This is a genomic window from Streptomyces sp. NPDC005485, assembly GCF_040606085.1.
Classification (GTDB): Bacteria; Actinomycetota; Actinomycetes; order Streptomycetales; family Streptomycetaceae; genus Streptomyces.
Window position 1 is genome coordinate 1 of sequence record NZ_JBEXDZ010000064.1, and the last position, 47,816, is coordinate 47,816.

At 70.2% G+C, this 47,816-nt stretch carries 34 protein-coding genes and 1 pseudogene; 24 read left to right on the plus strand and 11 right to left on the minus strand.

The genetic code is table 11. The annotated features are described in order from the left end of the window. Nucleotides 1-31: 31 nt before the first annotated feature. Nucleotides 32-514 (minus strand): hypothetical protein, encoded by a 483-nt coding sequence (locus ABZS97_RS22050; protein WP_356139998.1) that lies wholly within the window; start codon nt 512-514, stop codon nt 32-34. A 125-nt stretch (nt 515-639) separates the two neighbouring features. Here ABZS97_RS22050 and ABZS97_RS22055 point away from each other — a divergent pair, with 125 nt between their 5' ends. From ABZS97_RS22055 to ABZS97_RS22075, 5 genes are all read left to right on the plus strand, one after another. Continuing rightward, on the plus strand, nt 640-1,161 hold the full coding sequence (locus tag ABZS97_RS22055; protein ID WP_356140029.1) for a tetratricopeptide repeat protein: 522 nt from the start codon (nt 640-642) through the stop codon (nt 1,159-1,161). Between the two features lie 61 nt (nt 1,162-1,222). Next, nucleotides 1,223-3,151 (plus strand): hypothetical protein, encoded by a 1,929-nt coding sequence (locus ABZS97_RS22060; protein WP_356139999.1) that lies wholly within the window; start codon nt 1,223-1,225, stop codon nt 3,149-3,151. A gap of 136 nt (nt 3,152-3,287) precedes the next feature. Further along, entirely contained in the window at nt 3,288-4,193 is a 906-nt protein-coding gene (locus tag ABZS97_RS22065) for a metal-dependent hydrolase (RefSeq protein WP_356140000.1), read from the plus strand. Nucleotides 4,194-4,252: 59 nt separating this feature from the next. Further along, nucleotides 4,253-5,251, plus strand: coding sequence for a PDR/VanB family oxidoreductase (locus tag ABZS97_RS22070; RefSeq protein WP_356140030.1), 999 nt, complete (start codon nt 4,253-4,255; stop codon nt 5,249-5,251). 56 nt (nt 5,252-5,307) lie between these two features. Then, on the plus strand, nt 5,308-6,036 hold the full coding sequence (locus tag ABZS97_RS22075; protein ID WP_356140001.1) for a TetR/AcrR family transcriptional regulator: 729 nt from the start codon (nt 5,308-5,310) through the stop codon (nt 6,034-6,036). Between the two features lie 3 nt (nt 6,037-6,039). On the opposite strand, the gene ABZS97_RS22080 is transcribed toward ABZS97_RS22075, so the two are convergent. From ABZS97_RS22080 to pulA, 3 genes are all read right to left on the minus strand, one after another. Then, entirely contained in the window at nt 6,040-6,393 is a 354-nt protein-coding gene (locus ABZS97_RS22080) for an isomerase (RefSeq protein WP_356140002.1), read from the minus strand. A gap of 42 nt (nt 6,394-6,435) precedes the next feature. Next, a complete protein-coding gene (locus tag ABZS97_RS22085) occupies nt 6,436-8,091 on the minus strand; it encodes a fused response regulator/phosphatase (RefSeq protein ID WP_356140003.1) in 1,656 nt (551 codons plus the stop codon). A 71-nt stretch (nt 8,092-8,162) separates the two neighbouring features. Next, complete coding sequence (gene pulA / locus ABZS97_RS22090) at nt 8,163-13,574, minus strand: pullulanase-type alpha-1,6-glucosidase (protein ID WP_356140004.1); 5,412 nt, start codon at nt 13,572-13,574, stop codon at nt 8,163-8,165. 233 nt (nt 13,575-13,807) lie between these two features. On the opposite strand from pulA, the gene ABZS97_RS22095 reads away from it, so the two are divergent. Continuing rightward, a complete protein-coding gene (locus tag ABZS97_RS22095) occupies nt 13,808-15,886 on the plus strand; it encodes a carbohydrate-binding module family 20 domain-containing protein (protein WP_356140005.1) in 2,079 nt (692 codons plus the stop codon). Between the two features lie 56 nt (nt 15,887-15,942). Here ABZS97_RS22095 and ABZS97_RS22100 read toward each other — a convergent pair whose 3' ends face one another. Both ABZS97_RS22100 and ABZS97_RS22105 read right to left on the minus strand, forming a co-directional pair. Next, a complete protein-coding gene (locus ABZS97_RS22100; RefSeq protein WP_356140006.1) occupies nt 15,943-17,172 on the minus strand; it encodes an RNA-guided endonuclease TnpB family protein in 1,230 nt (409 codons plus the stop codon). A gap of 248 nt (nt 17,173-17,420) precedes the next feature. After that, entirely contained in the window at nt 17,421-18,803 is a 1,383-nt protein-coding gene (locus ABZS97_RS22105; RefSeq protein WP_356140007.1) for an alpha-amylase family protein, read from the minus strand. A 445-nt stretch (nt 18,804-19,248) separates the two neighbouring features. Between ABZS97_RS22105 and ABZS97_RS22110 the strand changes: the two genes are divergently transcribed. The 6 genes from ABZS97_RS22110 (at nt 19,249) to ABZS97_RS22135 (ending at nt 26,457) form a co-directional block, all read left to right on the plus strand. Continuing rightward, nucleotides 19,249-20,538, plus strand: coding sequence for an extracellular solute-binding protein (locus ABZS97_RS22110; protein ID WP_356140008.1), 1,290 nt, complete (start codon nt 19,249-19,251; stop codon nt 20,536-20,538). A 175-nt stretch (nt 20,539-20,713) separates the two neighbouring features. Then, nucleotides 20,714-21,712 carry a sugar ABC transporter permease gene (locus ABZS97_RS22115; protein ID WP_356140009.1) on the plus strand — a complete coding sequence of 333 codons (999 nt, stop codon included), beginning with the start codon at nt 20,714-20,716 and terminating at the stop codon, nt 21,710-21,712. A gap of 12 nt (nt 21,713-21,724) precedes the next feature. Continuing rightward, a complete protein-coding gene (locus ABZS97_RS22120; protein WP_356140010.1) occupies nt 21,725-22,636 on the plus strand; it encodes a carbohydrate ABC transporter permease in 912 nt (303 codons plus the stop codon). Between the two features lie 145 nt (nt 22,637-22,781). Next, the gene (locus ABZS97_RS22125) at nt 22,782-24,431 is read left to right on the plus strand and encodes a glycoside hydrolase family 13 protein (protein WP_356140011.1); all 1,650 of its coding nucleotides are present in this window, start codon (nt 22,782-22,784) and stop codon (nt 24,429-24,431) included. Nucleotides 24,432-24,456: 25 nt separating this feature from the next. Beyond that, nucleotides 24,457-25,491, plus strand: coding sequence for a LacI family DNA-binding transcriptional regulator (locus ABZS97_RS22130; RefSeq protein ID WP_356140012.1), 1,035 nt, complete (start codon nt 24,457-24,459; stop codon nt 25,489-25,491). Nucleotides 25,492-25,599: 108 nt separating this feature from the next. After that, nucleotides 25,600-26,457, plus strand: coding sequence for a phosphatase PAP2 family protein (locus tag ABZS97_RS22135; protein ID WP_356140013.1), 858 nt, complete (start codon nt 25,600-25,602; stop codon nt 26,455-26,457). Nucleotides 26,458-26,469: 12 nt separating this feature from the next. Here ABZS97_RS22135 and ABZS97_RS22140 read toward each other — a convergent pair whose 3' ends face one another. Continuing rightward, entirely contained in the window at nt 26,470-27,363 is an 894-nt protein-coding gene (locus ABZS97_RS22140) for a LysR family transcriptional regulator (protein ID WP_356140014.1), read from the minus strand. 71 nt (nt 27,364-27,434) lie between these two features. Here ABZS97_RS22140 and ABZS97_RS22145 point away from each other — a divergent pair, with 71 nt between their 5' ends. Further along, nucleotides 27,435-28,379: a DMT family transporter gene (locus tag ABZS97_RS22145; protein WP_356140015.1), complete on the plus strand. Its 945-nt coding sequence runs from the start codon at nt 27,435-27,437 to the stop codon at nt 28,377-28,379. Here ABZS97_RS22145 and ABZS97_RS22150 read toward each other — a convergent pair. Further along, nucleotides 28,330-31,326, minus strand: coding sequence for a bifunctional [glutamine synthetase] adenylyltransferase/[glutamine synthetase]-adenylyl-L-tyrosine phosphorylase (locus tag ABZS97_RS22150; RefSeq protein ID WP_356140016.1), 2,997 nt, complete (start codon nt 31,324-31,326; stop codon nt 28,330-28,332). The two genes, ABZS97_RS22145 and ABZS97_RS22150, sit on opposite strands and share 50 nt — an antisense overlap. A 138-nt stretch (nt 31,327-31,464) precedes the next feature. On the opposite strand from ABZS97_RS22150, the gene ABZS97_RS22155 reads away from it, so the two are divergent. From ABZS97_RS22155 to ABZS97_RS22175, 5 genes are all read left to right on the plus strand, one after another. Then, complete coding sequence (locus ABZS97_RS22155; protein ID WP_356140017.1) at nt 31,465-31,914, plus strand: VOC family protein; 450 nt, start codon at nt 31,465-31,467, stop codon at nt 31,912-31,914. Nucleotides 31,915-32,026: 112 nt separating this feature from the next. Further along, entirely contained in the window at nt 32,027-32,917 is an 891-nt protein-coding gene (locus tag ABZS97_RS22160) for an alkaline phosphatase family protein (RefSeq protein ID WP_356140018.1), read from the plus strand. Between the two features lies 1 nt (nt 32,918). Continuing rightward, nucleotides 32,919-34,220: an MFS transporter gene (locus tag ABZS97_RS22165; RefSeq protein WP_356140019.1), complete on the plus strand. Its 1,302-nt coding sequence runs from the start codon at nt 32,919-32,921 to the stop codon at nt 34,218-34,220. Nucleotides 34,221-34,234: 14 nt separating this feature from the next. After that, nucleotides 34,235-35,254, plus strand: a complete 1,020-nt coding sequence (locus tag ABZS97_RS22170) for a TolB-like translocation protein (RefSeq protein ID WP_356140031.1) — start codon at nt 34,235-34,237, stop codon at nt 35,252-35,254. A gap of 106 nt (nt 35,255-35,360) precedes the next feature. Further along, nucleotides 35,361-36,878: an FG-GAP-like repeat-containing protein gene (locus ABZS97_RS22175; RefSeq protein ID WP_356140020.1), complete on the plus strand. Its 1,518-nt coding sequence runs from the start codon at nt 35,361-35,363 to the stop codon at nt 36,876-36,878. Nucleotides 36,879-36,971: 93 nt separating this feature from the next. On the opposite strand, the gene ABZS97_RS22180 is transcribed toward ABZS97_RS22175, so the two are convergent. Together ABZS97_RS22180 and glnA are read right to left on the minus strand one after the other, a co-directional pair. After that, on the minus strand, nt 36,972-37,214 hold the full coding sequence (locus ABZS97_RS22180) for a hypothetical protein (RefSeq protein WP_356140021.1): 243 nt from the start codon (nt 37,212-37,214) through the stop codon (nt 36,972-36,974). A gap of 231 nt (nt 37,215-37,445) precedes the next feature. Beyond that, nucleotides 37,446-38,807, minus strand: coding sequence for a type I glutamate--ammonia ligase (gene glnA / locus ABZS97_RS22185; RefSeq protein WP_356140022.1), 1,362 nt, complete (start codon nt 38,805-38,807; stop codon nt 37,446-37,448). Nucleotides 38,808-39,223: 416 nt separating this feature from the next. Here glnA and ABZS97_RS22190 point away from each other — a divergent pair, with 416 nt between their 5' ends. Then, nucleotides 39,224-39,886 carry a DUF3105 domain-containing protein gene (locus ABZS97_RS22190; RefSeq protein WP_356140023.1) on the plus strand — a complete coding sequence of 221 codons (663 nt, stop codon included), beginning with the start codon at nt 39,224-39,226 and terminating at the stop codon, nt 39,884-39,886. A gap of 5 nt (nt 39,887-39,891) precedes the next feature. Beyond that, nucleotides 39,892-40,524: a DUF305 domain-containing protein gene (locus ABZS97_RS22195; RefSeq protein ID WP_356140024.1), complete on the plus strand. Its 633-nt coding sequence runs from the start codon at nt 39,892-39,894 to the stop codon at nt 40,522-40,524. Between the two features lie 261 nt (nt 40,525-40,785). Here the strand turns inward: ABZS97_RS22195 and ABZS97_RS22200 are convergent. Continuing rightward, nucleotides 40,786-40,998 (minus strand): annotated as a pseudogene (locus ABZS97_RS22200) (sigma factor); the annotation flags it as partial. A 337-nt stretch (nt 40,999-41,335) separates the two neighbouring features. On the opposite strand from ABZS97_RS22200, the gene ABZS97_RS22205 reads away from it, so the two are divergent. The 4 genes from ABZS97_RS22205 (at nt 41,336) to ABZS97_RS22220 (ending at nt 47,362) form a co-directional block, all read left to right on the plus strand. Then, nucleotides 41,336-43,237, plus strand: coding sequence for a S53 family peptidase (locus ABZS97_RS22205; protein WP_356140025.1), 1,902 nt, complete (start codon nt 41,336-41,338; stop codon nt 43,235-43,237). A gap of 103 nt (nt 43,238-43,340) precedes the next feature. Beyond that, nucleotides 43,341-43,775 (plus strand): DUF6153 family protein, encoded by a 435-nt coding sequence (locus ABZS97_RS22210; RefSeq protein ID WP_356140026.1) that lies wholly within the window; start codon nt 43,341-43,343, stop codon nt 43,773-43,775. 148 nt (nt 43,776-43,923) lie between these two features. Beyond that, nucleotides 43,924-45,528, plus strand: coding sequence for a multicopper oxidase family protein (locus ABZS97_RS22215; RefSeq protein WP_356140027.1), 1,605 nt, complete (start codon nt 43,924-43,926; stop codon nt 45,526-45,528). Between the two features lie 73 nt (nt 45,529-45,601). Further along, entirely contained in the window at nt 45,602-47,362 is a 1,761-nt protein-coding gene (locus ABZS97_RS22220) for an NAD+ synthase (protein ID WP_356140028.1), read from the plus strand. Nucleotides 47,363-47,816: the final 454 nt, after the last annotated feature.

Consider the following 47,816-nt stretch of genomic DNA (forward strand, 5'->3'; position numbering starts at 1 on the left):
GCCGGGCGAGTACTCCCCCGATCCTGCGCGGTCAGCCCGTGTGGTGACCGGAGTGCGTGGTCTCGTCCCCCCCACCACCACTGCTTCCCGAGTGGTGCGAGGCCCCCTCCTCCACGGTCCCGCCGAGCCGGCCGCGCAGCGTGCCGACCATCTGCTGGTCGCCGACGGCGACCCACTTGGCGCCGACGAGGTACGAACCGCCGTAGTCCTTGGCCGCGTTGAGCCACTCCCGCTGTCCGCGGTCGGTGGCGAAGGTGGCGAGGATGAACTTGCCGCCGCTCACCTTGCAGACACCCTGGCGGATCTCGTCGGCGTCCGTCTGGATGTCCGGCTTGCACTTCGCCTCGGCGGCCAGCTCCTCCAGGCTGCCGGTCGCCGTCGCCGGGACCTCGGCCGCGGCCTTCTTGCTGCCGCTGCCCCCGTCGGCGCCGTTGTCGCCCGACCCGCCGCAGCCGGTCAGCGCCAGCAGGGCCACGGCGGCCCCGGCTGCGAGCTTCACGCGCGTCAACCTCATACGTTCCTCCGGTACCTGTCGGCGGCCATGCCACCGAGAGCCCCCGACAGGGGCCCCTCCTTCGATACGGCTCCCGCGCGTCCCGTGCTCAATCGTCCGCAAACCCGATACCGCCACGGGCACACCTGTGCGAGAGTGACCCCGTGATCACGAACGACTGGGAAGAGCGCACCGCGGCCGCCTGGGCCGGCTTCGACGACTACGCCGAGGAGGACGCGGCGGACTTCCGCGCGGTCATCGACGCGCTCGTCGCCGAACTGCCCGACGACAGCCCGCTCGGCCCCTTCGAGCAGGCCTGCGCCTGGGACTCGACGGGCCACTCGGACAAGGCCGTGCCGCTGTACCGGGAGGCGCTGGCGCGCGGACTCAGCGGGTACAAGGGCCGCCGCGCCAAGATCCAGCTCTCCAGTTCGCTGCGGAACATCGGGCAGGCGGAGGAGGGCGTCAAGCTCCTCACGCCCGAACTCGACGCGCCCTCCGACGAGTTGGACGACGCCGTACGCGGCTGTCTGGCACTGTGCCTGTCCAGCCTGGGCCGCGACCGCGAGGGCCTCTCCCTCGTCCTCGGCGCCCTGGCGCCCCATCTGCCGCGCTACCAGCGGTCGATGGCGAACTACGCGCGGCAGCTGGTGGAGCCGGAGGCGTAGCAGCCCGCGGGCACCCGTGCGGGGCAGGTGACCATCCAACGATTCGCTCGTTTTGCTGAACGTGCAGTCACAGGATGTAGCCCCGCGCCCCGCACCCTCCTCCGGACCGGTCGTCGATGTCGAGCAGGCCGAGGCCGCGCTCGTCGAGCACTACCCGCGGCTCGTCCGGCTCGCCTATCTGGTGCTGCCGCCGAGCCTCGGCCGCAACCGGCGGGTCCTGACCGCGCACGCGCTCACGCAGCGCGCGCTGCCCCGGGGGCGTACGTCCGGTGACGCGACGGTCATCCCCGCCCAGCAGACCGGCGGCCGCGACGGCGACCCCGGCTACGCCTTCGTCCGTCTCCAGGTGGTGCGCACCGCGCTGGAGGCGGGACTGCCGCTGCGCCGCAAGGCCTGGCCCAAGCGGTCCCAACTGCCGCCGCTGCTCCCCCAGGTGTGGGGCCTGAGGCTCTTCCCGCGCTCCGGCGGCGCCGACGAACTCGCCCTGGACCAGCGGCTGTCCGCGCTGACCGGGCCCGCCCGCGCCGCCTACGTCCTGCGCGGTCTGGAGAAGCTGCCCGACGCGGACGTACGGAAGGTGCTGACGGCGGCGGGTGTCGAGGACCCCGGGGCGGCGCTCACGGAGGCCGACGGTCTGGAGAGCCAGGACGGTCTGCTGAGCTCCCCCGAGTTCGACCCCTGCTCTCTGCACGCCCGGCCCACCGACCTGATGCGCCGCAGGCAGCACATGAAGGCCGCGCTGGCCGCGGCCGCCGCGGTGGCCGTGTGCGGCGCACTGCTCGGGATGCCCGGGGACGGCTGGGGGCGCGACGGCGCCGCCGCCCCCTCGTACGCGCAGAACCCGGCGGCCGAAGCCGCCCTGGATCCCGCGCGGCTGACCATCGTGCCCGCGACGGCGTGGCGGGCGTCGGCGCGCACCGACTTCTCCGTGTGGCCCGCGCGCGGCGACCTCGTAGGTGACAAGGCGCTGCTGCGGCGCGCGCTCGCGGTATGGGCGCGGCCCGGCGAGTCCGTGCAGGTCTCGGCGACCCCGGGCACCCCGTCCGGCGCTCCGCCCGGCCCGCCACAGCTGCTGTACGCGGGAGCCGTCGACCAGGGGCGGGTGGTGCTGCTCTACGACGGTCTGCGTATCGCGCGGTACGCGGAGCCGAAGGACGGCACCGCCGGGGCGGCCCTGGACTTCGCGCGTGTCGACGGCGCGAGCGGGTCCGAGGCGAACGCCGTGGTCCTCGACCGGGCCGACGGCAACGTCCGCTATCTGACGGCCCCTTGGGTGCGCAAGGCGGCCGAGCGGGACCTGCTGAAGCCGTCGTCCGGCACCATGGACCTGGCCCTCTCCGCCCAGGGAGTGACCGCCCCGCTGGCCAGCCCGGCCCAGGCGACCGGCGCCTGCACGACCTGGAACGTGCTGCAGCTGACGGACGACTCGGGCACCCGTCTGATGGCCGACCTCGGCGAGCTGACCCCGGCGCACCTCACCACCGGCCGGCCCTCCGCGCCGCGTGAGGCGTCGGGCGCGGAGGCGCTGCGTGCCTGGTCGCCGTTCGCCTGCTCGCTGGGTGACGTCCGTTCGCAGGGCGTGCGGTCCGTGAACGCCTGGGAGTTCGCGCACCAGCCGCTGCCCGACGCGAGCGGGAGTGCCGGGTGGGTGTGCACCCGGGCGGACACCTGGCGGGGCGGGGGCACGCGCGTGCTGGCGCAGTTCCACACGCCGGGCGGGAAGTACGGGGCGGTCGCGGCGAAGGCCGAGAACTCAGCGGCGTGCGGTCCGCGTGATCCGCAGGTGCTGGCGGGCGTGCTCTGGAAGTCCGGCGCGGGCACCTGGTACCTCCTCGCCGCGGGCGGCAAGGACACGGCGTCGATCAGTGCGACGGGCGGGGTGCACGGCTCCGCACGCGGCTCCCTGCTCGCGGTCCGCACCGAGCAGGGGGCACAGGCCGGGCTGAAGGGGAGCCTGGAGGACGGCCGGGAGATCACCGGTCTGCGGTAGGGGCGGCCCGGTGGGTACGACCGTCGGCACCTCCCCGGCCGCACCTCTCCAGCCGGCACCTCACTAGCTGACAGTCACGTCAACAAGTTGCCGCGCGGGGGTTTCGCCCGGAAGTACTCGTCAGTACATTGACGCCATGTCTAATACGCGGGCGCGGCTGCCCCAGCCGGTCGACTCCGAGCGGATAGCCCTCAAGGCGCGGAAGGTGTCCTTCTCCTGGGAGGACACCCCACTGCACTGGGTGCCGGGCGATCCGTTCACCACGCACACCATCAACGTGCTGCATCTGCTGCTGCCCGCCGGTGAGCGCTGGTTCGTGCACGTCTACAAGCAGGTGCTGCCGTACATCCGGGACGACCGGCTGCGCGAGGACGTCATGGGGTTCATCGGCCAGGAGGCCATGCACTCGCAGGCGCACGACGAGGTGCTCCCGCATCTCAAGGAGCTGGGGCTCGACCCGACGCCGTACACCGCGCAGGTCGACTGGTTCTTCGAGAAGCTGCTCGGCGACCGCACCTTGCCGCCGGGCCGGGCCCGCAAGTGGTGGCTGATGGAGCGGGTCGCCGTCATCGCGGCCATCGAGCACTACACCGCGTTCCTCGGCAACTGGGTGCTGAACTCGCAGGAGCTGGACCGGCGGGGCGCCGACCCGACCATGCTGGACCTGCTGCGCTGGCACGGCGCGGAGGAGGTCGAGCACCGGTCCGTGGCCTTCGACCTGTTCATGCACGTCGACGGCAGCTACCGGCGGCGCGCCCGGACCTGGGCGACCGCGTTCACCGCGCTGGTGTTCCTGTGGCAGCGCGGGACGCGGTTCTTCATGGAGAACGACCCGACCCTGGCGGCGGGCAAGGCCTCCTTCAAGGACCTCTATCTGAGCGGGAAGCGGGGCACGCTGCCCACCACCGGCGACATGCTCAGGTCCATCCCGCGCTATCTGAGCCGGTCCTACCATCCCTCCCAGGAGGGCTCCACCGAGCAGGCCGTCGCCTATCTCGCCTCCTCCCCCGCCGCGACGGCGGCGGAGACGAGGGCGGCGTGAGGCCCCGGCTGCGGACCGTCGCGGCCGCCACCGGCGCGGCCCTGCTCGTGCGGCGCGCGATGCGCCGCCGGATCGCGGCGTCGCCGCTGTGGCCGCTGCCCGCCCTGGACGAGCCCGTCTCGGGACAGCCGCGCTCCCGGGCCCTGCGGCTGCTGGTCGCCCGGCACGAGAAGGTCGCCGAGGGCGTCGTACAACTGCGACTGGAGGGGCGCGACCTGCCCCGTTGGGAGCCGGGGGCGCATCTCGACCTGGTGCTGCCGTCGGGGCTCGTACGGCAGTACTCGCTGTGCGGGGATCCGGAGGACACCTCGTCGTACACGGTCGCGACCCGGCTCGTGGCCGGGTCCGAGGGCGGGCGCGGTGGCTCGCGCGAGGTGCACGAGCAGCTCCGGGAGGGCATGGAGGTCGAGGTGCGCGGGCCGCGCAACCGCTTCCCGCTCGCACCCGCGCCGTCGTACGTGTTCGTGGCGGGCGGCATCGGGATCACGCCCGTCCTCGCCATGGTCCGAAGCCTCCAACAGGGCGTGGAGTGGCGGCTGTTGTACGGCGGGCGCACGCGTGCCTCGATGCCGTTCCTGGAGGAGATCGAGAAGCTGGACCGGTCCCGGGTCACCGTCGTCGCTCAGGACGAGGACGGACTGCCGGACCTGGACGCACTGTTCACGGAAGTCCCGGAGGCCACCGCGGTGTACTGCTGCGGACCCGAGGGCCTGATGGACGCGGTGGCGGCCCGGCTCCCGGACGGCGCGGCCCTCCATCTGGAGCGCTTCAGCCCGCACACCTCGACGGAGGGCAACAGTGCCTTCGAGGTCGAACTGCGGCGCAGCGGACGCACGGTGGCCGTGCCCGCAGGCTCCACCGTGCTCGCCGCCGTACGGGCGGAGCTGCCCGACACGCTGTACTCCTGCGAGCAGGGGTTCTGCGGGACCTGCCAACAGCGGGTGCTGGACGGGGAGATAGACCACCGCGACGAACTGCTGACGGATGCGGAGCGTGACGACTCGATGCTGATCTGTGTCTCGCGCGCACTTGGTGAGCGAATCGTGTTGGACATGTGAACGACCTTGGGCGGACCGGTCCGTTCCGGGCCGGTTCCGATCGGTAAGGTGTTCGCATGACAACCGGGGTACGCCGCAGGATGGGTGTCGAGGAGCGACGGCAGCAGTTGATCGGTGTCGCTCTCGAACTGTTCAGCCGACGCTCGCCCGACGAGGTCTCCATAGACGAGATAGCCTCGGCCGCGGGCATCTCGCGTCCGCTGGTCTACCACTACTTTCCCGGCAAACTCAGCCTGTACGAGGCGGCGTTGCAGCGCGCGTCGGACGATCTCGCCGAGCGGTTCGTGGAGCCGCAGGACGGGCCGCTGGGGGCGCGGCTGCTGCGCGTGATGCGCCGGTTCTTCGACTTCGTCGACGACCACGGGCCGGGTTTCTCGGCGTTGATGCGCGGCGGTCCCGCGGTTCCCGCGGGCGAGACCCGCTCCCTCGGCTCGGCGTCGACGATCAACGGGCTCGTCGACGGGGTGCGGCAGGCCGCCTACCTCCAGATCCTGTCGCATCTGAGGGTCGAGGACCCGCCCGTCCGCCTGGAGTTGGTGATCCGCTCCTGGATCTCGCTCGTCGAGTCGACGGCGCTGATCTGGCTGGACGGGCGGCGCATCCCGCGGGGCGAGCTGGAGGTGCAGCTCGTGCACGACTTCGCGGCGCTCGCCGCGGTGAGCGCCGGGTTCGACGACGAACTGGCCGCTCTGCTCCGCGAGGTCCTCAAGGGCGAGTCCCCGGAGGGGCCCTTCAGCGACCTGGCCGTACGCCTGATCACCCTGGCCTCGCCCCCGGCGGCGTAGGGGCTACCGCTCGAACTTCCGGTACGACGGGTCGAGGTCGCGCACCTCGGCGGACGCGTGCAGCGTGATGCCGTCCTCGGGGTCGACGTACTTGCGCAGCAGATCCAGTACGCCTTCGGTGAGCTCCGCCTTGGTCTCCTCGCTCCGGCCGGCGAGCAGGGCGATCATGACGTGCACGATGGCGTGCCCCTCCGCCTCCGCTCCGACGACCTCGTCCTCGGTCCGCAGGAACCGGCTCTTGCACGCCTCGATCCGCGCGGCCGCCGTTTCGACCACCACGGTGTGCAGCTCGCGCGCGAACCCGCCCCAGTCGACCCCGTCGAGATACGGGGAGTGTTCAACGGTGATCTGCGGCATGGGTACTCCTGTTCGAGGGACATCTGTCAGGGGATATCCCGATCACCCTAGCCGCAGCGCCAGCAGCGCGATGTCGTCCTCCCGGTCCCGGCCGAAGCAGTCGAGCAGGGTGTCGCACAGGGCGGCGGTGCCGGGCGGCGCGGCGGCGGCCGCGGCGCGGAGGGTGTCCATGGAGATGGCGAGGTCCGTGCCGCGGGTCTCGATGAGGCCGTCGGTGACCATGAGGAGCCGGTCCTCGGGCCCAAGGACGAGCTCGGCGGGAGACGGGCGGTCAAGACCCAGCCCGAGCAGCGGTCCGGAGACCTCGGCGTACTCGGCGGTGCCCGCGTCGTGGACGATCAACGGCGGGATGTGCCCCGCGTTGGCGATCCGCGTGCGCCCGCTCTCCGGGTCGACCAGGACCAGGCAGACGGTGGCGGTGACGTCGGGATGGTAGGTCTGGAGCATCCGGTCCAGCCGCCGGGCCAGGACGTCGGGAGCGGGGGTCTCGATGCAGTACGCGCGCAGCGCGTGCCGGATCTCCACCATGACGGTGGCCGCGTCCAGCGAGTGCCCGACGACGTCGCCGACCGCGGTGAGCACCCCCTCGGGGGTGCGCAGGGCCGCGTAGAAGTCCCCGCCGATCTCGGTCTGCCGGGACGCCGGCACATAGCGGACGACGACGTCCAGCCCCGGCGTCTCGGGCAGCTTCTGCGGCAGGAAGCTGCGCTGGAGGGTCAGTGCGACATGACGTTCCACCTGGTACATGAGCAGCGGCTCCGCGGCCAGTGCGGTGGCCTGGGCGAGCCGGGCCACCAGGGTGTCGGTCTCCGGTATCCGGTCGGGCGCGCCGGGCACGGCGGCGGCCAGGCACACGCCCGCCGTGCCGCCGGGTGTCCGGGTCAGCACCAGGCGGGCGTCGTCGGGTGCGCCGGGTGTGAAGAACCCGGCGGGCCACTGCGGGAAGGGCACGACGGTGGTGCGCACCCCGCTGCTCGCCATGGTCCGCCGGATGAGCCGGGCCACGGCGTCGTGCGCGCCGAGGTCGGGCAGGGTGGCGCGGGCGCGGTTGCGGGACATCCCGCGGTACAGCTCGCCGTCCTCGCCGAGCACGAAGACGGCGGCGGGGGTGCCGGTGAGCCGCGCGGCGCCCTCGGCGGCGGCGGTGGCGAGTTCCTCCAGGCAGCGCGCCGTCTGGACGGCGACGATCGTCTCGGACAGCAGCGTCAGGCGCCGTACGCGCGTCTCGGCCGCCGAGCGGATCCGGGCGGCGCGCACCACCGCGCCGACGACCGCCTGGATCTCCTCGGGTTCGGCGGGCACCGACAGATAGGCCTCGCCGCCCGCGTCCAGGCCCCGGCACCGGTAGCCGGGCCCGCCGTAGGCGGCGGAGAAGTGCACGACGGGCAGGGCAGCCATGGGCGGCTGTGCCTTCAGCCGTCGGCAGAGTTCGAAGCCGCTCATGTCCGGCAGGCCCACGTCGACGAGCGCCACGTCGGGCAGGACGCCCGCGCGCAGCCGTACGTCGAGTTCGACGAGCGCCTCACTCGCGCTGCCGACGGGCACGACGCTGTGCCCTGCGCGCCGCAGTACGGCGCCCAGGGCGTAGCGGCTGGCCGATACGTCGTCGACGACGAGCACGGTGGAGTCGGCGCCGTCGCCGTTCCTGCGGCGCGCGCCGTACGTGCGGTACGCGCCGTACGTGCCGTTGCCGTCCATGGGAGCAGCCCCTCGGGCCACGAGTGGTGGGCGGACCCCGGGTCCGGGGCCCGCCCACCAAAATAGTCCGCTTACCGTGCGGTGCGGGAAAATACCGCCACAGTGCGCCCCGGAACGGCGAAGGTGCCCGAATCCGATGCGTAGGACGAGGACTTGACGGTAGGGTCCGTGCCCTTCGCCTGCACCGGGTGCAGCGCGTACGCCGTCCCGGCCAGGGCGTCCACCGTCTGCTTCTGCTTCTCGGGTGTCGCGTTGAAGACGACGACGAGGTCGCCGAGCTCCATCGTGATCACTCCCGGTGTCTCGTTCCTGCCGGACAGCGGGAAGGACAGCTTCGACTGGACCTGGCCGACCGTGGAGAGCGAGAAGACGCTCTCGGCCGTACGGATCCGCTGCAGGTCCTGGTACGCGGCCGAGGTGCCCTCGATCTGGTCGCAGCCGACCTTGACCGAGGTCAACAGGGGCTTGGCATAAGACCACTTGGAGGCGTTGTCGGCCGCGGTCGGCAGACCGCGTGCGAAGCCGTTGCCGTCCCGGCAGTCCCAGTGGACGGCGTTGAACCAGTCACCGCTGTCGAACGAGTTGCGGTCCAGGGACTTGGAGCGCAGCAGGTCGGAGCCGGCCTGCGAGAGGGACGGGCCCTGCGAGAGGGTGGCCGTCGCCATCGCGAGGACCTGCATCCGGGCCCGGTCGTTCGCGCTCGTCGTCGCGGGCAGTTTGTAGGTGAGGGCGTCGTAGAGGGACTCGTTGTCGTGGGCGTCGGCGTAGGCGAGGGCGTCGCCGGGCGCGTCCGCGTATCCGGCCGGTTGACCGTTGTAGTCGACGTCGGAGCCCTTGACGTCCTTGCCGCTGCTGTCGGTGAACGCGTAGCCGCTCAGATTGCCCGACAGGCCGACCTTGATGAGGTCCTGGTAGTGCAGCAGACGGGCCTTCTGCTCGGCCGAAGTGCCGTTGGCGGTAGAGGAGTTGGGGTCGGTGTAGAGGCCGGAGGCGAAGCCCTGGACGCCGGGGTCGGAGTCGAAGGGGCTCCCGCCGCGTACGGCGTCGCGGGCGCGGTCGGAGAAGGTGGCGATGCCCGTTTTGGCCATGTTCTTCTGGGTGGCCTGGACGAAGCGGGCGTCGTCGGCGACCTCACCGAAGTTCCAGCCCTCGCCGTACAGGATGATCTTCTTGCCGTCGACGCCGTCCTTGGCGAGGGTGAGCGCGTCGAGTGCCTTGCGTACGGCGAGGATGTTGGCCTTGGGGTGGTGGCCCATGAGGTCGAAGCGGAAGCCGTCGACCTTGTACTCCTTGGCCCAGGTGACGATCGAGTCCACGACGAGCTTGCCCATCATGGCGTTCTCGGTCGCGGTGTTCGCGCAGCAGGTGGAGTTGGCGACGCTGCCGTCCGCCAGGAGGCGCTGGTAGTAGCCGGGGACGACCTTGTCGAGCACCGAGGTGTCGGCCTGGCCGGCGGCCGCGGTGTGGTTGTAGACCACGTCCATGACGACCCGCAGGCCGTCGCCGTTGAGGGACTTGACCATCCTGCGGAACTCGACGGTGCGCCCGGTGCCGTCCGGGTCGGTCGCGTACGAACCCTCGGGGACCGTGTAGTGGTACGGGTCGTAGCCCCAGTTGTAGGCGTCCTTGGCGGCGGTCTTCGCCACGCACTCCTGCTGCTTGTCGGAGTCGGCGGCGTACGAGGCGAGGTCGCAGTCGGTGCTCGTCTGCTCGGACTTCTTCTCGGGAATGGTGGCGATGTCGAACGCGGGCAGCAGGTGCACGTACGAGGTGCCCGACTTCGCGAGTTCCTTGAGGTGCTTGGAGCCGTCGCTGTTCTGGTCGGTGAAGGCCAGGTAGGTGCCCTTCTCCTTCTCGGGAACCGTCTTGTCCTCGACCGAGAAGTCCCGGATGTGCAGCTCCTGGATCTGGGCGTCCTTCAGCGCCACGGCCTTCGGCTTCTTCAGCGCCGACCAGCCGCTCGGGGCAAGGGACTTGGCGTCCAGGTCGACGATCAGGCTGCGCTCGGAATCTGCGGTCAGAGCCACCGAGTACGGGTCGGTGACCTTGTTGGTGACGACCTTGCGGACGGTCGGCGCCCACACCTTCACCACGTACCGGTACTCCTTGCCCTTCCAGGACGCGGGACCGGTGACCGACCACACGCCGGTGGTGTCGTTCCGCTTCATCCGCACCGTGGAGCCGTCGAGCTCCAGGGACACGGACTGCGCGGTGGGCGCCCAGACGGCGAGCGTGGGGCGGCCCTTGTCGAATGTGGGCCCGAGGTGGGCCTTCGTCGCGTCGTACACATCGTCGAGTACGCCGGCGATCTGCACGCCCGTCGCCGCCAGGACCGCTCCGTTGGCGGCGCGCTGGGAGGCCACGAGCTGTCCGTTCAGCGCCTCGCGCACCCGGCCCTGGTCGCGCGGGTCGACGGACCAGGCCGTGTACGCCTTCAGGTGCGGGAACCTGGCCTTCTGCGCGTCGGTGAGGCTGGTCCTGGAAAGCCTCAGCCAGCGCTCGTCGTCACTCGTCAGCGCGCCGTCCTTCACGGCGATCGAGCCGTCGCGGGAGTACAGGAGCTGGGTGGAGGCGGCGGCGTCCGAGCCGTTCCAGGCGACCGTGTTCCGGTCGATCCAGACAGCCTTGGACGTCGTCAGGTCGAGCGCGGCCGCGCTGCCCGCGGGCTGCGGGAGCAGGTACTTCTCCTGGCCGCCCACCAGCCACACCTCATGGCCGTTCGCCGTGAGATCGAGCGACTGGTCGGTGGGCAGGTCCTTGTCGTCGCCCTTGTGCAGGATGTAACTGAGGCTGGTTGCACCGTCGGTGAGCGGCACCTCGTAGACCGCGCCGTAGGCGTCCGTCTTCACCGGCTCCAGCGGCTTCGACCAGTCCGTGGGGCTCGCGGCGCCCGTCCAGACGTGCAGTCCCCAGCCGTCGTAGTTCCCGTCGGCGCGGTGGTAGTGCAGGACGGCCTTGGCCTTGTCCTGCGCCGGGTAGTCGGGCTTCTCGGTCGTCACGGCCTCCTTGCCCTGCTCGACCCAGACCTCGCCGGTCTTGGTCACGTCGATCGTGCGGTCGGTGGCGACGTCCTTGTTGCCGTCCTTGTCGATCACCAGGAAGCCGACGCTGGAGGCGCCCGGCTTCAACTTGACGTAGGCGAAGGCCCCGTAGGCGTCGCGGCCGATGAAGTCGTGGCCGGCGGGCCAGGTCGTCGACTCCCCGTCGGCGAGGTCGCCCCACGCGTACAGCCGCCAGTCGGTGTAGTCGCCGTCGGTGCGCTTGTAGTGGACGACCGCATAGTCGCGCGAGGAGGCCGTGGGGACCTCCGCGGCGGCCGGGGTGCCCGTCGTCGAGCCGGCCGTGGCCGCGGCGGTGCGTCCGGCGGAGTCGACGACAACTGCCTTGTAGCGCAGGGCCGTTCCGGCCGGTACGTCCTTGGCGATGGTCTGGGTGACCTTGTACGGGGCGTGGTCGGCGGAGCCGAGAGTCTGCCACTTGCCGCCCCCGACCTGTGCGGCGAACACGACGCGGTTGAGCCGGCCGCCGTCGACGTCGGCGGACAGCTCGACGGTGCCGGTGGCGCCCGCGTCGGGGGCCTTCAGCGTCAGCGACGGCTTCGCGTCGGGCGCGGCGAGTTTGCCCGCGGCCTTGAGGACGACGGCGGAACCGGCCGGCACGGTGACCGTGACCTTCTTGTCGGCGTCGCTCGTCAGGGAGTCGTCAGTGCCGTAGATCCCCCGGAACGCCATGTCGGCGGATCCGGTCGCGAAGGTGGCCGACTTCGGCTCGCCCGCGTTGTTGAAGGCGACGACGTACTCGGTGCCGGTCCTCGCGTCCGTGCGCGAGAAGGCGTAGACGCCGGCGCCGTCGGCCGCGTACCGCTGTGTCTGCACGCCGTCGGCGAGCGCCGGGTTGTCCCTGCGGAGCTTGGAGAGCGCGGCGATCTCCTTGTAGAGAGGTGCGCTCGTGTCGTACGCGTCGCTCGCGTGCGTGCGGTCCGTGCCCAGTTCGTCGTCGTCGAGGTAGTCGGCGACCTTGGAGGCGAACATCGTCTGGCGGGCGTCCTTGTCGCCGCCCGCGCCGGTGAAGCCCTGCTCGTCACCGTAGTAGACGACGGGGTTGCCGCGGCTGAGGAACATCAGCTCGTTGGCGAGCCGGTCCTTGGCGAGGAGCTCGGCGTCGGTCGCCTTCGGGTTGTCCTGGTTCAGGAAGTACCCGATGCGGCCCATGTCGTGGTTGCCGAGGAAGGTGACCTGCTCGTACGCGTTGGCCTTGTCCGTCGTGTACTTGTAGTCGTCACCGAAGACCGAGGCGAGCTTCTGCGCGCTGCCGCCCTGGGAGGCGTACGCGCGGGCCGCGTCCTGGAAGGGGAAGTCGAGTGTGGCGTCGAGGCGGCCCTGTGTGACGTACGGCGAGGTGATCGACGTGTCGGCGGAGTAGACCTCGCCGAACATGAAGAAGTTCTTGCGGCCCCGCTCGGCGGCGTACTTGTCGAGCGCGGTCGCCCACTGGGTCCAGAACTCGGTGTTCACGTGCTTCACGGTGTCGATCCGGAAGCCGTCGATGTCGTAGTCCCTGACCCACTTCTCGTAGATCTTCTCCATGCCCTTCACGACCTCGGGACGCTCGGTCCACAGGTCGTCGAGGCCGGAGAAGTCGCCGTAGGTGGTGGACTCACCGGCATACGTGGAGTCACCGCGGTTGTGGTACATCGCCGGGTCGTTGAGCCAGGAGGGGACCTTGGCGTTCTTCTTCCCGGCGGACACGGCGGGGGTGCGCGGGAAGGAGCCGGTGCCGACCGAGGGGAAGCCCTTGGCGCCCGCGGCGTAGTCGGCGTCGTCGAACGGCTCGCCGTCCTTGGTCAGGTACGGGAAGGCGCCCTTGGAGAGGTAGCCGTAGGACTTCTCCTCGTAGTCGACGACGTCGGCCGTGTGGTTGGTGATGACGTCGAAGAAGACCTTCATGCCCTTGGCGTGGGCCTTGGAGATGAGGGTCTCCAGGTCCTTGTTGGTGCCGAAGTGCGGGTCGACCTGGGTGAAGTCGGTGATCCAGTAGCCGTGGTAGCCGGCCGAGGCGTCCTTGCCGGTGCCCTGCACGGGCTGGTTCTTGAAGATCGGCGCCATCCAGATGGAGGTGGTGCCGAGGCCCTTGATGTAGTCGAGCTTCTTCGTCAGGCCCTTGAGGTCGCCGCCCTGGTAGAAGCCCTTGTCGGTGGGGTCGTAGCCGGTCGCGAGGCGTGAACCGGTCAGGCCCCCCTCGTCGTTGGACGTGTCGCCGTTGGCGAAGCGGTCCGGCATCACGAAGTAGAACTGCTCGCGGGTGTCGTCGTGCCGGGCGGGCTCGGCGGCGAGCTTCGCGTCCGAAGGGGGTGCGGGCGGGGTCTGTGCGCGGGCCGCCACGGGCTGGACGAACGCTGCCGTGAGGGCGGCCACGGCGATGACCGCGGCCCGTCTGTGCTGCGGGGTACGGCGCGCCCAGGGCGCCGGCCATCTCGGTATCACAGGGTGAACTCCTTGCGAATACGGCTCGATCGGGGCCTAGCCCGGGGCCGCAGTGCGGCAACGCTGCCGGGCGCCGGGCGCGACCGTATCGCTAACGAAAGGTTTACAGCAAGAGCCTTGCAACTCACAGCAAGAACTTTCAACGCCGACCTTGACGTGCCCTTCTCAACTCCCCCACGCTCACGAGTTGTTGAATCACGGCCCCTCCACTTCGACACCCTCTGGAGCCGCTCATGTCCAGACGCCCGCCCCCCGCACCGAGGCGTCGCACCTTCCTGCACCGGGTTGCAGGCGCCGTCGCCGCGGGTGCCCTCGCACTCTCCGGTGCCGTTGCCCTCCCGGCGGCCACCGCCCACGCGGACACCACCGCAAAGGGCGATGTGATCGCCAACCTGTGGGAGTGGAACTGGAACTCGATCGCGTCCGAGTGCACCGACGTGCTCGGCCCGGCCGGCTACGGCGCCGTCCAGGTCGCCCCGCCCTCGGAGTCCCTCAAGCAGAGCAACTACTACTGGTGGGACGTCTACCAGCCGTACTCGTACAGCCTGAACAGCCGTTTCGGTACGGCGGCGCAGTTCGCGAGCATGGTCTCGGCCTGCCACGCGGCGGGCGTGAAGGTGTACACGGACGCGGTGATCAACCACACCGCCGCGCAGACCGGCACCGGCTACGACGGCACCACGCTCACCAACAAGTACGACACCCCGGACTGGAACCCGAGCGACTACCACACCTCGGCCGACTGCCCCACCTCCGACCTGATCATCCACGACTACTCGAACCTCACCCAGGTCCAGAACTGCGAACTGCTGGGCCTCTCCGACCTCAAGACCGGTGCGGACAGCGTCCGTTCGGGCATCGCGGCGTTCCTCAACAAGCAGATCGCGGTCGGCGTCGACGGCTTCCGCGTCGACTCCGCCAAGCACATCCCGGCCGCGGACATGTCGGCCATCGCGGCCAAGCTGAACACCACGACGCTGGGCTCGGCCCCGTACATCTTCGACGAGGTCTACCCCGGCTCGACCCCGCAGCCGAGCGACTACTACGGCTCCGGTGACGTCCTCGACTTCACCTACGCGAGCAAGATGAAGTCGGCGTTCCAGGGCAACGTCTCCGACCTGGAGTCGCTGTCGTCGTCGGGCATCCTCCCGGCAGCCAACTCGGTCTCCTTCGTCACGAACCACGACACCGAGCGCAACGGCCTGCACATGAGCTACAAGGACGGCGACAGCTACAAGCTCGCCAACCTCTTCCAGCTCGCCTACAAGTGGTCGACGCCGACGATCTACTCCAGCTGGCAGTGGAGCCAGAGCGACCAGGCTCCGCCGAACTCGTCCGGTCTCGTCACCGACACGGACTGCTCCGGCCAGTGGAACTGCCTCGACCGCGACACGGCCGTCGTCGGCATGGTGGCCTGGCACAACGCGGCCGGCAACGCGGCCGTCTCCAACTGGTCGACCAAGTCGTCCTCGGTCATCGGCTTCGGGCGCAGCGGCGCCGGTTTCTTCGCCGTCAACAACGGCTCCAGCGCCGCCACCTACACCTTCGCGACCGGCATGGCCGACGGCACGTACTCCAACGTCGTCAACGGCGGCGCCGGCAAGGTCACCGTGTCGGGCGGCAACGCTTCGATCACCATCCCCGCGAAGAACGCGGTCGCCTTCTACAACGGTTCCTACACCTGCACGGTCGGCTGCGACGACGGCGGAGGCTCCACCTCGACGGTGAACGCCACCTTCAACGAGTACGCGTCCACGACGACCGGCACGAACGTGTACGTCGTCGGCTCGATCTCCGAGCTGGGCTCCTGGGACACCTCCAAGGCGATCGCGCTGTCGTCCTCCGGGTACCCGGTCTGGTCGGGCGCGGCGAACGTGCCGATCAACACGTCCTTCACGTACAAATTCATAAAGAAGGACTCCTCCGGGAACGTGACCTGGGAGTCCAACGCCAACAGATCCGCGACGACGACCACGTCGGCGATCACGCTCAACAACTCCTGGAACGTGGCGAGCGCCTCAGCGACCGACGTCACCTTCAACGAGTACGCGACCACCACCACCGGCACCAACGTCTACGTCGTCGGCTCCATCGCCTCCCTCGGCTCCTGGAACACCAGCGACGCGATCCCGCTGTCGTCGGCGTTCTACCCGACGTGGAGCAAGCTGGTGATCGTCCCCAAGAGCACGACCTTCGCCTACAAATACATCAAGAAGGACGCGTCCGGGAACGTCACATGGGAGTCGGGCACCAACCGCTCGTACTCCACCGGCACGTCGAGCGGCTACACCGCGAACGACACCTGGAATTGACTTGTACTCCCTCCTGAAGGAGGGAGATTCTGGCCGTCCCGCCCGGTGCTGTGCCGCTACGCGGCGCTGGCTTCGGGCGGGATTCCGTGACTTCCTGTTTCTTTACGCCGTGCCAGAACTGGTTCTGGTCTTACCGGCGCTCCGCAGGCCGATACCGCCAGTCCGGCGGCCTGTTTGACGTTCTTGGCGGCGTTGAGGTCCCGGTCGTGCCGGGTGGCGCAGGAAGGGCAGGTCCATTCCCGCACGTGCAGGGGTTTGGGCCCGTCCTGGTGGCCGCAGGTGGAGCACACCTGGCTGGTGGGCTCGAACCGACCGATCTTCACGAACGTGCGCCCGTATCTTTCCGCCTTGTAGGCGAGCATGGTCACGAACTGGGACCAGCCCGCATCATGCACACTCTTGGCCAGCCTCGTGCGCGCGAGTCCCGACACCGCCAGATCCTCCACCGCGACCGATTGGTTCTCTCGGATCAACTTCGTGGAGAGCTGATGATGGAAATCCTTGCGCGCGTCCGCCACGACGGCGTGGGCGCGGGCGACCTTCAGGCGGGCCTTCTCACGGTTCCTGGACCCCTTCCGTTTACGGGACAGCTCCCGCTGCGCCTTCTTCAGCTTCTTCTCCGCGCGACGCAGAAACCGCGGAGAGTCAATCTTCGTGCCGTCCGAGAGAACCGCGAAGTACCTGAGCCCCAGGTCGATGCCGACGGCGGCGTCCGGTTCCGGCTCACCCCAGCAGGCCCGGTCGGCGTCGGGGTCGGTAGCGATGACGAAACTGGCGAAGTACCGTCCGGCCGCATCCTTGATCACCGTCACGCTCGACGGCGTCACGGGCAGGCTGCGGGACCACTTCACCTTGATGCCGCCGATCTTCGGCAACAGCAGCCGCCCGCCATCGGTGATCTTCCAGCGCGCGTTCGCTGTGAACCGGATCGACTGGCGGGCATCCTTACGGGACTTGAGCCGGGGCGACCTTGCCTTCCGGCCCTTGCGTGCACCCTTGAGGGAAGCGAAGAAGGTCTTGTACGCGGCCTCGGCATCCCGCAGGGCCTGTTGCAGGACGACCGAGGAGACGTCGGCCAGCCACGAACGTTCCGGAGTGTTCTTGGCCCGGGTGATCAACTGTTGGGACAGGGCGGCCGCGGTCGGGAACGGCTCCCTGGCCTTGCGGGCGTCCTCGCGAGCACGCACCACATCGTTGAACACGACGCGGGCACACCCGAACGCCCTGGCCAGTGCGATGCGTTGACCGGGCTCCGGGTACACACGGAAGCTGTACCGAAGCTGCATGCGGTGATCGTACGAAGGTGCCCCATCCCCTGTCGTCGGGAACATGCGTCCGATCCATCACCATCGGCAAGCAGGACCCGGCTTCGCCGGAAAGTTTCGCTGCGGCACTCCCCGCAGCACCAAAGAGACCGGCTTCACCACCGGCGTGAACCCCGTGGCATTGCCGATGAATCCGGGTCGCGAGCACCAGCGGGCCGGGGCCCGGTCACCGTGGGAGCGGTGGCCGGGCCCTGTGCGTGCGCGGGAGTTCAGCAGCTGGTCTTGCCCGAGTAGATCGCCAGCGCGGTGTTGGCGCCGAGGGTCGCAGTGAACTGGCCCGAACCGTTCACGCTCACCGCCGCATTGTTCTGGACATCACAGTACGTACCCGCAGCCAGTGACGTCTGGTAGGTGCGGCTGAGGGACGAGGTCTCGTGGTTGATCGCCACGAAGCCCTTGCTGCCGCGGCCGAAGGCGATCGCGTCGTTGCCGTTGTCCCACCAGTTGGTCATGGACGCGCCGCGGGTGGTGTTGCGGAAGGCGACCATGGACTTGATCTCCGGCCAGGCGTGCTGGCACTTCCAGCCGTCCTGCCAACAGGCCGTCACCGAGCCGCCGTTGGGCGGGCCCGCGTCCGTGGACGACCACTCGTAGCCGGAGTTGATGTCCGGGGCGCCGTACGGGTAGGCGAGCATGAAGACGTTGGCCAGGGTGTAGTTGGCGCCGTCCTTGTAGTTCAGGGTGCTGCCGTTGCGCTCGGTGTCGTGGTTGTCGACGAAGACGCCGGAGACGGAGCTGCTCATGTAGCCCCAGCCCTCGCCGTAGTTCTTCAGGTAGGCGAGGTTCTCGTTGTTGAAGACCCGCTTGAGGTCGTAGGCGTAGCGGAACTCCTGGACGTCGCCGTTGCCCGTGTACTCGGTGGGCTGGACGGCCTCCCCGCTGCCGTAGATGACCTCCTGCTTCCAGTACACCGACGTGTTGCTCAGCCGGGACTTGATGTTGGCGAGGTCGGCCGCGGGGATGTGCTTGGCCGCGTCGATGCGGAAGCCGTCGGCGCCGTAGCCGAGCAGGGTGTTCATGTAACCGGCGATCTTCGACTGGACGTAGTCCTCGCCCGTGTCCAGGTCGGCGAGCCCGACGAGCTCGCAGTTCTGGACGTTGGTGCGGTTGGTGTAGTCGCTGATCGTCGCCGTGCAGTCGTCCATGTCGTACGACGAGTACAGGCCCGGGTAGTTGTACTTCGTGTACGAGGAGCCGCCGGTGCCGGTGCCGCTGCCCGCCGACATGTGGTTGACGACCGTGTCGACCACGACCTTCACGCCCGCCGCGTGACACGTGTTGATCATGTTCTGGAAGGCGGTGGCGTCGCCGAGCCGCCCGGCGATCTTGTAGCTGACCGGCTGGTACGACGTCCACCACTGGGAGCCCTGTATGTGCTCGGCGGGCGGTGAGACCTGGACGTAGCCGTATCCGGCGGGGCCGAGGGTGTTGGTGCACTCCTTGGCGACCGAGGCGAAGTTCCACTCGAAGAGGACGGCGGTGACGTCCTTGGTGCCGGGCGGGGACGCCTCGGCGATGCCCGTGGGAACGGTGAGCGAGACCGCCATGCCGGCCGCGAGGGCGACCGAGGCGGCCAGAGTCTTCCTGACCATGTGTACTCCTGCACTTCGTCGTGCGGGTGGGGGGATGGAGCGAAGGGCGATGCGAGTTTCGTACCGATATGCCCCTGTGTGAGGCATTGACGGCCGTCCGCCTGCACACCGTTGCGTGATCAACAAGGCCGGACGTGAGCGGGAACGTATCTCCGGCTGTCAGGTTTCAGCAAGATGTCGTAACAACTTTCAACAGATGGCTTACCACCGCCAGTTCACCCGTCAAGGTGACCGGGGCCACGCGGGACCGCCCCCAGGCTGCCGACACATGCCGGTAACGGGAACGTCACGCTTCCCGGATCTTGCAGAAAATCCCTTGCAACGTCTTTCGCAAGGACTTGCAGCGCTGTTAGCTTCCCTTTCAGCCCGGCGGCCGTCGAAGGGACAGACGGCACCCGCGGTCCTCCCAAGGGAAGATCCGGGCACCCCTCTTCTAGGAGCTCATATGCGACGTGGCATATCGATCGCCGCCGCGGTGACCGTCATCGCGCTGTCCGCGACCGCCTGCGGTGGTTCCGACGACAACTCGTCGAGCAAGCCGAAGGACGCCAAGGACGTCTCGGGTTCGATCACCTACTGGGACACCTCGGATGCGGCGACCGAAGCTCCGACGTACAAGGCCCTGATCAAGAAGTTCGAGGCCAAGTACCCGAAGATCAAGGTGAACTACGAGAGCATCCCGTTCACCGACGTCGAGCAGAAGTTCAAGTCCGCCGCGAAGAGCGGCAAGGGCGCCCCGGACGTCGTCCGCACCGACGTGGGCCTGATGGCCGAGTACGCGTCCCTCGGTTACATCGCCCCGCTCGACGGCACCACCGCGCTGACGAGCACCTCGGACTTCAACTCGGGCCCGATGGACACCACCAAGTACAACGGCAAGACGTACGGCGTCCCGTCCGTCACCGACACCCTGGGCCTGCTCTACAACAAGGAGCTGCTCAAGAAGGCCGGCATCGACGCGCCGCCCACCACGTGGGACGAGTTCATCAGCGACTCGAAGACGATCAAGAAGAAGACCGGGGCATACGGCACCTACCTCAACCCCGACTCCTACTTCCTGCTCCCGCTGCTCTACAGCAACGGCGCGGACATGGCCGACACCTCGTCGAAGAAGATCACCATCAGTGACGACGCCGCCGTCACCGCGCTGACCACGGCGAAGAAGATCAACGACGAGGCGTCGATGAAGGTCGACTTCGCGAACGCCTACCAGAACATGCAGACGGCCTTCAAGAACGGCAAGGTCGCCATGCTGATCCAGGGCCCCTGGTCCGTCGGCGACGACGTCACCGGCAAGGCCTTCAAGGGCAACGAGGACAACCTCGGCTACGCGCCCGTCCCGGCCGGTGCGGGCGGCAAGGCACAGGCCCCGACCGGCGGCCACAACCTCACGGTCTACCAGGGCTCGAAGAACCTCGACGCCAGCTACCTGTTCACTCAGTTCATGACGTCCACCGAGAGCCAGGTCGACATCGCGACGAAGACGGGCACGCTGCCGACCCGCAAGTCGGCCTACACCTCCGAGGTCACCGCGAACGCCAAGATCGCCGGCTTCAAGCCGATCCTGGAGCAGACCGCCCGCCCGCGCGTCGCGCTCCCCCAGGTCGGCTCGCTCTTCACGCCGCTCGCCCAGAACTACGTGAAGATCCTGCAGGGCGACTCGTCCGTCAAGGACGGGCTCGACCGCACCGCCAAGGAGTTCCAGAAGCTCCTGCCCGGCTACTCCATCGGCTGATCACCCACCCGGTAGCCAGTAGGCAATCAAGGACACGCAGCCCCGGGGAAGGACTTACCCCGCTGCCGCCCCGCCTGGGGCTCCCCTGGGGCTGCGGAACCACCAGGACCCGGCGGGTTTCGCGAGAAACCCGCCGGACTCCACCCAGACTTCCGCCGCGAAAGAGCCGATGAGGATGACGACCGCAGCGAGCACCGAGAATTCCGGCAAGACAGCGCGAGGCGACAAGGCCGCGCGCCCCCCACGCGTTTCGGCGCTCCGACGGTCCTGGGACAAGTACTGGTACGCCTGGGCCATGGTGGCCCCGGTCGCCATCGTCCTGGCCGTCCTCGTCCTCTACCCCCTCGGATACGGCATCTACCAGTCGCTGACCGACGCCAACGAGGCGAACGTCGCGACCACCATCGGCGCCTTCCACCGCCCGGCCACCTACCAGTTCGTCGGACTCGACAACTACTGGGACGTGCTGACCGGCGCCGACAGCGACTTCTACCCGCGCCTGGTGTGGACGGTCATCTGGACCGTCTCCTGCGTGACGCTCCAGGTCGGCCTCGGCATGGGTCTCGCGGTGCTGCTCAACCGCAAGGTCCGCTTCCGCGGCTTCTACCGCGCGATGCTGATCCTGCCCTGGGCGGTCCCGTCGTTCATCGGTGTGTTCGCCTGGCGGCTGATGCTCAACTCGCAGTACGGCGTGTTCAACGAGGTCATCACCGCGTTCGGCCTGCCCGCGCAGGACTGGCTCGGCACCCCGTTCGCCCAGAAGGTCGCCGTCATCATGGTGAACGTCTGGATCGGCATCCCGTTCAACATGGTCGCGGTCCTCGGCGGACTGCAGTCCATCCCCAAGGAGTTGTACGAGGCCGCCGAGATGGACGGCGCCTCGCCCTGGCAGCGCTTCGTCAACGTGACGCTGCCCGGCCTGCGTCCGGTGACGAACACGGTGATCCTGCTCGGCTGCATCTGGACGTTCAACATGTTCAACGTCATCTATCTGCTGCTGGGCAACAACACGAGCGGCGACGCCGACATCCTGGTCACCTTCGCCTTCCGCAAGGCCTTCACCGGCATCTCGGACTACGCCGGGGCCGCGACCTACGGAATCATCATCCTCGCCCTCCTGATGGCCTTCTCGACCTTCTACCGCCGCAGCACCCTGAAGTCCGAGCAGGCGTAAGGAGCCCTCGCCATGACCGCAGCAACCCACGAGACCTCCGCGTCCGCTCCCACCACCTCCCGCAGGTCCGCCACGGCCGTCCCCCGCAAGGTGCGAGGCCGCGAGGAGCGCAGCCTCGGCTCGTCGATCGCCCTGCACGCCACCCTGATCCTGGCCACGGTGATCGCGGCCTTCCCGGTGGTGTGGATCCTGTTCATCTCGCTCGGCCCGAAGGACGCCTGGCAGGAGCCGGGCAAGGTGCTCGGCAACCTGAGCCTGCACAACTACAGCGACGTACTGGCGCATTCGGATCTGCCGAAGTGGTTCCTCAACACCGTCATCGTCGCCGGCGGCACCACGGTGCTCGGTGTCTTCCTCGCCGCGACCGCGGGCTACGCGGTGTCGCGGATGAAGTTCCCGGGCAGCAAGCAGTTGATGTGGACGTTCCTGGTCACCCAGATGTTCCCCAGTATCGTGCTGATCGTGCCGCTGTACCTGCTGATGTCCGAGCTGAACCTGCTGGACAACTACCTCGGCCTGATCCTGGCGTACGCGACGACGGCAGTGCCGTTCTGCGCCTGGATGATGAAGGGGTACTTCGACACGATCCCCAAGGAGATAGACGAGGCGGGCCGGGTGGACGGCCTGACCCCCTTCGGCACGTTCTGGCGGCTCATCGTGCCGCTGGCGAAGCCGGGCCTCGCGGTGACCGCGTTCTACAGCTTCCTCACCGCCTGGGGTGAGGTCGCGTACGCCACGCAGTTCATGCAGTCCGACCACTACACGCTCTCCGTCGGCATCCGCACCTTCGCGCAGGACCAGCGGCCCGACTGGGCGTGGACCTCGGCCACGGCGATCATCATCACGATCCCGGCGGCCATCGTCTTCATGCTGGTGCAGCGCAGCCTGGTCTCCGGGCTGACCGCCGGCGGCACCAAGTCGTGACGGCCTTCCCGCACTTAGGGAGCTCCTGATGGATCTCCGCGGCGTCACGACGCCTGGCACGCACGCTCCACGGAGATCCATCAGTAGCCCCCTGGCAAGCCCCGCAAGCGCCTCCGTCGATCCCCCCGCACCCCTAAGGGAATCCATGACCCAGCACGTCACCGACGCACTCCCCACCGACGCCTCCTCCGCCGCCTCCGGGCGCCGGGAGTGGTGGCGCGACGCGGTCATCTACCAGGTCTACCCGCGCAGTTTCGCCGACGGCAACGGCGACGGCATGGGCGACCTGCCCGGCGTCCGCGCCCGGCTGCCGTACCTGAAGCAGCTCGGTGTCGACGCGGTGTGGCTCTCCCCCTTCTACGCTTCCCCGCAGGCGGACGCGGGCTACGACGTGGCCGACTACCGTGCCGTCGACCCGATGTTCGGCAATCTGACGGACGCCGACGACCTCGTCCGGGACGCGCACGCGCTGGGTCTGCGCGTCATCGTCGACCTGGTGCCCAACCACTGCTCCGACCAGCACGAGTGGTTCAAGCAGGCGCTGCGCGAGGGCCCGGGTTCGCCGCTGAGGGAGCGCTTCCACTTCCGTGCGGGCAAGGGCGACAGCGGTGAACTGCCGCCGAACGACTGGGAGTCCATCTTCGGCGGCCCGGCGTGGACGCGCGTGCCGGACGGCGACTGGTACCTCCATCTGTTCGCGCCCGAGCAGCCCGACTTCAACTGGGAGCACCCGGCCGTCCACGACGAGTTCCGCTCCATCCTGCGGTTCTGGCTGGACCTGGGCATCGACGGCTTCCGTATCGACGTGGCCCACGGTCTGGTCAAGGCGGCGGGCCTGCCGGACATCGGCCACGACGAGCAGGTCAAGCTGCTCGGCACCGAGGCCGTGCCGTACTTCGACCAGGACGGCGTGCACGAGATCTACCGCAGCTGGCGCCGGATCCTCGACGAGTACACGGGTGAGCGGATCGCCGTCGCGGAGGCGTGGACGCCGACCGTCGAACGCAGCGCGCTGTATCTGCGCCCGGACGAGCTGCACCAGGCGTTCAACTTCTCCTACCTCACCACCGAGTGGAACGCGACCGACCTGCGCGAGGTCATCGACCGCTCGCTCGGCGCGATGAACGCGGTGCACGCGCCCGCGACATGGGTGCTCTCCAACCACGACGTCGTACGGCACTCCACGCGTCTCGCGGAAGGGGACGAGGCGCGTGGTCTGCGCCGGGCCAGGGCGGCGACCCTGCTGATGCTGGCGCTGCCCGGCTCGGCGTACCTCTACCAGGGCGAGGAGCTCGGTCTGCCCGAGGTCGTCGACCTGCCCGACGAGGTGCGCCAAGACCCGGCGTTCTTCCGCAGCGCGGGGCAGGACGGCACCCGTGACGGCTGCCGGGTACCGATGCCGTGGTCGGGCGAGGTCGCGCCGTTCGGCTTCGGTCCCGTCGAGGGCGGGCCGAGCTGGCTGCCGCAGCCGGCCGGCTGGAAGCACCTGACGGTGGAGGCGCAGGAGGGCGACCCCACCTCGACGCTGGAGTTCTACCGCAGTGCGCTCGCGGTGCGCCGCGACCACCCGGCGCTCGGCGCGGGCCGCCGGATCGACTGGCTGCCGGCTCCGGAGGGTGTGCTGTCCTTCCGCCGCGACACCGAACAGGGCTCCTTCGTCTGCACGGTGAACCTCACCGGGGCCCCGGTGCGGGTGCCGACGCCGGGCAGCGTGCTGCTGGCGAGTGCGGATGTCGAGGCGGGCGCCGAGGCGACCGAACTGCCCGCGGATTCAACGGTCTGGTGGGCAGCCTGACATGCGACCGGTACAGTCCAATCCTGTGACCACACGGCTTGCCGACATCGCAGCCCAGGCGGGGGTCAGCGAGGCGACTGTCAGCCGCGTCCTGAACGGGAAGCCGGGCGTCGCCGCCACCACCCGCCAGTCGGTGCTGGCCGCCCTCGACGTACTGGGCTACGAGCGCCCGGTGCGGCTGCGGCAGCGCAGCGAGGGCCTGGTGGGGCTGATCACGCCGGAGCTGGAGAACCCGATATTCCCTGCCCTGGCGCAGGTCATCGGCCAGGCGCTGACCCGGCAGGGCTACACGCCGGTGCTCGCCACCCAGACCCCGGGCGGCTCCACCGAGGACGAACTGACGGAGATGCTGGTGGACCGCGGGGTCGCGGGCATCATCTTCGTCTCCGGGCTGCACGCGGACACGTCCGCGGACATGCAGCGCTACGAGCAGTTGCGCGCGCAGGGTGTTCCGTTCGTCCTGGTGGACGGCTTCTCGCCGAAGGTGCAGGCGCCGTTCATATCGCCCGACGACCGGGCGGCGATGGCGCTCGCGGTCACCCACCTCGTCTCGCTGGGGCACAGCGGCATAGGTCTGGCTCTCGGTCCGAAGCGGTTCGTGCCGGTCCAGCGCAAGATCGAGGGCTTTGTGCGCGCGATGCAGGACCAGCTCGGGCTGAGCCCCGACGACATCGAGCAGCGACTGGTCCAGCACTCGCTGTACACGCTGGAGGGCGGGCAGGCGGCGGCCGCCGCGCTCATGGACCGCGGCTGCACGGCGGTGGTGTGCGCGAGCGACATGATGGCGCTGGGCGCGATACGGGCGGCGCGGCAGCGCGGTCTGGAGGTGCCGACCGACATCTCGGTGGTCGGCTTCGACGACTCGCCGCTGATCGCGTTCACCGATCCGCCCCTGACGACGGTCCGCAAGCCGGTCCCGGCGATGGGACAGGCGGCGGTGCGTACGTTGCTGGAGGAGATCGGCGGGACGCCTGCGCCGCACAGTGAGTTCGTGTTCATGCCGGAGCTGGTGGTGCGCGGTTCGACCGCTTCTGCCCCTGGGGACCGGAATCGTCCCTAGGGAGGACCGGGGGCGCATGGGGGGCCTCCCCCGGGTGGAGAACGTGCGTCGTGGACCCGACCAGGGGATGATCGGCGTGGGAAGGGATTTCTGGCAGACTCTGTGCCTATGGGTGAGACGACCGTGACGACACTGGAAGGCCAGGAGCAGACCACTCCACGCCCCGTCGCGGACGAGCGTGCGGAGAAGGGATTCCTGCGCCGGGTTCGGACTCCGCGCCGCCCCCGCCTCTGGTTCGAGATCCTGCTGATCGCGGTGAGTTACTGGACGTACTCGCTCATCCGCAACGCGGTGCCGGAGCAGAAGGCCGAGGCGCTGCGCAACGCCGACTGGATCTGGCGGATGGAGCACCATCTCGGCATCGCCGTCGAGGAGTCCGTCAACCACGGCGTGAACTCGGTGACATGGCTGATCGTCGGCATGAACTACTACTACGCGACGCTGCACTTCGTGGTGACGCTGGGTGTGCTGGTGTGGCTGTTCCGTAGCCATCCCGGCCGCTATGCCGCGGCGCGTCTGGCCCTCTTCGCCACCACGGTGGTCGCCCTGGTCGGCTACTACTTCTTCCCGCTGGCCCCGCCCCGCCTGATGAACGGCGGCGACTTCATCGACACGGTCGTGGTGCACCAGACGTGGGGCTCGATGGCGTCGGGCGACCTGAAGCACATGTCGAACCAGTACGCGGCGATGCCGTCGATGCACATCGGCTGGTCGCTGTGGTCCGGGCTGACGATCTTCGCTCTGGCGTCGGCGCCGTGGGCGCGCATCCTGGGTCTGCTCTACCCGGCGGCCACCCTGACCGTCATCGTCGCCACGGCCAACCACTTCTGGCTGGACGCGGTGGGCGGCATGCTCTGCCTGGCCTTCGGCTTCGCGGTGGCCCGCCTCTGGTACGGATCACTGCCGTACGCCCTGCCGCGCACCGTGGCCGCGCGGGGCGGGCTCCTGCTGTCCACGAAGCTGTAGGACCGCCGGGCGTCAGCCTGCGCGGGCAGCGTCCCGCAGGGCGTCGAGCAGGCCTCGCAGGGCGGGTCCCAGCGGCGCCGTCTCCCGTACGGCCGCGTAGATCGACCGCACGGGCTCGGGGCCCCGCACCTCGCGCACCACGACGCCGGGATGGTGTGCGCCCAGTCCGAGCCGGGGGGTCAGGCTGACACCCAGTCCTGCCGCGACGAAGCCCTGTGCGGTCACGTAGTCCTCGCTCTCCACGACGAAGTCGGGGGTGAACCCGGCCGCGGCGCAGGCGTCGAGCTGGGGGTCGAGGCAGGGGCCCGCCCGCTCGCTGCCGACCCATGGCTCCTCGGCCAGCTCGGCGAGGTCGATCACGCGCTGCGCGGCGAGCCGGTGCCCCCGGGGCAGCACCGCGCGGTAGGGGTCGTCGAGCAGATGCACCAGCCGTACGCCGGTGTGGTCGGCGTCGCGCGGGCGCACCACCAGTGCGAGGTCGGCCCGTCCCTCCCGTACGTCGGGCAGCGGGTCCTCGGGGTCGATGAGCTTCAACTCGACCTGGACACGCGGGTGTTCAGCACGCATCCGGGCGATCGCGGGGGCCACCAGCGGCGCCCCGGCGGTGGCGAAGTAGCGCACGGCGAGCCGGCCGGTGCGCCCGGCGAGCAGGTCGCCGAGGGCGGTCTCCGCCTCGGCGACCTGGCGGCCGATGACGTCCGCGTACTCGGTGAGCAGCAGCCCTGCCGGGGTGGGCCGCACCCCGCGCCCGACCCGCTCCAGGAGTGCCGTCCCGGCCTCCTTCTCCAGCGCGGCGACCTGCTGGCTGACGGCGGACGGCGTGTATCCCAGACAGGCCGCCGCGGCCGTCACCGACCCGTTGCCGACCACGGCCTTCAGGACCTGCATGCGTCGCACATCAAGCATGCAGCAGAGCTTAACAGTGCATGCACCACTTTTCACTTGTCCTCACAAGTGAAGTGCTCGACCCTGAATCCATGCCCCGCCACCTCTCCTCGTCGCTCCGCATGGCCGTGCTCGCCCTTCTGTGGGGTTCGGGCTTCCTCTGGATCAAAGTGGCCCTCAACCACGGCCTGTCCCCCGCCCAGATCACCATCACGCGCTGCGCCCTCGGCACGCTGGTCCTGCTGGCCCTCGCCCGCCGCGCAGGCCAGCGCCTCCCGAGGGACCGTGCGACCTGGCGCCACCTGGCCGTGGCCGCCCTCTTCTGCAACGCCATCCCCTTCGCCCTGTTCGGCATCGGCGAGCAGACGGTCGACTCGGGCATCGCGGGCGTCCTGAACGCCACCACTCCCCTGTGGTCCCTTCTGATCGGCGCCCTCCTGGGCACCGAGCGGGACCTGCGCCCGCTGCGTCTGACGGGCCTGGCCCTGGGCTTCGCAGGCACCCTGCTGATCTTCGCCCCGTGGCACCGGTCGGGTCTGCTGTCGTGGAGCGCCCTGTCCCTGCTGGGCGCGGCCGCGAGCTATGCGATCGCCTTCGCCTACATGGCCCGCAAGCTCACCCACAACGCGGCCCCCATGGCCACGTCGGCCGCCCAGCTCCTCGCCGCCACGGCCTGGACCACGCTCGCCCTGCCCGCCGCGGGCCCCCTGCGCCCCGACGCCACCGCCCTGCTGGCGGTCACCGTCCTGGGCATCCTGGGCACCGGCGTCACCTTCTACCTCAACTACCGTCTGATAGCGGACGAGGGCCCGACCAGCGCGGCCACCGTCGGCTATCTCCTGCCGGTCGTCTCGGTGGCCCTGGGCGCCCTCGTCCTGCACGAGGCCGTGGGGGTCCGGGTGCTCGTGGGCATGGCGGTGGTGCTGACCGGGGTGGGCATGACCCGCAGCCGCGGGAAGGCGGAAGAAGCAGGAACAGGGGCAGGGGCTAGCCCCCGTAGAACAACTCCTCCGCCACGGCCCGAGCCCGTCGCGTAGTGCGCCGGTAGCCGTCGATCATGTCGCCCACGTGCCCCGGTCCGTACCCCAGGTACCGTCCCACGGCGGCGAGTTCACGCCCGTCCGAGGGGAAGGTGTCACCGGCCCGCCCGCGTACCAGCATCACGGCGTTGCGCACGCGGGTGGCCAGCACCCAGGCCTCGTCCAGTATCGCCGCGTCCTCCGAGGAGATGAGCTGCGCGGCACACGCGGCGGCGAGCGCCTCGCGGGTGCGGGTGGTGCGCAGGCCCGGTTCCTCCCAGCCGTGGCGCAGTTGCAGCAGCTGCACGGTCCACTCGACGTCGGACAGCCCGCCGCGCCCGAGCTTGGTGTGCAGCGTGGGATCGGCCCCGCGCGGCATCCGCTCGGACTCCATTCGCGCCTTCAGCCGCCGGATCTCGCGTACGGCGTCGTCCCCCAGGCCCTCCGCCGGATACCGCAGCGGGTCGATCAGCTCGATGAACCGCTGCCCCAGCTCCCCGTCTCCCGCGACGACCTCGGCCCGCAGCAGGGCCTGCGACTCCCACACCAGCGACCAGCGCCGGTAGTAGGCCTCGTAGGACTTGAGGGTGCGCACCAGTGGCCCGGACTTGCCCTCGGGCCGCAGGTCGGCGTCGATCAGCAGCGGCGGATCGGCGCTCGGCACCTCCAGCAGCCGCCGCATCTCGGCGACCACGGCGTTCGCGGCGCGCGAGGCCTCCTGCTCGTCCACGCCCTCCCGCGGCTCGTGCACGAAGAGCACATCGGCGTCGGATCCGTAGCCCAGCTCGTGTCCGCCGAAGCGCCCCATGCCGATGACGGCGAAGCGGGTGGGCAGCGTGTCGCCCCAGCCGTCGCGGACGACGGCCCGCAGGGTCCCGGCGAGGGTGGCCGCCGTGAGGTCGGAGACCGCGGCGCCGACCCGGTCCACCAGGGCGCCCTGATCGGCCTCGGCCGGTGACTCCTCGGTGCCGTAGGAGGCGACGATGTCGGCGGCGGCCGTACGGAACAGCTCGCGCCGCCGCACTCCGCGCGCGGCGGTGACGGCCTGCCGGCCGCCGTCGGCGCGCCCCACCGCGGCGAGCACCTCCTGCTCCAGCAGCACACGGTCTCGCGGCGCGAGCCCGCCCGCGTCCCCGTCGCCGAGCAGCGCGACCGCCTCCGGGGCGCGCATCAGCAGGTCGGGGGCGAGCCGCCCGGCGGACAGCACCCGCGCCAGGTTCTCGGCGGCGGCTCCCTCGTCGCGCAACAGCCGTAGGTACCAAGGGGTCTTGCCGAGCGCGTCGGACACCTTGCGGAAGTTCAGCAGCCCGGCGTCCGGGTCGGCGGAGTCCGCGAACCAGCCGAGCAGGACGGGCAGCAGCGTGCGCTGGATGGCGGCCTTGCGGCTGACGCCGGAGGCGAGGGCCTCCAGATGGCGCAGGGCGGCGGCCGGGTCGGCGTACCCGAGGGCGACGAGCCGCTCGCGGGCCGCGTCGGCGCTCAACCGGGTCTCGCCCGGGGCGAGTTGGGCGACGGCGTCGAGCAGCGGCCGGTAGAAGAGCTTCTCGTGCAGCCGCCGTACGACGGAGGTGTGCCGCTTCCACTCGCGGTTCAGCTCGGCGACGGGATCGGTGCGCAGCCCGAGCGAGCGCCCGATGCGCCGCAGGTCGGCGTCGCCCTCGGGCACGAGGTGGGTGCGGCGCAGCCGGTAGAGCTGGATGCGGTGTTCCAGGGAGCGCAGGAAGCGGTAGGCGTCGTCGAGCTGGACGGCGTCGACGCGGCCCACGTAGCCGCCCTCGGCGAGGGACTTCAGCGCCTCCAGCGTGCTGCCGCTGCGCAGCGAGGTGTCGACCCGGCCGTGCACCAACTGCAGGAGCTGGACGGCGAATTCGACGTCCCTGAGGCCGCCGGGTCCGAGTTTCAGTTCGCGGTCGACCTCGGCGGCCGGGATGTTCTCCACGACCCGGCGGCGCATCTTCTGCACGTCGGGGACGAAGTTCTCGCGCTCGGCGGCGCCCCAGACGAGGGGCGCGAGGGTGGCGACGTACTGCTCGCCGAGTTCGAGGTCACCGGCCACCGGGCGGGCCTTGAGGAGCGCCTGGAACTCCCAGGTCTTGGCCCAGCGCTGGTAGTAGGCGAGGTGGCTGCTCAGCGTGCGGACCAGTGGCCCGTTGCGCCCCTCGGGGCGCAGGTTGGCGTCGACCGGCCAGATGGTGCCCTCGACTGTGGTCTCGGAGCAGATCCGCATCAGGTGGGAGGCGAGCCGGGTGGCGGCCTGGACGGCCTTGCCCTCGTCGGCCCCGTCGCCGGCCTCTCCGACGAAGATCACGTCGACGTCGGACACGTAGTTGAGTTCGTGGCCGCCGCACTTGCCCATCGCGATGACCGCGAGCCGGCACAGGGCGGCGTCGTCGGGGGCGGCGGCGCGCGCGATGGCGAGCGCGGCGCGCAGGGTCGCGGTCGCGAGGTCGGCGAGTTCGGCGGCGGTCTGGGCGATGTCGGTGGTGCCGCAGACGTCACGCGCGGCGATGGAGAGCAGGCAGCGCCGGTAGGCGACGCGCAGGGCGACGGGGTCGGCGGCATCGGCGAGGCCCCGCTCGAACTCGGCCACGCCGGGGTGCAGGTCCTGCGGCTCGTACATGACGAGCGCCTGCCAGTCGCGGGGGTGCCGGGCGAGGTGGTCGGCGAGGGCGGCGGAGGCGCCGAGCACGCCGAGGAGCCGGTCGCGCAGCGGCTTCGCCGCGATGAGCGTGTCGAGCAGCTCCTGCCGGTCGGTGTGGCCGCCCTGCGCCTCGACGAGCCGGACGAGCCCGAGCAGCGCCAGGTCGGGGTCGGCGGTCGCGCCCAGCGCGTCCAGCAGGACGGGGTCGGCCGTTATGGGCGCGAGCTCCGCGCTCTCCAGCAGCCGCTCGGCCGCCGACGGGTCGGTGAAGCCGTGCCGCAGCAGCCGCGTGAAGGTACTGCTCCTGCGCCCCGGCGCCGTCATCCCCGGCCTCCTGTCGGATCAAGGTCGTACGGAGTTGAGCCTAACCCGCGTCCGTACGGTGGCGCCCCGGGCGGGTTTCCGCTTCTGTATGGAAGGCCCGATGCGAGAGCCCTGTGCGTACGACAGAGGAGTCACACCGTGGACATGACGCTCGAAGTGATCCTGATGCCCGTCTCCGACGTGGACCGGGCGAAGGAGTTCTACCAGGACAAGGTCGGTTTCCATGTCGATCTGGACGCCGAGGTGATGGAGGGGGTGCGCATCGTGCAGCTGACCCCGCCCGGGTCGGGATGTTCGATCGCGCTGGTGGACGGGTTGCAGGTCCCGACGGGGACGCCGCAGCCGGGGACGTACCACGGGATGCAGCTGTGCGTCACGGACGCCAAGGCGGCGTACGACGAGCTGACGGCCCGCGGTGTGGAGGTCAGCGAGCCGCAGGCGTTCTCGCCGCAGGACGGCGGCACGTTCATGTACTTCAAGGACCCCGACGGCAACGGCTGGGCGGTCCAGGAGTACCGCAAGCGTGCCGAGCAGCCGCTGCACCGGCTGCTGACCGAGCTGGCCGCGCAGCCCGGGCCGGCGCAGTAGTTCACCCGATCTTCATCCGCGGGGTTGGGGAACGCGGCGCCGGGGAAAGTTGGCGTGTGCATGCTCTGTCCGCACCGCTCCCGCCCTCGTTCCCCCACTCCGGAGGTCTGTAGTGTCCGGCAGAACCGTGTACCGCCGCAGCCGTGCCCTCGTGGCGTCCGCCCTCGCCTTCACCGCGGCCGCGGCCGGCCTGTGGACCGGCCTCGGCGGCTTGTCCGAGGCGCACGCCGCGACCGGGGTCCCGACCCCGGACCACGTGATCGTCGTGGTCTTCGAGAACCACGCCTACAGCCAGGTGATCGGCTCCTCCAGCGCCCCCTACATCAACTCGCTCAAGACCGGCGGCGCCAACCTCTCCCAGTCGTACGCCGAGACGCACCCGAGCCAGCCCAACTACTACGCCCTGTTCTCCGGCTCCACGCAGGGCATCACGGACGACAGCTGCGTCACGCCCGGCTTCTCCTCCGCCGCGAACCTCGGCTCCGAGCTGATCGCCGCGGGCAAGACCTGGGGCAGCTACAACGAGACGCTGCCCAGCCAGGGTTCCACGACGTGCAGCAGCGGCAAGTACGCGCAGAAGCACAACCCGTGGTTCGGCTTCAGCAACGTACCGACGTCGACCGCGAAGACCTTCGCGCAGTTCCCCACGGACTACACGACGCTCCCGCAGGTCTCCTTCGTCGTCCCCAACCTGTGCAGCGACATGCACGACTGCTCGGTGTCCACCGGTGACACCTGGCTGAAGAACAATCTGGGCGCCTACGCCACCTGGGCCAAGACGCACAACAGTCTGCTCGTCGTCACCTTCGACGAGGACAACCGGCTCGCCGGCAACAAGATCCCGACGGTTCTCTACGGCCAGCAGGTGACCGCGGGTTCCTCGGCGTCCACCACCTACAACCACTACGACCTGCTGCGCACCCTGGAGGACATGCACGGCCTGACCTCGCACGCGGGCAACGCCGCCTCCGCCAAGGACATCACCGGCATCTGGACCTCGTGACATGTACGTAGCGGACAGTCGCGCCGGTACGACACCGGCGCCGGCGTCGTCCGCGGAAGGCGCCGCCCGGCCCCGTGCCGGGCGGCGCCGCGCCGCGGTCGCACCCACGGTGCTCGCGCTCGGCACCGTCAGCCTGATCACCGACATCTCCTCGGAGATGGTCACCGCGGTGCTCCCGCTCTACCTGGTGGCGGGCCTCGGCCTCTCCCCGCTCGGCTTCGGACTCCTCGACGGCGTCTACAACGGTTTCTCGGCGCTGGTGCGCCTGGTCGGCGGGCATCTGGCCGACCGCGGGGGCGGCCGCCACAAGTGGGTGGCGGGAGCCGGATACGCCCTGTCGGCGGCCTGCAAGCCGCTGCTGCTGGTGGCCCACACCCTCACCCCGATCGGGCTGGTCCTGGCCGCCGACCGCACCGGCAAGGGCCTGCGCACCGCCCCGCGCGACGCGTTGATCTCCCTGTCGAGCACGCCCGAGACGCGCGGGCGCGCCTTCGGCGTGCACCGCGCCATGGACACGGCGGGCGCGCTCCTCGGCCCGCTGGCCGCCTTCCTGATCCTGCGGGCGACGGTGGACGGGTACGACGCCGTGTTCACCGTCAGCTTCTGCGTGGCCGTGGTCGGGGTGCTGGTCCTGGTGCTGTTCGTGCCGGGCGGTTCGCGCACCTCGGGCACCCCCGACAAGACGGCTGCGCCACGGCCCACCCTGCGCGCCGCCCTCGCCCTGCTGCGCCGCCGCGACCTGCGCCGTATCGCCCTCTGCGCCCTGCTGCTGGGCCTCGCCACGGTCAGCGACTCCTTCGTCTATCTGCTGCTGCAACGGCGCCTGGACGTCCCCGACCGCTGGTTCGCGCTGCTCCCGCTCGGCACGGCGGCCGCGTTCCTGCTGCTGGCGGTCCCGCTGGGGCGGCTGGCCGACCGGATCGGCCGCTGGCACGTCTTCCTGGCGGGCCACGGCGCCCTGCTCCTCGCGTACGGCCTGCTGCTGTCCTCGTGGCACGGGAGCGCGCTGCCGTACGCCGTCCTCGTGCTGCACGGGAGCTTCTACGCGGCGACCGACGGTGTGCTGATGGCCGCCGCGTCGGACAGCGTTCCCGAGGAGCTGCGGTCCTCCGGGCTCGCCCTGGTGCAGACGGGGCAGGCGCTGGCGCGGTTCGTGTGCTCGATCGGGTTCGGTGCCGCGTGGACGCTGTGGGGCGACCGCAGCGCGCTCACCGTCGCGGCGGCCGCGCTCGCGGGGTGCGCCGCGGTCTCGTTCCTGCTCCGCCCCGCTCGTCCCGCTTCGATCGCGAAGGTCTCCGTATGACCGGCACCACCGCCATGACGGCCCGCAACCGCGTCCTCCTGCTCGTCGCGGCCGTGGTCGTGCTCGCCGCCGTCGCCACCGCCTCCGTCCTGCACGCATCCGCCCGCGCCGACCGCAGGAACCAGGCGCAGCCGGGCGGCCCCCGGATCACCGCGGGCACGGTCGCGCTGACCGGCGGCGGACGGATGGTGTTCCGGAACATGGCGTGGGGCCCGCACCGCGACGAGCTGACGACGGTCCCGGCGACGGACCCGGCGGGCGAGCGCACGGCGTCGAAGGTCAAGTGCCTGCGCTTCCACGCCGCCTCGGGCACCGGGGTGTGCCTCCAGGCGGTGCACGGCGCGGTGCAGGACACCTACCGGGCCGTGATCCTCGACGCGCACCTGAAGGAACGGGCGCACTACGACGTGCCGGGCATCCCCTCCCGCGCCCGCGTCTCCCCGAGCGGCCGCTTCGCCGCGTGGACGGCGTTCGTGGGCGGCGACTCGTACGCGGGCACCAACTTCTCGACGCGCGCCGCGATCGTCGACACGCGCACGGGCCGGCTGACCCCGTCCCTGGAGGCGTACCGCATCGTGAAGGACGGCCGGACCTACCGCGCGGCGGACGCCAACTTCTGGGGGGTCACCTTCGCCGCCGACGACCGCACGTTCTACGCGACGCTCGCGACCGGGGGCAGCACCTACCTGGTCCGGGGCGACCTGCGCGCCCGTACCGTCACCACCCTCCACACGAACGTCGAGTGCCCCTCCCTCTCGCCCGACGGCACCCGCGTCGCCTTCAAGAAGCGCGTGAAGGGTCTGTCGAAGGACGCGCCCTGGCGGCTGTACGTCCTCGATCTGCGCACGCTGCGCGAGACCCCTTCGGCGGAGTCCCGCAGCGTCGACGACCAGGCGGTCTGGCGGGACGACCACACCCTCGTCTACGCCCTGCCCGGCGACTACGGGGCGGACCTGTACGAGGTCGCGGCGGACGGCACGGGGGCGGCGCGGCGCATCAGCACCGCGGCGGTCTCCCCGGCGTTCCTGCCCTGACCGGCCGCGCAAGCACAGACAGACTGCCCGGTTCCGTACAACCAAAGGGCGCGGGTAAAGGTCATCTCCCCGCCAACCCCGGCGAACCACTACGGGAGACCCTGCAGTGCACATACCTCTCCGGCGCGTACTCGCCTGCGCCGCCACGGCCACGCTGGCCGCGGGCGGCCTCGCCTTCGGTACGGCCCAGGCGGCCACGGCCGCCCCCGCGAAGCCGCTCGTGGACGACTTCAACGGCGACGGGTACCGCGACGTCGTCGTCAACCTGCCCTTCCGCTCCACCTCGACGCTCAACAAGAGCGGCGCGGCGCTCGTCCTGTACGGCTCCGCGAGCGGCCTCAGCAGCAGCCACCGCAAGCTGATCACCCAGGCCACTGCCGGTGTCCCGGGCACCGCCGAGTCCACCGACTGGTTCGGCAGGGCCACCACCACCGGAGACTTCGACGGTGACGGCTACGCCGATCTGGCCGTGTCGGCCGACGGCGAGGACTACACCTCCGGCGGCACCACCTGGGACAACGGCGGTCAGGTCACCCTGATCTGGGGCGGCCCGAACGGCCTGACCCAGCACGGCGCGGCGAACGTCAAGCTCGGCACCCCCGCCGTCAAGGGGCTGCTGGCCGGCCACGACCTCGCGTCCGGTGACTTCAACGGCGACGGCAAGCGCGACCTGGCCGTCGCCTACGGCCGTGGCGGTGAGGCCGGAACGCTGCTGCTGGGCCCGTTCACCCGCACCGGCTCGCCCGCGTCCGACACTCCGCTCGGCGTCGCGACCGGCATCCAGACGGCGCAGTACACCGACACCATGCTGGCCACCGGCGATGTGACCGGTGACGGCGTCGGCGATCTGCTGGTGTCCTGGGACACCGGCACCCTGGAGTCGACGAACAAGATCCACATACTGCGCGGCGGCACCGGTGGCCTCAAGGACGTCGGCTACTTCAAGGACCCCGCCGGTAATCCGATCAACCACCGTGAGGGCGAGCGCCTGGCCGTCGGCGACCTCGACCGCGACGGCCGGGACGACGTGGTCGTCCCGCAGCCCTTCGCCCTCGGCTACAAGGGCGAGTTCCTCGTCGTGTACGGCGGCACGAACGGGCAGGACCCGACCCGCAAGCCGGTGCACTTCAGCCAGGACACGCCCGGCGTGCCCGACACCAACTCCGACGTGGGCTCCGACTACTTCGGCAAGCAGGTCGCGGTCGGCGACGTCAACGCGGACGGCTACGGGGACGTGATCGCCGGCAGCCCCGGCGAGAACCACAGCAACCTCGGCGACGCGGGCAAGGTGACCGTCCTGCGCGGCGGCCCCGGCGGGCTCACCGGCACGGGTGCCACCTCGTTCACCCAGAACACGCCGGGTGTGCCGGGCTCCGCGGCCTACGTCGGTTCCTTCGGGTCGGGCACCAAGGCCACCGACGTCAACGGTGACGGCCGTGCCGACGCGCTGATCGGCGTCCTCGGCATCGGCGACGCGGCGTCCAACACCCACGAGGGCGGCCTCTGGGTGCTGCCCGGCGGCGCCACGGGCACCACGGCGACCGGCTCCAAGTCGTTCTCCCCGACCGGCCTCGGCCTGACGGCGAACAGCGTCCTGTACCTGGGCTGGTCCTTCAACCGCTGACACACCGGGCACACCCGACACACCGCGGGGCCGACGGTCGAAGACCGCCGGCCCCGCGTTCCGTTCCGGGGAAGTACCCCTCCCCCTACGGTGTCAGTTCTGTCCCGGCGGGGCGTGACCGGCGGGGTTCTGGTTCTCGGTGTCCTGGGTCAGCCCACCGCCCGTGCAACTCGGCTGCTGCCCGCCTGGCTGGTGTCCACCGTTGTTGGTGCATGTGGTGTCCACCGGATGGATCGAGGCGCCGGCGATTCCCGCGCTGCCGAGGCTCAGTGCAAACACGGCCGCACCGGCGCCGAGCGCCGCCGCGACCCTCTTGGCTGCGTATCTGTTCGTCATGCCGCTCAACCTCCAGTCCTGTTCCCGGCCCTGCGGCAGAGAGTTCCGGACTGTTCCGTCTTCGCGCCCCACGCTTCTCGCCAAGATTGCGCATGTCAATATAAAGCAGGCAATTATGACAAATGGGCACCCCTCAAGGGCGGCCGGAAACGGCTCCGGGCCGGCGGCTCACAGCCACCGGCCCGAAGAGTGGCCGAGGCAGGACGACCCTGCCCCCGAGCACTTGCCCGCTTACAGCACCGGCAGGTTCTTCCGCAGCTCGAACGCGGTGACCTCGGAGCGGTACTCCTCCCACTCCTGGCGCTTGTTGCGCAGGAAGAAGTCGAAGACGTGCTCGCCGAGTGTCTCGGCGACGAGTTCGCTGCGTTCCATCAGGGTGAGGGCCTCGCCGAGGTTCTGCGGGAGGGGCTCGATGCCCATGGCGCGGCGCTCGGCGTCGGAGAGGGCCCAGACGTCGTCGTCGGCGCCCGGCGGGAGCTCGTAGCCCTCCTCGATGCCCTTGAGGCCGGCGGCGAGGAGGAGCGCGTACGCCAGGTACGGGTTCGCGCCCGAGTCCAGGGAGCGGACCTCGACGCGCGCGGAGCCCGTCTTGCCGGGCTTGTACATCGGGACGCGGACGAGCGCGGAGCGGTTGTTGTGGCCCCAGCAGATGTACGAGGGGGCCTCGCCGCCGGCGCCGGCCGTGCGCTCCGAGCCGCCCCAGATGCGCTTGTAGGAGTTGACCCACTGGTTGGTGACGGCGGAGATCTCCGCGGCGTGCTTGAGCAGGCCCGCGATGAAGGAGCGGCCGACCTTGGAGAGCTGGTACTCCGAGCCGGACTCGTAGAACGCGTTGCGGTCGCCCTCGAAGAGGGAGAGGTGGGTGTGCATGCCGGAGCCGGGGTACTCCGAGAACGGCTTCGGCATGAAAGTGGCCTGCACGCCCTGTTCCAGCGCGACCTGCTTCATGATCAGGCGGAAGGTCATGATGTTGTCGGCCGTCGAGAGGGCGTCGGCGTAGCGCAGGTCGATCTCCTGCTGGCCCGGGGCGCCCTCGTGGTGGCTGAACTCGACCGAGATGCCCATCGACTCCAGCATGGTGATGGCCTGGCGCCGGAAGTCCTGCCCGACGTTCTGCGGGGTGTGGTCGAAGTAGCCGGAGTTGTCGGCGGGCGTCGGCCGCGAGCCGTCCAGCGGGCGGTTCTTCAGCAGGAAGAACTCGATCTCCGGGTGGGTGTAGAAGGTGAAGCCCAGGTCGGAGGTCTTCGCGAGGGCGCGCTTGAGGACATAGCGCGGGTCCGCGAAGGACGGGGAGCCGTCCGGCATCAGGATGTCGCAGAACATCCGGGCCGTGCCGGGGGCCTCCGCGCGCCACGGCAGCACCTGGAAGGTCGACGGGTCCGGCTTGGCGATCATGTCGGACTCGTACACCCGGGCGAAGCCCTCGATGGCCGAGCCGTCGAAGCCGATGCCCTCGTCGAAGGCCTGTTCCAGCTCCGCCGGGGCCACGGCGACCGACTTGAGGAAGCCGAGCACGTCCGTGAACCACAGGCGTACGAACCGGATGTCGCGCTCCTCCAGTGTCCGGAGCACGAACTCCTGCTGCTTGTCCATCTTCCGCTTCCACCCATCCTTGCTGGTCAGGCCGCCTGCTCCCACGCCTCGGGGACGGTCGGGGCACCCGAGCATCCCACCACAACACCATTTCATGCGTGTTGCCGACCATGATCGGCCGGCCGACCTCGGTCTGAACGCCTCGCGTACGGCAGGTGTACTGCTCTGGGGCCCATACTGCCTGCTCACCCGCGTTCGGGTAATCCCCGGCCCCCACTGTCTCTGCATACGACCGCCTCGGGGCCACCGGCGCGGGGTGGCGGCCTTCGCGGCGCGGCGGCGGGGCACATCCGTTTATCGGGACGAAAGCCGCCGCTTCGGCCATTCCCGTGCCCTCGCTACGTGCCGTCCCTCCTGTCCCACTACGATCAGCGAACCCGATTCGTCCGTCGCCCCTTCCCCCATAAGGACTCGCCATGGGTTCCGCCAAGAACAGCACGTCCGCCGAGCGCAAGGCGCGCATAGAGGAGATGCGCCGCGCCGAGGCCTCACGTGAGCGCCGCAACCGGATCCTCACCATCGGCGCCAGCGTGGTGGTGGTCGTGGGGCTGGTCGTCGGCGGTGTCGTGCTCGTGCAGTCGCAGTCCGACAAGGACAGCGCTTCGAGCGACTCGAAGGCGTCGGGCCACTTCGTCACCGGCAAGGACGGCGTGAAGACCTGGAAGGGCACGCTGGGCCGTACGCATGTCACCAAGACCGTGAACTACCCGATGGAGCCCCCGGTCGGCGGCAACCACAACCCGGTCTGGATGAACTGCAACGGCGACGTCTACACCAAGGCGATCAAGAACATGAACGCCGTGCACTCCCTGGAGCACGGCGCGGTCTGGGTGACGTACAACAGCAAGGCCTCGGACGCCGACGTGAAGGCCCTCGCGGCGAAGGTCAAGAAGACCCCGTACACGCTGATGAGCCCGGTCGCCGACCAGAAGGACCCGATCATGATGAGTGCCTGGGCGCACCAGCGCACGGTCACGAGCGCGAGCGACCCGAACGTCGACAAGTTCTTCGAGGCGTACGTCCAGGGCAAGCAGACCCCGGAGCCGGGGGCCGCCTGCACCAACGGTCTCGCGCAGTGAGCCGGATGCGTCAGATGAAGCAGGTCGGCTGGATCGCGGGAACCTCGGCGGCGGTGCTCGTCGCGGCCGGTGCCATCACCTACGCGGTCGCGGAGGACGGCGGCTCGGACACGGACGCGCCGTCCGCGAACTCCGCGGACGCGGGCTTCGCCCGGGACATGGCGGTCCATCACCAGCAGGCCGTCGAGATGTCGTACATCGTGCGCGACCGCACCAAGAACGAGGAGGTGCGGCGGCTCGCGTACGACATCGCACAGACGCAGTCCAACCAGCGCGGCATGCTGCTCGGCTGGCTCGATCTGTGGGATCTGCCGAAGGTGTCGTCGGCCGCGCCGATGACGTGGATGGGCATGGGCGACATGGCCTCCGGCAAGGACGGCGCGCTGATGCCCGGCATGGCGACCAACACCCAGCTGAAGAAGCTGAACACGCTGAGCGGCAAGCAGGCCGAGATCCTCTACCTGCAGCTGATGACCTCCCACCACCAGGGCGGCATCCACATGGCCAAGGGCTGCGTGGAGAAGTGCACGGTCGACGTGGAGAAGAAGCTCGCGCAGGGCATGGTCGACGCGCAGCAGTCGGAGATCGAGCTGATGGCGGACATGCTGAAGGCGCGCGGCGCGACGGCGGACCAGTAGGGCCTGTCCGGCGAGGGGTGATGGGGTCCGTGGCAGTGCCCGGGCCCCATCACCCCTCCGCCGACGGTTCGTCAGTTCCGCCGGCGTCCGCGCGGTGGTCGCGGTGTCGAGGTCGAGGAAGACCCGCAGGGCGATCACCTCCCGCTGCCGCCGCGGCAGCCCGCGCAGCAGGGCCGGCAGCGTGGGGTCGAGGCCGGCGGGGTCCGGCCCCGGGGTCTCGGCGTCGCGGCCGTCGAGGGCGACCTCGTGGCGGCGCCGACGCCACCACGAGACGCGGGTGTTGAGCGCCGTGCGCACCACCCAGGCCCGCGGGGCGGGGTGGCCGCGCACTCTGGGCCATGACGCCCAGGCCCGGGCGAACGCCTCGGCGACCAGGCCCTCGGCCGGCTGCCGGTCGCCCACCGCGGCGAGGACCGCCCGCAGGCAGACGTCCCGGCCGCACCGGTAGAACTCCTCGAACTCCAGCTGCTTCACACCCTCTATACGCCGCGGGGTCGCGATGCGCTTACAGAAGACGGGGTTCCCTTGACGGCAGGTTTTTCCCGGACATAGGGATAACCCTCGATCTGGAGCAAGACCCTCTCCATATCACCCCAAAAACCCCTTTTTCGCGGCCACTTGAGGTTTCCTTGACCTTTTCCATCCCCTGGCATGAACGGTTCATCGCCAGAGTGACCCCGAGCGTGATCCATCCCCTGTGTCCTCTTTCGGCACAGCGGTTCACCGATCACGAACGACCACACATGCGAAGAACCGCATCGCAGGGGGTTCTATGAGATCCAGTCGCACCGCAATACGCGCCGGAGTGAGCATGGCAGCGACACTGCCACTGCTCGCCGGTGCGCTGGCGGTCGGAATACCCGCGGCTCAGGCCGCGGACAGCCCCAGCCGTGACACGCTCGCGGGCACCAGGCCCGCGTGGGCCACGGCGAAGGCGGACAAGGGGGCCACCTCCAACGGCTCCCAGGTCTCCGCCCGGGTCTACCTCGCCGGCCGGAATGCCGCCGGTCTGGCCGCGTACGCCAAGGCCGTGTCCGACCCGTCTTCGGCCTCGTACGGCAAGTACCTCAGCGCCAAGAAGTCGCAGCAGCGTTTCGGCGCCACCAAGGCGCAGGTCGCCGCGGTGAAGTCGTGGCTGAAGTCGGCGGGTCTGACGGTCACCGGCACCACGCAGCACTACGTCTCCGTGACCGGTGACGTGGCCGCCGCCGAGAAGGCGTTCGGCACCCAGCTGCACAACTACGCCAAGAGTGGCAAGACCTACCGTGCGCCGTCGAAGACGGCCTCGGCCCCCGCGGCCCTGAACGGCGCCGTCCTGACCGTCACCGGCCTGGACAACGCCCCGCACAAGGCGAGCCACAAGGACCAGCTGCCGCCGCCGGACGCCGTGTTCCGCAACTCCGGGCCGTTCTCGTCGTACTACGGCTCGAACACCGCGAGCACGCTGCCGAGCGCGTACGGCCAGAAGATCCCGTACGCGGTCAAGGGTTACACCGGCAAGCAGCTGCGTGCCGCCTACGGTGCCGGCAAGCGCACCGGCAAGGGTGTGCGGGTCGCCATCACCGACGCGTACGCCTCGCCGACCATCGCCTTCGACGCGGCCACCTACGCCAAGAAGCACGGTGACGCGGCCTACAGCAGCAGCCAGCTGCGGCAGGTCCTGCCGAAGAAGTACACGAAGACCGAGGAGTGCGGGGCCGCGGGCTGGTACGGCGAGGAGACCCTCGACGTCGAGGCCGTGCACGCGGTCGCGCCCGGCGCGGACATCACCTACGTCGGCGCCGCGTCCTGCTATGACGACGATCTGCTCGACTCGCTCAACAAGATCGTCGACGGGCACCTCGCCGACATCGTCTCCAACTCGTGGGGCGACATCGAGGCGAACCAGACGCCGGACCTCGCGGCCGCCTACGACCAGGTCTTCCAGTTCGGCGCGGTCGAGGGCATCGGCTTCTACTTCTCCTCCGGTGACAACGGCGACGAGGTCGCCAACACCGGTGTGAAGCAGGTCGACACCCCGGCCAACTCGGCGTGGGTGACCGCGGTCGGCGGTACCTCGCTGGCCGTCGGCAAGGGCGACAAGTACCTGTGGGAGACCGGCTGGGGAACCGAGAAGGCCTCGCTGTCCGCGGACGGCAAGAGCTGGACCGACTTCCCGGGCGCCTACACCTCGGGTGCGGGCGGTGGCACCAGCAAGACCGTGCCGGCGCCGTACTACCAGAAGGGCGTCGTGCCGGACGCGCTCGCCAAGCTGAACAACGCGGCCGGTAACCGGGTCGTCCCGGACATCGCGGCGATCGCGGACCCGAACACCGGTTTCAAGGTCGGCCAGACGCAGACCCTCCCCGACGGGACCCAGGCGTACGACGAGTACCGGATCGGCGGCACCTCGCTGGCCTCCCCGGTGATCGCGGCCGTCCAGGCCCTGGCGCAGGAGGCCCGCGGCGGCAAGCCGATCGGCTTCGCCAACCCGTCGATCTACTCGAAGTACGGGTCGAAGCTGTACCACGACGTGACGGACACCCCCACGGGTACCGAACTCGCCGTGGCACGCGTGGACTTCGCCAACGGCTACGACGCGACAGGTGGCCTGCTCACCTCCGTCCGCAGCCTCGGCAAGGACGCCTCGCTGAAGGCCGTGAAGGGCTACGACGACGTCACCGGCGTGGGCTCGCCCACCACCGGATACGTCGAGTCCTACCGTCGCCACTGACGGCTTGACCGTCTGACGACAGCTCTGCGCCCGCCCCTCGGAGACGAGGGGCGGGCGTACGTGTTTCAGCTCCCCTTATACCGGGCGGGGGTAAGGTGCGGGCATGACGACGAGCGGCAGGGGGCGGTACGGGCAGCGGTTGCTGCTGTTCGCCGCGCTGCTCTTCGGGATCCTCACCATGCACACGCTGGGGCATCCGTCGGGGCACGGGCAGGACACCGGCGCAGGGCACATGTCGTACGCCTCGCACGCCATGGACGCGACACCCGGCCCGCAGGACATGACCGAGGCCGTCGTGCGCCTCGACGCGCTGACCACCGAAATGCCGCCGATGAGCGGCATGGACCCGCTCTCCGTCTGCCTCGCCGTCCTGCTCGGCGGCTTCACCCTCTTCCTCCTGCTGCTCGCGACAGCCCTGGGTCGCCCGGGCCCGGCCGCCGTCCACCCCGCCGTGCTGTCGCGGGTGCTGCGCGCCCTGTGGCCCGCCCCACCCCCGCCGAGAACCCTGCTGTCCCGTCTGTCGGTGCTGCGCATCTAGGCCGGCGCACCGGCCGCTCAGGGCTGCCCGTACGGAGGGGGAACCTCCGCGTCGCGAGGTGGGAACCTCAAGATGTCGCGCGGTGCACCACGAGCGGCGGAAGCGCCCATCCGCACGCAACACCACCACGACGAGGTGTCACTCAGTCATGCGCACTCACACGCGTCGCACCCTTCTCGGTGCGTCGATCGCCGCCGCCGGCACGGGAATCCTGGCCGCCTGCTCCGGCTCCGGCCACGCGGGCCACGACGGAAACAGCGGGAACGGCAGCGGCTCCCCCGCCGCCCCGAAGGGGTACGTCGACCCGGCGGGCAGCGAGGTCGCCGCCGCCGAGAAGAAGCGCGGCTCCGGCCCCCTCCGCGAGGTCCGGCTCACCGCCGCCCCGGCCTCCCTCGACCTGGGCGGCCCTACGGTCAGGTCCTGGGCGTACGGCGGCGAGCTGCCCGGCAAGGAGGTCCGCGTCACCGCCGGCGACACCCTCGCCCTCACGCTCGCCAACCATCTCCCCGAGGCCACCTCCCTGCACTGGCACGGCATCGCGCTGCGCAACGACATGGACGGGGTACCCGGTCTCACCCAGCGCGCGGTCAAGCCGGGGGCGGACCTGACGTACCGCTTCGCCGTTCCGCACGCGGGGACGTACTGGTTCCATCCGCACTCGGGCACCCAACAGGACCGCGGCCTGTACGCGCCGCTGATCGTCGAGGACCCCAAGGAGCCTCTTTCGTACGACAAGGAGTGGGTCGTCGTCCTCGACGACTGGGTCGACGGGGTGGACGGATCCACGCCGGACGCCGTGCTGGCGGAGCTGCGCGGCGGGATGGGCGACGGCGCCGGCATGGACCACTCCGGGCACGACATGTCCGGCATGGCGATGCGGATGGACGCGTCGCCGAAGCCGTCCGGTTCCTCCGGGCCCTCGCGCATGATGACGGGCGCCGACAGCGAGTTGCTGGGCAACGACGCCGGGGATGTCGCGTATCCGTACTACCTGGTCAACGGGCGTACGGCGGCGGCGCCTTCGGTCTTCCGGGCCCGACCCGGCGACCGCGTCCGGATCCGGATCATCAACGCGGGCGGCGACACCGCCTTCCGGGTCGCCCTCGGCGGGCACGAGATGACGGTGACGCACACGGACGGCTTCCCCGTGCGCCACGCGAAGACCGACGCCCTGCTGCTGGGCATGGGCGAGCGCTACGACGTCCTGGTCACCGCCGGCGACGGCGTCTTCCCGCTGACCGCGCTCGCCGAGGGCAAGAAGGCGTCGACGCATGCGCTGCTGCGCACCGGCGGCGGCTCGGCGCCCTCCGCCGCCGGGCGCCCGAGGGAACTGGACGGACGGCTGCTGACCGCCGACAAGCTGAAGGCGGACGATTCGGTGGCGCTGAAGGAGAAGGAGCCTGACCGCACGGTGCGGCTCCAGCTCACCGGCGGGATGGCGAAGTACGACTGGGCCTTCGACAAGAAGCCCTACCGTGCGGATCAGCGGCATCCCGTGCGAGCCGGGGAACGCGTGCGGCTCGTCTTCGCCAACTCGACCTCGATGTGGCATCCCGTCCATCTGCACGGGCACACCTTCGCCCTGGCGAACGTGGTGGGCGGGCCGCGCAAGGACACCGCCGTCGTGCTGCCGAACGGGACGCTGACCGTCGACTTCGACGCCGACAATCCGGGGCTGTGGATGGTCCACTGCCACAACGTGTACCACTCGGAGGCCGGGATGATGACGGTGCTCGGGTACCGCAGCCGCTGATTTCGGGGGTGGGGCGCGTCGACGTGGGGCGCCCCACGCCCATTGTGTCGCACTGACGATTACACTGGGCCGCGTGCCTCAACTACGCCTCGCCCTGAATCAGATCGACTCGACCGTCGGCGATCTCGCCCAGAACGCCGAGGCGATCGTCCGCTGGACCCGGCACTCCGCCGAGCAGGGAGCGCACCTGGTGGCGTTCCCCGAGATGGTGCTGACCGGGTACCCCGTCGAGGACCTGGCCCTGCGGTCGTCCTTCGTCGAGGCCTCCCGCACGGCCCTGCGCGACCTGGCCGCGCGGCTCGCCGACGAGGGATTCGGAGAGCTGCCGGTGATCGTCGGCTACCTCGACCGGTCCGAGACCGCGCAGCCGAAGTACGGGCAGCCGGCCGGCTCCCCGCGGAACGCCGCCGCCGTGCTGCACGGGGGGCGGGTGGCGCTGACCTTCGCCAAGCACCACCTGCCGAACTACGGCGTGTTCGACGAGTTCCGGTACTTCGTGCCCGGCGACACCATGCCGGTCGTGCGCGTGCACGGGGTGGACGTGGCCCTCGCCATCTGCGAGGACCTCTGGCAGGACGGCGGCCGCGTACCGGCCGCCCGGTCCGCCGGGGCCGGGCTGCTGATCTCCATCAACGCCTCGCCCTACGAGCGCAACAAGGACGACACCCGGCTGGAGCTGGTCCGCAAGCGGGCCCAGGAGGCCGGGTGCACCACCGCCTACCTCGCCATGATCGGCGGGCAGGACGAGCTGGTCTTCGACGGGGACTCCATCGTCGTCGACCGCGACGGTGAAGTCGTCGCGCGGGCACCGCAGTTCGCCGAGGGCTGCGTGGTCCTGGACCTGGATCTTCCGGCTGCCGCCGCGTCGCCGGTGGAGGGTGTCGTCGACGACGGGCTGCGCATCGAGCGCCTGGTCCTGTCCGAGGAACCGCTGCCCGCGTACGAGGCCGAGCTCGCGGGCGGGTACGCGGAGCGGCTCGACGACGACGAGGAGATGTACTCGGCGCTGGTGGTCGGGCTGCGGGCGTATGCGGCGAAGAATGGTTTCAGGTCCGTTCTCATCGGGCTGTCGGGCGGGATCGACTCCGCGCTCGTCGCCGCGATCGCGTGCGATGCGCTGGGCGCGCAGAACGTGTACGGCGTCTCGATGCCGTCGAAGTACTCGTCGGACCACTCCAAGGGCGACGCGGCGGAGTTGGCGCGGCGGACGGGGCTGAACTTCCGGACCGTGGCGATCGAGCCGATGTTCGACGCGTATATGTCGTCGCTCGGGCTGACGGGGCTGGCGGAGGAGAACCTGCAGTCCCGTCTGCGGGGCACCATGCTGATGGCGATCTCCAACCAGGAGGGGCACATCGTGCTGGCTCCGGGGAACAAGTCCGAGCTGGCGGTGGGGTATTCGACGCTGTACGGCGACTCGGTGGGGGCGTACGGGCCCATCAAGGACGTGTACAAGACGTCGATCTTCCGGCTCGCGGAGTGGCGGAACCGGGCGGCGGCGGAGCGGGGGCAGACGCCGCCGATTCCGGAGAACTCGATCACGAAGCCGCCCAGTGCGGAGCTGCGTCCCGACCAGGTCGATACGGACTCTCTTCCGGACTACCCCGTCCTGGACGCCATCCTTGAGCGGTACGTCGACCGGGACGAGGGGGCCGACACCATCGTTGCGGCCGGGTTCGATCGGGAGCTCGTCGTGAAGACGCTCCGGATGGTCGACACGGCCGAGTACAAGCGACGCCAGTACCCGCCGGGCACCAAGATCTCCGCAAAGGGCTTCGGCAAGGACCGCCGACTGCCGATCACGAACCGGTGGCGGGAGGCAGGCGGCGCCTGACGCCTCGGGCGCCGTTCGCGGTGCGGTGTGTTGTGTTGTGGGTCGGGTCCGTGCCGTCTGCTGGCGTGGGCGCCGTTCGCGTGGGGGCCGGTGGGTGGGTCGGGTCCGTGCCGTCTGCTGGCGTGGGCGCCTGTCGCAGGGGGTGCGGTGGGTGGGTCGGGTCCGTGCCGGTACGTCTTGCCCGTCGCCGCGTGGGCGTACTGCCCGGGGGCCGAGCATGGCGAAACTTGGCTGGGAGCCTGCTACGCGACGGGCAGAGACGTACCGGCACGGACCCTTCCGTGCGTACGCGACTGCGGGTGCGTGGGGGCGCGCGGACGCCGCTTCACTGCGGGTGCGTGGGGCGGCGGATGGCCGGCGAAGCCGCGTCGCTGCGGGCAATCGTGCGGTTCAGGGCGGCTGCCCACCCGCGCTGCGGGGGTGCGTGTGCCGCCGGGTGGCCGGCGAAGCCTCG

What these genes read in the sequence shown, in the direction of transcription:
- ABZS97_RS22050 (WP_356139998.1), bottom strand. Translation starts at nt 514, where the DNA reads ATGAGGTTGACGCGCGTGAAGCTCGCAGCCGGGGCCGCCGTGGCCCTG.
- ABZS97_RS22065 (WP_356140000.1), top strand. Translation starts at nt 3,288, where the DNA reads ATGTCTAATACGCGGGCGCGGCTGCCCCAGCCGGTCGACTCCGAGCGG.
- ABZS97_RS22070 (WP_356140030.1), top strand. Translation starts at nt 4,253, where the DNA reads ATGCGCCGCCGGATCGCGGCGTCGCCGCTGTGGCCGCTGCCCGCCCTG.
- ABZS97_RS22075 (WP_356140001.1), top strand. Translation starts at nt 5,308, where the DNA reads ATGACAACCGGGGTACGCCGCAGGATGGGTGTCGAGGAGCGACGGCAG.
- ABZS97_RS22080 (WP_356140002.1), bottom strand. Translation starts at nt 6,393, where the DNA reads ATGCCGCAGATCACCGTTGAACACTCCCCGTATCTCGACGGGGTCGAC.
- ABZS97_RS22085 (WP_356140003.1), bottom strand. Translation starts at nt 8,091, where the DNA reads ATGGACGGCAACGGCACGTACGGCGCGTACCGCACGTACGGCGCGCGC.
- ABZS97_RS22095 (WP_356140005.1), top strand. Translation starts at nt 13,808, where the DNA reads ATGTCCAGACGCCCGCCCCCCGCACCGAGGCGTCGCACCTTCCTGCAC.
- ABZS97_RS22100 (WP_356140006.1), bottom strand. Translation starts at nt 17,172, where the DNA reads ATGCAGCTTCGGTACAGCTTCCGTGTGTACCCGGAGCCCGGTCAACGC.
- ABZS97_RS22105 (WP_356140007.1), bottom strand. Translation starts at nt 18,803, where the DNA reads ATGGTCAGGAAGACTCTGGCCGCCTCGGTCGCCCTCGCGGCCGGCATG.
- ABZS97_RS22110 (WP_356140008.1), top strand. Translation starts at nt 19,249, where the DNA reads ATGCGACGTGGCATATCGATCGCCGCCGCGGTGACCGTCATCGCGCTG.
- ABZS97_RS22115 (WP_356140009.1), top strand. Translation starts at nt 20,714, where the DNA reads ATGACGACCGCAGCGAGCACCGAGAATTCCGGCAAGACAGCGCGAGGC.
- ABZS97_RS22120 (WP_356140010.1), top strand. Translation starts at nt 21,725, where the DNA reads ATGACCGCAGCAACCCACGAGACCTCCGCGTCCGCTCCCACCACCTCC.
- ABZS97_RS22125 (WP_356140011.1), top strand. Translation starts at nt 22,782, where the DNA reads ATGACCCAGCACGTCACCGACGCACTCCCCACCGACGCCTCCTCCGCC.
- ABZS97_RS22135 (WP_356140013.1), top strand. Translation starts at nt 25,600, where the DNA reads ATGGGTGAGACGACCGTGACGACACTGGAAGGCCAGGAGCAGACCACT.
- ABZS97_RS22140 (WP_356140014.1), bottom strand. Translation starts at nt 27,363, where the DNA reads ATGCTTGATGTGCGACGCATGCAGGTCCTGAAGGCCGTGGTCGGCAAC.
- ABZS97_RS22145 (WP_356140015.1), top strand. Translation starts at nt 27,435, where the DNA reads ATGCCCCGCCACCTCTCCTCGTCGCTCCGCATGGCCGTGCTCGCCCTT.
- ABZS97_RS22150 (WP_356140016.1), bottom strand. Translation starts at nt 31,326, where the DNA reads ATGACGGCGCCGGGGCGCAGGAGCAGTACCTTCACGCGGCTGCTGCGG.
- ABZS97_RS22165 (WP_356140019.1), top strand. Translation starts at nt 32,919, where the DNA reads ATGTACGTAGCGGACAGTCGCGCCGGTACGACACCGGCGCCGGCGTCG.
- ABZS97_RS22170 (WP_356140031.1), top strand. Translation starts at nt 34,235, where the DNA reads ATGACGGCCCGCAACCGCGTCCTCCTGCTCGTCGCGGCCGTGGTCGTG.
- ABZS97_RS22180 (WP_356140021.1), bottom strand. Translation starts at nt 37,214, where the DNA reads ATGACGAACAGATACGCAGCCAAGAGGGTCGCGGCGGCGCTCGGCGCC.
- glnA (WP_356140022.1), bottom strand. Translation starts at nt 38,807, where the DNA reads ATGGACAAGCAGCAGGAGTTCGTGCTCCGGACACTGGAGGAGCGCGAC.
- ABZS97_RS22190 (WP_356140023.1), top strand. Translation starts at nt 39,224, where the DNA reads ATGGGTTCCGCCAAGAACAGCACGTCCGCCGAGCGCAAGGCGCGCATA.
- ABZS97_RS22195 (WP_356140024.1), top strand. Translation starts at nt 39,892, where the DNA reads ATGCGTCAGATGAAGCAGGTCGGCTGGATCGCGGGAACCTCGGCGGCG.
- ABZS97_RS22205 (WP_356140025.1), top strand. Translation starts at nt 41,336, where the DNA reads ATGGCAGCGACACTGCCACTGCTCGCCGGTGCGCTGGCGGTCGGAATA.
- ABZS97_RS22210 (WP_356140026.1), top strand. Translation starts at nt 43,341, where the DNA reads ATGACGACGAGCGGCAGGGGGCGGTACGGGCAGCGGTTGCTGCTGTTC.
- ABZS97_RS22215 (WP_356140027.1), top strand. Translation starts at nt 43,924, where the DNA reads ATGCGCACTCACACGCGTCGCACCCTTCTCGGTGCGTCGATCGCCGCC.